Origin of the sequence: Microcystis sp. M_QC_C_20170808_M9Col (assembly GCF_007095495.1) — a bacterium.
Classification (GTDB): Bacteria; Cyanobacteriota; Cyanobacteriia; order Cyanobacteriales; family Microcystaceae; genus Microcystis; species Microcystis aeruginosa.
On the sequence record NZ_SFBZ01000048.1, the window covers coordinates 1 to 57,671 of the forward strand.

Below are 57,671 nucleotides of genomic sequence, written 5' to 3' on the forward strand. Positions count from 1 at the left end.
TGTTCTCGGTTTTCATCTTGTAGGGATTCTTGCTTTTTCCCTATCTACCCAGATATTTTTCTTTTTGGCAACCCTTGTCTTGTCAGGTTTTGACCCACTTGTGTCCGTCAGTCAGAGTATTTCCTGTTCGCAGGAGGTACATTGTCGAGGTTGAAAAGTTTAATCAGCAAAGGTTTAACTGTGCCATACAGGTGTGAGAACCGTTATATTACCGAGGAAAGGTCAGCGCGGCAGAAGCATCAGGCTGTTTTGGGGAAATTGAACGGTCTTTGCTGATTTCGGCGGTCACTGTCCCTGCCTAACGCTCTCTAATGCCATTTTTCAAAAGTAATGGCAGAGATGGTTAATTGCCCTCAACCCCAATCCCTCTCCCAGAAAAGAAGAAAAGAGTAATATACTTTCAGGTTGGGGAGGGCGAGTCCTCGTGGGAGAAGGTTGGACAAGTTCGGGGTATAGACGCACACCGGGAGGGGTTAATTATTAGTATCGCCCGATCGATCGGAGGGCTTAGGACAGATGAATATGCTAATGCGCCAAGGAGAGTATTTGCCAGCATTGAATTCCTGCTTGATGTCAGGCTTCTGAATTGTTGTAAGTATTTTTATTTTGTCGTCAGGTGAGCTAACCAGTTGCTTATATAGAGGATTGCTTGGTTCAGTAACGCTTCCTATGGCTTTTTGCAGGAGATCGCTAATACGACCCCATTCACCATTTTCAGGATGACCTTCATCGGTAATTACAGTGATAGCTCCTCTGGGTAATAAGGTTTTAAACTCATTTTTCTCTTCCTCATCACTAAGAACCTTTACCTGCATTTCGCCATGATTTTGTTGGGCAAGCTTATATGCAATTAAGTTGGCTAATGGAGTAGCTACGGAACTATTTTCATTGCAGATGAAAAGGTTAAAGTCAGTATATTTGGAGGGATCACCCTGTCTTGTGTAAGGAGGATTCCTAGTCAAGGCTTCCTGTAAAGCTTGATCTAAAGTAATACCATCAGCTATGGTTTGTTGTGTGCCAACATTTGTGTCTTTTGATTTAGCTTGTTTTTCTTCTAACCCCCACAATTTAAGTTTTTCCTTGGTCTTTTCATCCATTTGAATTTCAGTAACATACTTTGAACTATTCTGTATTACGTCAGCCGCCCAAGTGCGAATTTCATCACTACTTCCAGAGCTTTTGATGATCTCCAGAGCTAAATTAATGTATCTGATCCTTAAATCTTGTGTCAGCTTTTGATTTTCAATTTGTGCATTATAAGCACTGCCAACCCAGAAAATAACCAAAGCTATTGCTGTGTTAGCAATAACTCCCAAAAATTGTGCGACAACTTTCCCCTTTTCCCACGCAAGAGGCAAGTGTTGATCATCGTCTCCGTTAGTCATCTTAAGACACCTCCTTTCTACTCTACGCTCTAAGCTGAACAATGCCAAAAGGCTCTAATTATTTCCCTCTTATCTATCCCTACTCTATCTCCGATAATCTCAACGAATGAGGCTGTTTTCATAAAATTTAATGATTAGCCGACAATGAATCGCCGATAGCCGATGGCACAACTAAAGTGCTTAACAAAAGAAATTATAATCTTATCGATTTTGACCGTGCCACTATCCAAAGGAATAGATTAGATTTCTCGAAAAAACAGATGCGGGAAAATTACCGATCGATCACCCGAACTTTTTCCTTATCGGTAAAGATCGGGCGATTTGCATATTCTTGCTATTCCTAATACATCCGAGAGCGCCCGTCCTGTCGAATTTATCTTTAAACCCTAACTATCCCCGTACAATTATCAGCATATCGATCATAAACCTTGAGATAGGTTGCACACCATGAGCGAATACCAATATTACGAATTCCAAGCTATCGATCGCCCCCTCACCCAAGAGGAAAGGGCTGCCATCTGCGAGCTATCGAGCCGCGTCAAACCGACGGCAACGACTGCCAGTTTCACCTATAGTTACGGCAATTTTCGGGGGGATCCCAAACAGGTGCTGGCTCGGTATTTCGATATCATGTACTACATCACCAACTGGGGAACACAGCAATTAATGTTTCGTTTTCCCACATCCCTGATCAACCGAGAAGCAATTGAACTTTACTGTATTGATAATTATATCAGCTTATCTTTTGCGGGAGATTGGGCAATTTTAGATTGGGAATTTAGTCAAGAAGAGGGTTTTAATGACTGGATAGAAGGAGAAGGGATTCTATCGGAATTGATAGGATTACGCCAAGAAATTCTCCAGCAAGACTATCGAGGATTATATTTAGCCTGGCTGAAAGCTATTGACTTATACGAGGGATATGTAGACATCGATAAGACCCAACTAGAACCTCCTCTACCCCCCGGACTAAATCAACTTTCTGCATCTCAAAAGGCTTTTATAGAAATCGTTGAATTGGACGAACACTTATTAAATGTTGCTTGTGCATCCAGCGGTAAACTAACAACTATCTCTAAGCAAACTTGGCAACAAGCTATTAGCCACTTATCGGCTTCTGAACGCGAAGATTTCCTATTAAGATTGGCTAAAGGAGAACATAATTTATCTGCTAAATTCAAACAAAAGCTGTCTCAATTAATCCCTACTTCTCCTGCTTCTAACCAGCCTCGACGCACGATCCAAGAACTTCTTGAGGCTGCTGCTGAGGAAGGAAAAAAGGCAGAAAAACGGCAACAACAAGAAGCGGAAGCCAATCGAATTGAGGAACTACAAACTTTAGCTAAACGGGAAGCGCAAGTTTGGCAGCAAGTCGAGTCCCTAATTCAGAAAGCCCAGTCTAAATCCTACGATGAGGCTGTTAAATTGTTGGTCAAATTAAGAGATTTAGCCGAATATCAAAACGGGTTGCCCGTTTTCCAAGAGCGCCTGAACCGGATTTACGAACAGTACAGTAACAGGTCTGGGTTGAAGAGGAGGTTACAGGAAATAGGACTTACTGACAGTAAGTGAATCGCTCTTGAATTTTCGGCGGCTGCATCTCAATTTTGCAGAAATATCTATATTACATTTTGGGCGCACGCAGTTCGATCAACTCACTGACCACGATGCGCCCCTACCATTGGCACAATAACTGACAAGCGCTCGGCTTTTCCTCCGGGGTAACGTGGAACGTGATCCGAAGGAATCCTTTTCACTGGAAAGACGATCTGTTACGGTACGGCTGTAATGCCTCATTTTGTCCTATATGTCTAATAAAGTTGTTAAGTATTGCCCTTATCGATCGACATCGGGTTAGCTTGGAGATAGCAGTGAGCATTCAGCTTTAAACACTTAATAACTGCTAACCGAATCACTGATAAGGGGGTTTTTTCATGGCTTTTAGCCGTTCTAGCGGTATTTTGCTTCATCCCACCAGTCATCCTGGCCGTTACGGGATTGGAGAACTAGGTAGGGAAGCCTATCAATTTATCGATTTTTTAGCTCAAAGTGGTCAAAAACTCTGGCAAATTCTCCCTTTAGGCCCGACAGGGTACGGTAACTCTCCCTACATGAGTTTTAGTGCCATTGCTGGCAATCATCTCCTGATTAGTCTCGATATTCTTCGGGAGAAAAACCTGCTTAGTGACGCAGATTTCGAGGATATTCCCGATTTTACCCTCGATCAAGTGGATTTTGATAAATTGATCGCTTGGAAAATTCCCCTACTTAGAAAGGCGGCTAGCAATTTTGTCAAGGGTTCTGACACAATTCTTTACAAACAGTTTGCCGGCTTTTGTGCTGGCAATGCCGATTGGTTAGAGGATTACGCCCTATTTATGGCCCTATCCCACGCTTACCAGGGTAAAGCATGGATGGAATGGCCGACAGAAATTCGCGAACGTCATTGGGGTGCGTTGGAAACACCGAAACAGGAGTTACAAGAGGAGATTTTTCTGCACAAATTCCTGCAATTTGAGTTTTTTGAGCAGTGGTTAGCCCTAAAACGCTATGCTAACTCCCTCGGTATCGAGATTATCGGTGATATCCCCATTTATGTCTCCCATAATAGTGCTGATGTTTGGGCAAATCCGCAGGTTTTCCGACTAGATACCCAAACCGGTAATCCCTTGGAAGTGGCCGGGGTTCCCCCGGATTATTTCTCAGAAACGGGGCAATTATGGGGCAATCCTCTTTATAACTGGGATTATCTCAAAAATACGGGCTTTGACTGGTGGGTACGCCGTTTAAAAGGGGTTCTTTCCCTAGTCGATATCATCCGTATCGATCATTTTCGCGGATTAGAAGCCTATTGGGCGGTAGCTTTTGGCCAGGAAAACGCTATTAATGGTCGTTGGCTGAAGGCCCCGGGTTATGATCTCTTTAATACTATTGGCGCTCGTTTAGGTAAATTGCCGATTATTGCCGAAGATTTGGGCGATATTGACCAAGCAGTCCTAGATTTTCGCGATCACTTTGCCTTCCCCGGGATGAAGATTCTCCACTTTGCTTTTGGGGGTGACGCGGGTAATCCCTATCTTCCTTTCAACGTCGAACGCAACTGTGTGATTTATACCGGCACTCACGATAATAATACCACTGTGGGCTGGTTTCAAGATAACGCCAATGACTACGAAAAAGCGCGACTTTATCAATATCTTGGCGCTCCCAGTGGTCAGGGAGTGGCTTGGGATCTGATTCGACTGGCCTATAGTTCCGTGGCTAATCAGGCGATCGTACCGTTACAGGATGTGTTAGGTTTAGGATCGGATGCGCGTATGAATACCCCCAGTGTCGCAGAAGGGAATTGGTCATGGCGCTATCGTCAGGAAGCTTTAACCGGAGAATATAGCGAGAGATTGCGAGATTTAGTCAATCTTTTTGGCAGAAATCGTTAAATAGGGTTTGCTGAAAAAGCTTTTCCTGGGGGCAGGGTGTGGGGTGTGGGGTGTGGGGTGTGGGGTTTTACCGATTTTGAGGTAGTCAATTACCTAATTTTCAGGGAAAAAGTACCTGAATTTTCCCCCCGATCCCCGCAACGGCTGGCACTTTTTGAGGAAAAAAAAGTCTAAAAGTCTTATCCAACAAGGTTTTTAGATTTATTCAGCAGACCTTAAATCTCAACCCTTTTGTCGAGACGTTACCCCTAACGTCTCTTTTTGTCCGGTTAATGTGAGGGAGAATTTTTTAGCAATCTTTGCCGGATGCGATCGAGATTTTCTTGACTATTGACGGGTAAATGGGGTAGGGGTAATTCTAAATTGGGCCAATTACTCAAATCATGGCAGGGACAGGATAAACTCGATTGTCCCACCACTTCAATTGGTACAGGTATAGTACAACGAGCGCAGGGATGAAATTCCCATTGAGGGGAAAGTAAGTCTCGGATAGTTTGTTGAGTACCTTCTAGGTAACAATCGCCACTTTGAGGATCAAGCATTTTTTGCCAACAATCTTCAAACTCCGACGAATAGCGATCAGCATTGAAAATTGGCAGCGGAAATAGCATAGCTTGGTTTTTGGGACAAATAACTTTTTTTCCCAATTGAAACCAATGGGCGAGATATTTTTTAACTGCGGAGGTGTCTGACATATAGTTTGTGTGGAGGCTGCCCTGATTATTGCTCTTACCATCAATCCTAGCGTTAACTTCCGGTGTCGGACAGGTCTTAGCATGATTGATGATCGAGTTTAATAATTATTTTAGGTAACTGAGCATCTGCAGCTAGATTAATCCCAATAAACTCACCATTAAAGCTTTTTGGGCGTGCATCCGATTTTCCGCTTGCTCCCAGACTTTTGATTGTACACCCTCGATCGCCCCGTCGGTAATTTCTTCGCCCCGGTGAGCAGGTAAACAATGGAGAATAATCGCGTCTTTGTCAGCGTGACTCATTAGCTGTTCATTGACTTGGTAGGGCTGAAAAACGGGAATTCGGGCATCAGCGAGGCTTTCCTGTCCCATACTCGCCCAGACATCAGTATAGACCACCTGAGAGTCTTTTACGGCCGTAACGGGATCGTCGGTAATTAAGATTTTACTACCGGTTTTCTCGCCAATAGCCTGGGCGCTGGCGACAATTTCCCCATCGGGTTGATAGTTTGCAGGGGAGGCAACCCGCACATTTAACCCCATCAAAGCGCCACCTAGGAGGAGAGAATTAGCGACATTATTACCATCCCCCACATAGGTGAGGTTAATTCCCCGTAAAGTCTGAAAAGTCTCTTGGATAGTCTGTAAATCGGCTAATATCTGGCAGGGATGTTCTAAATCCGTTAAAGCGTTGATAATCGGGATGCGGGAATAATTGGCAAAAGCTTCTAAATCCTCTTGTTTAAAGGTGCGAACCGCGAGAATATCGAGATAGCGATCGAGTACCCGGGCTGTATCTGCTAAGGGTTCCCCGCGCCCCACTTGGGTTACACTGGGATTAAGATCGATCACCTGTCCCCCTAACTGGTACATGGCGACGGTAAAGGAAACCCGCGTCCGGGTGGAAGCTTTATAAAATAGCAATCCCAAGACTTTTTTGCAGCTAGGGTTAAGAGTGCCAGCTTTAAGCTGTGCCGATAGATTGAGTAGGGCGCTGATTTCTTCGCTACTCATGTCGGTTATTCTTAAAACATCTCGTCCTTTTAAAGTGGCTACCATTGGTTTTTCTCTCGATAAACAGGGGTCTTGATTGGGTTTTATGGCAGTTAGCGATTAGCAAAAATCTTGAGCAAAGACCTTATTATAATCCAGTTTTTTCCCTATTAGGCAATTTTTCCCGAAAATTTTTATTTTTTGGGATGTTAGTCCAGCTAACACCCCCACTTTTTCTGTTAAATTAGGTAGGTGTTAAAAATTGTCAGATTCCCCCCTTATCAAGGCGGATCCCCCCGCCTATCGGCACCCCCCTTATCAAGGCGGATCCCCCCGCCTATCGGCACCCCCCTTATCAAGGTAGATCCCCCCGCCTATCGGCACCCCCCTTATCAAGGTAGATCCCCCCGCCTATCGGCACCCCCCTTATCAAGGGGGGCAGGGGGGATCAAACCCAAAATCTATATTTCTACTTAACTAATTTTGCCCCACACTTAGAACAAAAATTAGACGAGGGCGGGTTTTTGTGTCCACAATTACCGCAGATAACTAAAGCTGGGTTAGCCACTTCCGTCACCGGAGAAAGAGGTATTTCTCCACCGCTATCCAACTTATAGTTATCGATTAACTGCAAAATAATTGCATCCTCCCGTTTATATTCTGTATTATCTTTTCCTCCTGTTAACTCCTCGGAACGTTGTTGTAAATATTTGATAAAAGTCCGATACAAAGCTTGTTTTTTCTCCGGAGTGGCCGAATCCTGTAACTTAGCTGTCACCTGACTTTGAATTTTTTCCTTATCTTCGCGACAAGCTTTTACTTCTAACACCTGTACCGCATCTTCCCAACTGGTGGCGATATCGACTTTTTTTAATCCCGTTGCGGTTTTAATTTCATAGCGAATTGTTTTCTCATTAGTGACTCGATTGACTTCTGGAAAAAGCACTTTTAAAGCCCGGGCAGTCACCACCAATTGATAAATACTCGGATCTTCGGGAAAAACATCCCAGAAAGGAGGTTCCTTTTGGATATGCACGGGGATGGGTAAATCGCGATTTTCCCCCATTTGTTGGGCGCGTTTAGCGAGAATAAATTCTCCTTTCCAGTCTTGATAGGATTGCCGCAACTCTCTCATTCCATCGAGACAGCGTAGGGAAAAACCGCCAATTTCCTGCACGAAGACAAGACGATGTTTTTCCACTTCTGCCAAGGGTTTAATATCGTCTTCGTTGGGGATAAATTCCCGCAGTTTCGGAATAATTTTTTGGGCTGCTGGGTTATTGGTATTTCTTCCCCCAATCAGGGCAACATTTTGATTTAATTGGGGCGTAAAACCCGCATCTTTTCCCCGCAAAACCGCAGGATTAAGCATAATTAGTGGTCGCGATTTTTGGTAGGCAATGCGAAGATTATTGATAATATCGGCATCGTTGTTATAAATTTTTAACAAGCGATCACAAGCGGCTAATTCCTGCTGAATTCGACTACTAACGGGGGCATTTTGTAGTAGTTGATTAGCTTGGTTTATGATAACCTGTTGAAAATCTCCTTGACGAAGATCGGCAATCTCGGTGATGTCAAATAAACGCATATTTTCATCAGCGCGGCGCGTTTCTTTCCAGAGAGAGCTAGATTGCTTTAAAATCTCTTCTGAGAGGGGTAAACAAAGGTTATCCATACCTGTATCGTAGGCATTTTTGTTACCGGCAATCCCCGAAGCAAATTGTTCGATAAAGTCTTGATAAAGACTATTTAATTCTTGTCTGTCAAATAATTTAATCCCATTAATTAACAAAGCATCGGCACTATCGATCTGTTGATTAGCTTGGAGATTAAATAGATCGCGACTTTGAATTAATTTCTGACGAAAGCGATTAAAACGGCTTTCTAATTGATTAAGATGTTCCAGTAAACGATTAATAACCTCTACTCCTGCACCTCTGGTTTTTCGTTGAATATTGGCCATTAAATAGCCTTCCAATCCCGTTAAAGCTTGTTCACAATATTGTTCCATCTTATCTTTTTTCGAGATATGAATTTTATCTTTCAGATCATTAATTTCTGCTAAAGCTGTATCATATTCTCGTTGACGTTTACTTTCGTTTTGACTCCAAACCTGTTCTTGATCACGACGGAATTTTTCTGCTATGTCGGTGAAGATTTGTCGTACTGAAACAATAAAACTCTCGGCAAATTTTACCCCACGGTTTCGATCTTCAATGACATTATAAAACTCCATTTCTAGAGACTTTTTCCCCCGTTGAATAATTTCATCCCGGTTATTATAAATCTTTTTCAGGTAATCGCCGTGCAGCCGTTCATCGGGACTCAATTCTAGTAAATGATTGCGTTTAAATTCCTCGACTCTTGGCGTTAAATAATCATTAATAAATTGCAGAATTTTTCCCTGTTCATTGCCTAAAATATTAACACCCTGTTTGGTACAGGATAGCCAATTATCTTGATTGATTTCCTGACGAGTTTCGTTAATCCATTGGGAGATTATGGCAATTAAAGAGCGATCCTTGTCGGCACATAAATCCATAATTAATTCCCCTTCGCTCAAGCGCATTCTTTTGAGGATATCACCTCTGACTAACTCCAACATTTGAGCGGGTAAAATCACGGCATCATTCAGCCACCAATTAATTAAATCTTTGGCTAAACGTTCCGATAAAGAAGCACGAATTTGGGCAATAGGAATTTCAATAGTTGATAGCCCAAAACTCATAAATTGCTTAGGATAACCGCGACCCCCGGGGTCAGCTTGCGCCCAAGAACCCTTAATATTATCTCTAATGGAACGCTTATGGGGGGCAAAATCAGAGGTCATATCTAGGAAGATATTTTGGGCGATCATTTCCCGAATTTGACCGAGTTTAAAATCACCTTCGCCGTTTTTTGTCCCCACTAAATAGGTAAAATCAAAGGGGGGTAATTTACTAACAACTTCATCGACCAAACCACTGCTAAACTGTTGATGATATTCGGTTCTGTAGTCAGAAAAGTAATTTAATTCCATCAGGGCAGCGTAACCATTAGCCAAAACTCGATCGCCGACACTAATCCCCGCAAATGCTTCAGGAGTGGGAACAATTGCCGTACTCAAAGGACTACTTTCCCCTCGCAACCAATTACGAATACAGTAGCCTATATCGATTAACATTCCGCTACCCGTACCACCGTTTAAAGACCCCGTAGTAAAGACATTAATAGCAGTATTATTAACTTTAATTCCATAGCGATCAAGCATAAAGTTTTCTTGTCCCTTTACCCGTCTCACCGCGTCCAGAAATTTCCTTTGGATCTCATGATAATTACAAAATAAAGCAAAACGGCCACAGGCGCGAATTTGTCCCGCTCCCGCTTCCAGGGAAGTAATATTTCTCTCTAATTCCGGGGGAAACCAACTATTAATCCAGGGATATCTATCCATGTCAGATACCATCTCCTGTACCTGTTTTCCACTCACCCGGGCCCAGTGTTTTTCGTTATCTTTAAAAGCACTGCCAGCAGCTTCAGGATTACTGATTTTATAATCTTTATCCGTGTCAACCACCAAAAAACTGACAATCGGAAAATTGCTCAAACTGCCATAACTTTCCTCGATTAAACGACGCAATCGCGATAAAATTTCGTTACCCGTGCCACCAATACCCACTAAAACCGTGGGAACCATGCTTTTTTCTTCTACTGCTGCTGGCATAATTATTTAACTCCTAAGGCCATTTCTTGACGGTTGCGGGGGACTTCGTAGGTGAGGAAATCGTAGGCTAATTTAGTGTTAGGAAAAATCGCCCGCGCTTCCTCTAACAGATTGGAAATATCCAGAGAATTACCCGGTAGATAACGGGGGCTAAAATGGGTCATTAATAACAATTTTACCCGAGCTGCCAAGGCCACTTGGGCTGCCATCGTTGAAGTGGAGTGAACACTTTCAAAGGCTAACCCGGCGTCTTGGTGAGCAAAAGTCGCCTCATGAATTAGCACATCTGCATTCTGTGCCAATTCGATCGAACCTTCACAGAAAATAGTATCGGTACAATAGGCAATTTTACGGCCGATTTCCGTTTCTCCGCAGAGGGACTGACCGCGAATTTTGCTGCCATCGGCGAGGGTGACAGTTTCCCCTTTTTTCAGCTTGCCGTAAATTGGTCCGGGGGGAATACCTAAAGCGTTGGCTTTTTCCACATCAAAACGTCCTGGACGGTCTTTTTCGGCGATGCGATAACCGTGGGCGGGAATACGATGTTTTAATAGCTGACAGGAGACGGTAAATTCTTCATCTTCGTAGAGTATGCCAGGGGAAATGGCATGGACACGCACCCGATTAGCTAAATTAGTATAGGAATACTTAGCACAAGCACGCAGATAGTCCCCTAGTCCGGGGGGTCCGTAGATGTCAATATCCTGAGCAGAACCGGCTAATCCGATACTGGCTAACAATCCCATTAAACCAAAGATATGATCCCCGTGCATATGGGTGATAAAAATGCGTCGGATTTGGGAACTTTTCAGGTCGCTACGCAGTAACTGGTGTTGAGTTCCTTCTCCACAGTCAAACAGCCATATTTCCGCCCGTTGCGGCAAACGAAGGGCGATACTAGAGACATTACGGGAACGAGTGGGAACCCCAGAACTGGTTCCTAAAAAAGTAATCTCCACAGGATAGCTGTCAGGATAGAGGATTCTTTTTCTAGTCTAGGCTGTTTTGATCGATTTCTCGATCGAATTGCTGCTTTTCTCTATTTCATCACTTGGAAACAGGAAATCCCCTGATTTTGACCTAACTCGGCAATAATTACTCGCAGCCAGAAATACGTTGGCGCACAGATCATACTTTGTGCTTTTTGTCAAAAAAACTTTTTTTTGCAATAAAACTACACAAAAAAAAGATCATCGTTATGGGTGAAATTGACTAATTTACCCGTTTTAATTAGGATGACCTTGTAGATGTGGCAAGGGGTTCAGTCATTGCTACCCAAAAAAGCACAGAGTAACCCATTATGAAATTCAGTAAAATCGCTGTAACCATTGTAACATCGTTGTTAAATAAAAATCTTTCTCAATTAATTCTTAAGAATTTGTAAATATTGCGAAATGTTAATTTAAATATTCTCAAGCTTTTGGAGTCAATAAATAATTTTTGCTTATCTTTGTCCAAAATTGGGTTAGAAGTCAGGAGTCGGGTGATAGGGTGATAGGGTTTTGGGGTGTTGGGGTGTTAGGGTTTTAGTTGAAATTCCCCCACTTCCCCACTTCCCCACTTCCCCACACCCCACACCACTTCCCTAGAACGATCTTTGGGACAAGATTAAGTTTAAAATCTGAAATAGATGATTTTTTTCAGGATCGAGTCAAGTTTATGGCAGATATTGTCGATATTGCGGTCAGTGCCGATAATTTTAAAACTCTAGTGACGGCGGTACAAGCCGCTAATCTTGTGGATGCCCTAAAAAGTCCCGGCCCGTTCACGGTTTTTGCCCCCACCGATGAAGCTTTTGCCAAATTGCCCCCCGGGACGATTACAACCCTAGTGCAGAATATCCCCCAATTAACCCGAATTCTCACCTATCACGTCGTTGCGGGCAAATATATGCAGGAAGATTTGGCGAAATTGGCTGTAGTGACTTCTCTAGAGGGTTCACCGATTCCCGTCGATTGTAGCGAAGGTTTTGAGGTGAAAAATGCCACGGTGGTCGCGGGTAATATCGAGGCGGATAATGGTGTGATCCACGTCATCGATACGGTGATCCTGATGGGTTAGTTTTTGACCGGCTTTTCCCCGGGCCGCATCCAGGGCGGCTCTGTCTTATTTTAGTAACCAAATATACAGACATTTTTGCTTGTTTATGGATTCGATGATCCACTACCTGTGCAGACCATCAAATGGCTTTGCTATCATAAATATTAACGAAAAAGTAAGGAAATATTAAGGGAGATGAAAAATGGTTAACCAGTTTCTCCCCCTGATTGATTTTCGCCTTAGAATGCGGTTGATGAAGGGATAAACAAGATAATTCCCGCTAAGGAGTACGCCAATGAAGACCTTAGAATTTCTCTCGGAACTGAATGCCGCACCGCAAGGATGGGGATTCTGGATTGATCGTCAGCAGATCGAAGCCAACCACGTCGGTCAATATTCCTTTGAGAATGATCGTTTGCCAAAAAGTTTTGTTCATATCGGTAGTCTCGCTGAATTAGCTCACCAACGACAAAAATATATTCTTAGCCATCTCGACAGTAATGGCAACGTGGAAGAACTCGCTCAAGAATGGGTGCAAACACTGCTCGCTAATTTGACAACTTAATAAGTACCTAAGCAAAATTAATTACACATCTAAGCCACTACTCCGTCAGACTTCTGGTGTGAGGAAACAGTGAACTGAAAACTCAAATCCGATCCCTAATAGCTGTCTCCCGTCTCCCCGTCTCGGAGTCTCGGAGTCTCGGAGTCTCGGAGTCTCCTGTCTCGACTAGGAAATTAATTTTGCACGACTACTTAGTTTCTGGAAAATTCCCCCAAAAAAGAGGCCACTTTCTGCAAGATGACCTCTAAATTTTTTTGTTAGGGGTTGGGGTGTTGGGGTTTTAGGGTTTTAGGGTTTTAGTTGAATTCCCCCATTTCCCCATTTCCCCATTTCCCCATCTCCCCATTCCCCTATTCCCCAGAAGCATGAGGACCGATTTTGAGAACTAAAACCCCTAAAGGTGGTAAACAGAGATCGATCGAGTAGGGACGGCTATGATAGGACCATTCCTCCGACCATTTACCACCGAGGTTGCCCATATTGCTACCGCCATATTTACCCGCATCGCTGTTAAAGATTTCCTGATAAAAACCAGGATGAGGTACACCAACGCGATAATGGCTGTGGGGTTGGGGAGTAAAATTACAGACCACCACCAGAAACTCCTGCCAATTTTTGCTCCAGCGCAGGAAAGAAACGACGCTATGACTATTATCACTACAGTCGATCCACTCAAAGCCATCCTGACCAAAATCCTGGGTATATAAAGCAGGTTCACTCTTATAGGTGGCGTTCAAATCTGAGAAAAAGCGTTTTAGCTGTTGATGGGGTTGATGCTGCAAAAGACCCCACTCCAAATCACCCCAAACATTCCACTCACTCCACTGGCCAAATTCCATGCTCATAAACATGGTTTTCTTGCCGGGGTGGGTAAACATATAACTAAATAATGCCCGGACATTGGCGAATTTTTGCCACTCATCCCCCGGCATTTTGCCAATCATATTACTTTTGCCGTGAACCACTTCATCGTGGGACAAAGCCAGCATATAATTCTCGCTGTGGTTATACCACATACTAAAAGTGACATTATTTTGATGGAATTGACGGAACCAGGGATCCATGCCGAAATAATCGAGCATATCGTGCATCCAGCCCATATTCCACTTCAAATTAAAGCCTAAACCGCCCATATAGGTGGGCCAGGACACCATCGGCCAAGCGGTGGATTCTTCGGCAATAGAGAGAATTCCGGGGAAATAGCTAAAAATTACATGATTAACTTGACGCAGGAATTCCGCTGCTTCTAAATTTTCCCGGCCACCGTACTCGTTAGCCACCCATTCCCCATCTTTACGACAATAATCGAGATAGAGCATAGAAGCCACCGCGTCCACGCGAATACCGTCAATATGGTACTTATCGAACCAAAAAAGAGCATTAGCCACCAGGAAATTTCTGACTTCGTTGCGACCGTAGTTAAAAATTAAGGTTCCCCATTCCTTGTGTTCCCCTTTGCGCGGGTCGCCGTGTTCGTAAAGATGAGTACCATCAAAGAAAGCTAACCCGTGGCCATCTTTGGGGAAGTGACCGGGGACCCAATCCACTAGCACACCAAGGCCATTTTGGTGACATTGATCGACAAAATACATGAAATCTTCAGGATTGCCGTAGCGACTGGTGGGGGCAAAATAACCCGTCACTTGATAACCCCAAGAACCATCAAAAGGATGCTCGGCGATCGGTAATAATTCGATATGGGTGTAACCTAATTCTTTAACGTAGGGAATTAGTTTTTGGGCTAACTCGTAGTAACTCAAAAAGCGCGCCCCAGTGTTCCATTCCGACACGGGAACCGCTTCCCCGGACCCAGAAAGTAAACGGGGGGGTTCGGCACTAGAAGCGTGCAGCCAAGAACCGAGGTGTAATTCGTAAACGGAAACCGGTTGAGTTAAAGGATCGCTATGGCGGCGTTTTTCCATCCAATCGCTATCATCCCAAGTATAGCTATCTAAATTAGCCACGATCGAGGCGGTTTTCGGGCGTACTTCTTGGGCAAAACCGTAGGGATCAGATTTTTCGTAAATATGACCTTCCCAATTTTTGATCTCGTATTTATATTTAGTGCCAACACCGATTTCTGGGATAAACAATTCCCAGACCATATTATTACGTTTCCGCATTTGGTGATCACGACCATCCCAGTTATTGAAATCACCAATAATCGAGACGTTGCGGGCATTAGGGGCCCAAACTGCGAAATAAACCCCTTTAATACCCTCGATTTCGGCTAAATGCGCCCCTAATTTTTCATAAATGCGATGATGGTTGCCCTCCCCAAACAGATGTAAATCAAAATCGCTGAGTTTGGCAGAACGGAAGGCATAGGAATCATAGATTACCCGTTCCTGTTCTCCCTCGTGGATGCGTAATTGATAATTGTTCAGTTCACCGATATCGATAACGCACTCGAAAAAATGGGGGTGATAAGCGGTCGTCATGGGATATTCTTGTCTTTGGGACGGTAAAATAACCCAAGCGGCCGTGGTTTTCGGTAAATAGGCTCTAACAACCCATTTATTGACTTTTCCTTCTTCTTCTAGGGGATGGGCCCCCAAAACCTCAAAGGGATCGTGATGGAGGTTGTTGACGATTTGATGGACTTGTTCGGGGGATACCACTATAGACATTCATTTACCACTCTTGACATCTACAATACTTATAGCAAGGAAATAGTCATTTTTTTGTTGCCTTCTGGGAATTCTCAAACTGATGGTATATTCTGCCTACTTAGGGTCTGCTGAAAAAGTTTTTCGTGGGGGTAGGGTGTGGGGTGTGGGGTGTGGGGTGTGGGGTGTGGGGAAGTGGGGTGTGGGGTGTGGGGTGTGGGGAAGTGGGAAGAATAAATAAAATAATCTCCTGTCTCGGAGTCTCCTGACGACCGGCTCCTGACTCCTGACCCTAACAACAATTTTTGATTTTTACAAGAGGTCTATGGTAAAACTGCCAATTTAATCCGGCTCTGGTCATTCCCGATTTTACATCTTCCCCAGTATCGGTTATAAATTTATGGCTCAATCTTCTTCCTTTTTATCTCTACAGGGTTCTTAACTGGAACGAGTTTGATCGCTAGGAGATTGACTTTCCTCTAATTGAGCTTTGATTTTTACCGAGTCTTCAATCTGCTCGGCCTCTCGCTTAAATTCACTTTCAAATTCCTTGGATGCTTCTTGAAATCCTCGAATCGTTTTGCCTAAACTGCGACCGATTTCTGGTAATTTTTTCGGTCCGAAAACTAGCAGGGCAATCAAGAGAATTAACCCCATTTCCGGTAATCCAATCCCAAAAATATTCATGTTTTTGCTCCTAATAAAAAACTCGCGGTGGGCAATAACCCACCTGCTAAAGTCCGAGGGACAATTCTGCCGCCAAAAATGCCGACGAGATTGTTGGAATCTGCTTACTGACCCCAATCTACATTAAATCCTTCTAAAATTAGGGAGGAGTTGTAGATCTGTAAAATAATCAGCAAAAAGACTAAAAACAGAGCCATAAACACTCCCATCAGCAAGGTAGTTCCCCAACCGGGAGAAACTTTACCATATTCTGAGTTGAGGGGACGAAGGATTTCACCTAAGCGTGTACGCTGTGCCATAAGTTACCAAGAAAGATCTGTAAATGATAATTTTGTATTGATCCGTAATTTGACGAAGTGCCAACCGGTCAACCCAGTGAGATAAAATCTACTGCTGTTTCCAGTGGAGCTTTTTTGGTCTAATTCCGAACGGAATCGTTTTTCGCCTGCCCTGCCACGCCCACAAGAATCTGCAAGCGCCTACAGTACGGGAATTATTTTAACATTGTTTGGTGATCTTCTCAGGATTTAGGAGACGGTGGATGGGAGTTGGGTGTGGGGTGTGGGAGTTGGGATGATGGGGGAGATGGGAGAAAAAAGCTGATCAGTGATCACTGATCACTAATCACTGATCAAGTCTCCTTCGGTGCTATGATTGAGGGTGTAAAGTTTTATTGCAAAGGTATTCGTCTTGGTTAAGCTGAATACTGACAAAAGGTTAACAACACTACCTTAAACAAGCTCTCAAGAGAGGATACAGAGAACACATGGCTTACACACTTCCCCCTTTACCCTACGATTACACTGCCTTAGAGCCTTGCATCACCAAAAGTACCCTAGAATTCCACCACGACAAGCACCACGCCGCTTATGTCAATAACTATAACGGTTTGGTCAAAGATACGGAACTCGATGCTCTCTCTTTAGAAGAAGTTATCGTTAAGGTTGCCGGTGATGCCTCTAAAGCTGGGGTTTTCAATAATGCCGCCCAAGCATGGAATCATAGTTTTTATTGGGACTGCATGAAACCGGGTGGTGGCGGTGCGCCTACCGGTGCTTTAGCCGATAAAATTCAGGCAGATTTCGGCAGTTTCGAGAAATTTGTCGAAGCTTTCAAAACTGCGGGCGCTACTCAATTCGGTAGCGGTTGGGCTTGGTTGGTTCTCGATAACGGCACTCTCAAAGTTACCAAAACCGGCAACGCTGACAATCCCTTAACCGCCGGACAGGTTCCCCTCTTAACTATGGATGTGTGGGAACACGCTTATTATCTCGACTACCAAAATCGTCGTCCCGATTATATCAGCGACTTTTTAACTAAGTTGGTTAATTGGGATTTCGTGGCTGCTAATTTAGCGGCGGCCTAAAAATTTGGCTCAGTTAATCAGTTATCAGTTATCAGTTATCAGTTATCAGGGGTTGGGGAGCAGGGAGAAACAATCCATAAGTTGGGAGTTAATCGTACTATTAAAATTGGCCAATCTCTCTAATATTAATTATCCTTAAAAGAGATAACCAGAAAAAACTTTTTTAACATCGATCGCGCTTCTCGCACCATGGAACAACCTGTCAGTTGGATTATTCCCCGTCATCCCCGTCCCGATTATCCCCTGTTTGTATTTTTACCCGGAATGGATGGCAGCGGCCAACTATACCATCGTCAGATTAAAAACCTTGCCCCTTACTTCGATCTGCGTTGTTTGGTGATTTCCCCGCAATATCTCGGTGATTGGGAGGAATTAAGCACCCTCGTGATCGCTTTATTGGAACAGGAATTAAAGCGACAATCGAGAAAAGTCTATCTCTGCGGTGAGTCTTTTGGCGGCTGTTTAGCCTTGAAAATAGCAACAAAATCACCAAAATTAATTAAAAAACTGATTTTAATTAACCCTGCTTCTTCTTTTAATCAAAGACCTCTTTTAAGCTTGGGAATCGGTATCACCCAGATGATGCCCGATTTCATCCAAGGCAGCTCGGCACTAACTATTTTACCCTTTCTGGCCGCTCTGGGTCGAATATCCCGGGAAGATCGCCGCTCTCTCCTCAAAGCCATGCAATACGTCCCACTGAAGACGATTAGCTGGCGTTTATCCCAGTTACAACGGTTTCAGGTTAGTGCCAGCGAGTTAAAACGTCTGCAATTGGGGGTGTTAGTGATAGCCAGTCAAGGCGACCGACTGTTACCATCGGTAGCGGAGGCTAAACGCCTAATTCAGCAGTTACCCGCCGCAAAATTAACGATTCTGCCCCATAGTGGTCACGCTTGCCTGCTGGAAACCGATATTCATCTCAAAGACATTCTCCATCACCATGCTTGTCTCCCCCGAAGCCTACCCGCAAAAAGTCACTGAGGATGGTTCTTATACCTTTTTTTCGACCGAATTCGGCGAATGTTATCATTCTACCTCTGGGGCAAGGGAAGAAGCCGAGAAAAAATTTATCCTCTCTAGTCGTCTGACAGCAAAAGCAGACCAGAGCAATAATCTGAAAGTTCTTGACATTTGTTACGGCTTAGGGTATAATACCGCCGCAGCCTTAGCGGCCATTTGGCAAGTTAGGGGGGATTGTCGGGTAGAATTATTAGCTTTGGAAAGCGATCGAGTGGTTCCCCTAGCGGCTATTAGAGAAAATCTCTTAAATAGTTGGAGTCAACCAATTCCCGAATATTTAAGTGATTTTGCCCATAATCACCGGCTAGACCTGCCTAATCTGACGGCTAAACTGTTAATCGGGGATGCGCGACAGACGATAAGCAAGGTGATTGACGCGGGTTTTCAAGCGGAGGCAATTTTTCTCGACCCCTTTTCCCCGGGTAAATGTCCGCAACTGTGGACGGTGGAGTTTTTAGCTTTAGTGGCGAAATGCCTGAGTCCGACGGGTTATTTAGTCACCTATTCCTGTGCTGCCTCGGTGCGAAGGGCTTTACAATTAGCAGGATTGCAGATTGGGGCCACCGATAGCGTCGGTCGGCGATCGCCGGGGACAATAGCCAGTTTTTTGTCCTTACCCCCATCTCTATCGGCACAGGAACGGGAACATCTGCAAACTAAGGCCGCTATTCCCTATCGAGACGCGACTCTAACCGACCCAGCCGAAGTGATTATACAACGTCGTCGCAGCGAACAGGCACTCTGTGACTTAGAACCGACTAGCCACTGGAAAAAACGTTGGCAAAGATCGGTTAGTTCGATCGAAATCTCGGAATGAGAATAGTGTGGTTAAATGCCTGATAATTCGGGCTTTTGTTTAAGAAAAATTAAGCATTCTACTGATCGGCTTGTTTTTTTTAGGCTGGATTAGATAGCATGGGTGTAAGCAAGACGTTATCTGCATAAAAAAGGTTCCCCGACCAGATAGATTTTTTGTTAGACCAATTCAGCCTTAAGGCGATCAAGAGCGACTCTTCTTAACGATAAGTTTGCCGATCTAGTATATTTCTATTGTGTTTTTCGTGATCTAGTATTAGCCGGAGGACAGGAAAATGAGTAATAAGAACAACCCAAAATATGAAGAAATCAAAGGTAAACTGGAAAGGATTATCCCCTTGCCAGAACCGCAGCGAACTCTGGCTCTACATCGTATAGCAACGGAGCAGAAAGAAAGTTTTGACGAGATCCAAAAATATTTTAATCGGCGTATCGAGGAAAAGATTAATGAAAAATTAGACAGCATTAAAGATGAAAAAGATAATATTAAAAAGTTAAGGATTTTAAAAGAACTGTCCGAGTCTAATTTTTTGGGTTTTTCTTTAGATGAGTATAAGGACTTACTAAAACAAACCAAGATTTTATCGGAAGAAGAAATTAGAAAGAGAATAAAAGAAATTAAGCAAGAAGCGAAAAACCCTATTCAAGAAGCTATCGACTTACAAAAGCTATCAGAAGATAGTGGCTTATCCCCAGAAGAATGCAAAAATTTATTAAATGAATACCGATTTGATTGGACTGATTTTGAGCTTATCCTCAAAATAGCCTCAATTGTTACCGCTTTAGGGATTTTTGCCGGTGTAATCACCTATTGGTGGGAAACGGATAAAAGACGAGCGCAAGAGAATAATGATGCTTGGACTGTTCTCCGTTCAGCGAAAGAAGATCCTGCTAGTAACGGAAGAATTGATGCCTTGGAGTCTCTCAGTAGTGGTTGTAAAATGCCAGAAAATATATTCACTTGGCTATTAACAAAAGTTGGGATGCAAGAGGATTGTGTCAGATTGGTGGGGGTAAATCTCAAATCAGCTAATCTACCCAGAGTTGATATGTCAAATAATGATCTATCCAAGGCACAATTACAGAATGCCAATCTTGACGGAGCAAACCTCAAGGATGCCGATCTAGAGGGGGCCGATTTAACTGGAGCGAGTCTCAGAAAAGCTGACCTAACGGGAGCCGATTTAAGAGGGGCAAATTTACAGGATGTTAACCTGTCCAATGCCATTTTAAATGGAGCAAAGATCACCAATGCTAATCTAGAGGGAGCTAATTTATCTAATGCAGATTTGAGAAATGCTAATCTGCTGAACACTTCTTTAAAAGATGCACGTGTTGAAAATGCAATATATAACTTTAATACTCAACCTTTTAATTGGTATCCATCAGAAGAAAAAAAATATTTAATCTGTGATCGTGAAAAAGACGAAAAAGATATTAAAAATGAATGTAAGTCTCTCCAATTAAACCAAGCAGATTTACAAGAAGTAGATCTGAGCAATACCTATTTACAAAAAGCGAATCTAGGTCACGCTAATCTCAGAAATACCAAGTTAATTAATGCTGATTTGAGGGACGCTGATTTAACCTACGCAGATATCCGAGGGGCTGATTTTACCAGTGCTGTCTTGAAAGGTGTTAAGATCGATCATGCGATCTACGATGATCGTACTAAACTCGATAAAAGCATCTTTTTCAATCAGGCAAAGTTTTACAAAATTAGCTCTTTTAATCCCCTAAAAAGAGACTTGCAGCCACCACAGAAGGACTTAAAAGATGCCGAGCTAAGACGCGCAGATCTCCGAAAAGCTGATTTAAGAGGAGTGGATTTAACAGGTGCAAATCTGGAGGGTGCTGATTTAAGAGGGGCAAATTTAGAGGGGGCTAAATTAGATAAAACTGAATTAAAGGGTGTTCTTTTTGATAAAGAAACGAAACTGGATGTTAAACCTCAAAAATTAATAGATGCTAAAGCTTATTATATTGAAAATAAAAATCCCGACAATCCTGGAGATTTAGTGGGAATAGATTTATCTAATCGAGATTTGGAAAAAACTGCTTTACAAGGAGTCAACCTTACTGGGGCTAAATTGGAGAAAGTCAACCTGATTGGTGCTGATTTGCAGGGAGCTATTTTAAGTTCTGCCACACTGCTAAAAGCCGATTTATCCCGTAGTAATCTTAGTCAGTCTTACCTGAACTTTGCCAAACTTCAAGGTGCTAACTTAAGTGGTGCTGATCTAAAAAAAGCTGACCTGATCGAAGCTAATCTTAAAAATGCTCGTTTAAAAAGCTATCTGGATGCTAAAACCAATCTACAGGATGCAGTTTTAATTAAGGCAATTTTAGAATTAGCAGATTTAAAAGACGCAGTGTTAATTAATGCTAACTTAATGATGGCAAATCTCAAAGAAGCTAACCTAAAACAAGCGGATTTAAGACAGGCTAACCTAGAACACGCCGACTTGAGTTATGCCGATCTTACGGAAGCCGATTTAAGCGGTGCTAACTTAGAAAATGCTGACTTAAGAGGAGCAAATTTAATTAAGGTTAAAGTTGATAGCAGAACTAATTTTAAGGGAGCATTAATTAATGAAGAAACCAAGTTAAATTTTGATAGAACCAACAGTCACTTTCATGAAGTTGCCAAAAAATATGAAGAATTTTTAAAAGTAGTTTATTTTATTACTCGACGGAGGCAATCTTCTTTAATTTTTAAAGATCCATCGAAATCAAAAATAGAAAACCTAAGTTGGTTTCCGACATCGAACAATTATAAAGGATTAATTGATTTACCAAAGAATCTTGAGAATTGTCAAGCAAAAATCAACTTGATCGGCATCGACTTATCCGATCGAGATTTAACTAAAATCAACTTATCCTGTGTAGATTTAACCAAGATTAGTCAGAAAGGATTGAAAAATACTATCCTAGAAAAAGCTAATTTAATTGGAGTTAATTTAACAGGTATTAGTTTGGAGGGAGCGAAATTAGATAAAGCTATTTACGATCAGAGAACAATTAGCAAGGTCGATGATAAAAAATATCGAATATTATTTAAGCGAGCTTATAAAATTGAACCTAAGTCAGATTTGTCTCAAGCTGACTTATCCGATCAGGTTTTAGATGGCTTAGATTTACAAGGTGCTATTTTAGAAAAGGCAGAATTGCCAAGAGCGCATTTAATAGGCACACAATTACAAGATGCTATTTTAAAAGATGCCAATTTAACCGGTGCAATTTTAAAAGATGCCGATTTAACCGGTGCAGATTTAACCGGTGCAAAGCTAAAAGAAGTGATCGGATTAACAGTCAAACAACTTGAAACTGTTAAAAGTCTCAAAGACGCTCAATTTAGTCCTGAATTATGTAAAGCTGTTCGAGAGGAACTCAAAGAAACTAAGGATAAAATTGCCGATTGTCCCCAATAAAGTTATACCAATTCTCTATAAGCTGATCACAATCGCCACCCATCACCATCAAAGGGAAAGCCAAATTTGATTAGGGAGTTGCCAGAAATTGACCGGGAGATAATTCGGCATTAACTAAAGACTTGATCGGGATTAATTTGACGGCACAAGCTTTTAATTCCGGTTGCAGGGAAATCGGACAAGCGGCCGGATGGGTGAGACTATTAGCCTCAGCATTTTCTGCCCATAAAGCCCCCCAGTGCATCGGCACAAAGACACAATTAGGAGCAATTGCTTTGGTAATTAAAGCGGGAAAACGGGCAAAACCGCGACGAGAACGCACCTCCACCCATTCCCCAGCTTCTATGTGCAATTTTGCCGCATCTTGGGGATGAATTTCTATAAAAGGTGCGGGGTGCATTTTGACAATTTTCTCGATGCGGCCGGTGCGGGTTTGGGTGTGCCAGTGACCGTACAAACGCCCTACGGTCAACACTAGGGGATATTCCTCGTCCGGGGGTTCCGCTAAACCTTTACTGTGGTAGGCGGCGAAAACAGCACGACCATCGGCAGTATTAAATTTACCATCGGTATAAAGGCGTTTTGCGGCTGTTTTTTCGCTTTTATTTTCATCTTTAACTAAATTCCCCAGTAATTCCCCGGAATTAGCGGTTTTAGGGGCGGAAATTTCATCGATGGAATCGGGCCACGGTCGGGGAGTCTCGGCCAGGCGATCATAATTAATCGCCGTCATATCACAAGGACGTTTATATGTCAAGCCAATAAACTCGGAATGTACCTCGGCCGAATCCTGAAAATTAAATTGTGCCTGAAACCCCAAACGGCGACCAACTTCCGCGAAAATTTGCCAATCGGCCTGAGCTTGACCGACGGGAGAGCGAAAAGCTTTATTTAACGTCACCACGCGCTCAGAATTGGTCATTGTTCCCGTTTTTTCGCCCCATTGGGCTGCTGGCAGTAATAAATGGGCGTAGGCGCTGGTTTCCGTGGGATAGTAGGCATCCTGATAGATAGTAAAAGGTGATTTTAACAGGGCGGCCTTGGTGCGTTCTAGATCAGGCATACTAACGGCCGGATTAGTGGCGGCAATCCAGAGAAGTTTGACATCTCCCGTCTCCAAACCGGTAATCATACTCCAAGCATCGCGACCGGGGACGGGAGAAATCTGACCGGCGGGTAAACCCCAAGCTTGTTCCACTTCGGCCCGGTGTTGGGGATTTTTGACGGAACGATAACCGGGCAGAAGATGGCAGAGGCCGCCGGCTTCCCTTCCTCCCATGGCGTTGGGTTGTCCCGTTAGGGAAAAAGGACCGGCCCCCGGTTTACCGATATTAGCCGTCATTAAGTGTAAATTGATTAAAGTGCGGGCTTTGGCCGTGCCTTCGCTGGATTGATTGATACCCATCGACCAAAGGGAAAGGACTCTTTTCGATTCGGCCCAGTAGCGGGCAGCCTTTTCTAAATCCTCGATGGGGATACCGCATTTAGGGGCGACGATTTCCGGGGGATAATGGCGGATAATTTCGGCGTATTTGTGGAAATCTCGGGTACATTTATCGATAAAATAGGTATCGATCGCACCCCAATTCAGTAACAGGTGAGCAATACCGTTAAATAGGTCAATATCGGTCCCCGGGTTAATGGCGAGGTGGAGATTAGCGGCCTCGGCGGTTTTGGTGCTGCGGGGATCAACGACGATTAATTTCGCTTGTTGGTTGCCTTTGAGATACTTGTGCAGACGGTTAAAGATGATGGGGTGACATTCGGCCGTATTTGTCCCCACCAAAAAGGCACAATCGGTTAATTCTAGGTCATCGTAACAGCAGGGGGGACCGTCAGACCCGAAACTGTCCAGATAAGCGGCCACGGCCGAAGACATACAGAGACGGGAATTAGCATCAAAGTTATTGACTCCCAGACAGCCCTTGACCAGTTTTTGGGCGATGTAGTAATCTTCGGTGTGAAATTGTCCCGAACCGTATAGACAGATACTTTCCTTTTCCCCCTGAGCGATTAGAGTTTGCATCTGGTTAACGATGCGATCGAGGGCTTCTTCCCAAGTACAAAGACGAAATTGCTCTTGGAGAGAATCGCGGATCATCGGGGTTTTGAGGCGATTTTTATCGATCGATTCCGCTACGGTAGCCCCTTTAACACAGACCATACCTTGACTGGAGGGGTGGGACTTGTCCCCGAAGACTTTCCATGCTTGTCTGGCCGACGCGGGGGGGGTGACTGTCAAACCACAACCTACTCCACAGTAAGGACATTGGGTTTTTGTAGATTCAGTCATAAGCAGTTGGTCTGATTAGTGGCGCTGTCTTTAGGCATACTTAAGATAGTCGGCAGATTTTCTCGGCGAAATTGTAGTTATTAATACAATTTATTAGATGCCTTGGCCAAATTGCCATTTTTATGATGCAAATCGCGCATTAAACCTGTCTAGATAGGGTTTGCTGATGGGTGTGGGGTGTGGGGTTTTATGTTGCCTGTTGCCTGTTGCCTGATCTCAACAAGCAATTTCAATACTTAACAGCTTAAAAAGCATACACTTGTTCTCGTGTTGAAAAAGAATCGGGATAGGATAATAGTAGTCTCTAGGGTGGGGAAAAAGTTTTCAGCCAGTCATGACCTACGAACCTCTACATCATAAGTATCGTCCCCAAACCTTTGCCGATTTGGTGGGACAATCAGCGATCGCCACGACCTTGAGTAATGCCTTAATCAGTGAGCGAATCGCCCCTGCATACCTATTTACTGGACCCAGAGGCACGGGGAAAACCTCCTCGGCGCGAATTTTAGCCAAATCCCTCAACTGTCTGTCTAGTGACCATCCTACGCCGATTCCCTGCGGTAAGTGTTCCGTCTGTCAAGCGATCGCCAATGGCTCCGCTTTAGACGTGATCGAAATTGATGCCGCTAGTAATACCGGTGTAGATAACATTCGGGAAATTATCGAGCGATCGCAATTTGCCCCCGTCCAATGTCGTTATAAAGTCTATGTCATCGATGAGTGCCTGACTGGGGATAGCCTTGTTTTCACCGAAACGGGATTAATCCCCATTAATCATCCTGAGATTCTCGGAAAACGAGTTCTCAGTTACAACGAGAGCAGCGGAGAGTGGGAATATAAAAAAGTCCTGCGATGGCTAAACCGAGGCGTAAAAGCAACTTTAACCATTCAAACCAGAAATCGGACGATTAATTGCACTGGTAATCATTTGATTAGAACAGAAAAAGCATGGATACAAGCAAAAAATCTCAAAATCGGCGCTCAGATCCTATCCCCTGTGAATGTGGCTGCGGGCAACTCATCTCTAAGTATGGAAGGGATGGACATAACCGACGTTTCGTTTCAGGGCATCAAAACTACGGCAATAGTAACGGAACAAGAGTCTATGACTTGGCCTCTATTTTGCAACAGGCTGAATCCATCAAGCCCTTTTGTCAGTGTGGCTGTGGGGAAAAACTGGAAATTCCCTTGTTTCTCCAACAAAAAGGCAGAGGGATCAAAAGTATTGAATCCTATTGGCAAAGACATCCTTACAAACAAGGACACGGTTTATGGGAAAAGCGAACCAAAAAATTACTGTTCCATCGAGAATCTTTGTCCTCAAACAGCCTCGGACTTATATACGGGACTTTACTCGGAGATGGAACTATCGATTACCCCAACCAAAACAGTCGATGGCCGAGAATACGCTGGAATCATGGCAGTAAACAACAAGAATGGCTTGAATACAAAGCCAGTCGTCTTCCAGAGTTACAAATTCAGTCACAAATCGTTGCCAACGGTGGATATGGAGAACTTTCAATCTATGCCCGCAGCGTTTGTCATCCCAGCCTTGGAGAAGTTTTCCAGATGGTCAGACCTCAAGGAGAACGAAAATTTGTTTCCCTCAATTGGCTGGAAAACATCACGCCCGAAGGACTGGCTTGGTGGTATATGGATGACGGATCACTCAGTATCACCCCTCACGGAAGCCGTTTTATCCAATTACACACGGAAGGATATTCCCCCCCCGAAAATCAACTTATTGCCGATTGGCTCACTCAAAGAGGTTACGCTACAAAAAGCCTATCCTATACTCGACACAGTACGGGGAAGATCTATCATTACCTCAAAATGGGAGCATCGGCCACAGCCCGATGGATTGCCGATTTACAACCCTATGCAATCCCCTCAATGGCTGACAAATTTCGAGGAAGTGATAGGGATTCAAGAAGGTGACACAGAAAGCGTCTATGACCTAGAAGTGGAGGACAATCATAATTTTGTTGCCAATGGGTTATTAGTTCATAACTGCCATATGCTCAGTACGGCGGCCTTTAATGCTTTGCTGAAAACTCTGGAAGAACCGCCGGATCGAGTGATTTTTGTGCTTGCTACCACCGATCCTCAGCGTGTCTTGCCTACCATCATCTCCCGTTGTCAACGCTTTGATTATCGCCGTATTCCTCTCGATGCGATGGTGGCACACCTGCAAAAAATCGCCCAAATAGAAGCGATCGATATTAACCTAGAAGCATTAACCCTGGTGGCTCAGATCGCTAACGGTGGTTTACGCGATGCGGAAAGTCTTCTTGATCAATTAAGTTTACTCGCAGGAACGATTACGGCCGAGCGAGTCTGGGATTTGGTCGGTGCAGTCCCCGAAAGAGACCTCTTAACCCTACTTAAAGTCATTCATGGCAATATTCCCGATCAAGTTATCGAACAATGTCGCCATCTGATGAATCGCGGTAAGGAACCTTTAATCGTCTTGCAAAATCTAGCGGGGTTCTATTTAAACCTACTTTTAGCCAAAACCGCCCCTAATCGTCCAGAAATGGTGGCTGTCACTGCTCCCACTTGGCAGGAATTATGTACGGAAGCGCGTACTTGGTCTTTAGAGGAAATTCTCCGCGGTCAACAACTTCTTAAAGACAGCGAAACGCAACTAAAAAACACCACTCAACCCCGTCTCTGGTTAGAAGTCACTCTCTTAGGACTGTTACCGCAAGCACAGGTGATTCCTCTAGTTGCCACGGTAGCGCCTTCCCGTCCCCAAACCAGCGTCGAGAGGCCCCCGGAAGTGATCACAGCGCCGGCACCGGTGAATGAACCGATCAAACCGGCGGTTATCACCCCGACAACTAGCGTCGCAGTGCCGAAAACTGAGGTTAAAACTGTTGCCAGTGATGACAATCATGAACAAATTTGGCAGCGGGTTTTAGAAGTAATGGAACCCCCCACTACTCGCACTCTCTTGCGTCAGCACGGCAGTCTTTTTAGTATGGAAGAATCGAGCGCTTATTTAAGTATATCTTCGGAACAATTATTAAAAATGGCCCGGCTACGCTTGACTAATATTGAGTCAGCTTTCGAGGCTGTTTTTCAGCGCCGGATTAAAGTTCATTTACAGGTAGGTTCCGCCACTGCTGCCATGGCTGCGGAAGTTTCCCCATCCCCAGCGGCCAGGATACAACCACCACCAGAAACCGCACCAACCCCACCAATAACTCCCGAAAATAAAGTTATGACCGCGGTGGATATTCCCCCAGTCAAAGAAGCAATTATCGAGAAAAAAGAAGCAAAGATCACAGCATCGGGAAACCCAAAAACTCTTAGCACAGAACTGCCCCAAAAAATCTTAAATTTTGATTCATCTTTAGAGACATTAGATCAAGATGTAGATGTTAGTGAAATTTTGGCGGCCGCTCAAAAGTTAGCGAAATCTTTTGATGGTGAAGTGGTCAATATGGGTTATTCACTGCCAGAAAATTCGGACGCAGAAACTAAAGTTAATAAGTCTCTGGAAAATATGACTATCGTGCGCGGGAGACCTGATGTTAACGAAATTTTAGAGAATTTGGAGGAGGACGAAGACCTGCCTTTTTAAAGCTATCCCAACGGCTTGTGCTAAACTAATAGGATATGCCACGTCTCAGGATTGGCTATTCTTGCTCAAATTCTAGCTACTAGACCTATGACACCCGAAACTAAGGCCAGAATCGATCAATTAGTCCAGAATAATAAAGTTCTTGTGTTCATGAAGGGCAATAAATTAATGCCTCAGTGTGGTTTCTCGAATAACGTCATACAAATTCTCAATATTCTGGGGGTTTCCTACGAAACTGTCGATATTCTCCAAGATCAGGAGTTAAGACAAGGAGTTAAGGAGTATTCCAATTGGCCGACTATTCCCCAAGTCTATATCAACGGTCAGTTTATTGGTGGTTCCGACATTATGATCGAACTCTATCAAAATGGGGAACTACAACAAATAGTCGAGGTAGCCTTAGCTTCCTAAAAATTTTCTAGGTTAGGTTAGCTATCCTAACCTAGTTTAAAGTTGCCCAACTAGCAATCTTGGCAGAGGTGATGATTGTGACAATTCGAGAAACTGCAATTTCTAAGCTAGATCAACTCCCTGAAGTCCTTGTTCAGGAAGTAAGCGACTTTATTGATCTTCTCGATCATAAATATCGAGTCAAAACCTTTGACACTCAGCCTGATGGAAAACTGATAGAAAGATGGTTACAATGGTTTGAAGCCGTAGATGGCTTAACTGTCAATTCACCGGAACCAATAAACGACTACCAGCAACTGCTGCTCGAAAAATATCGGCAACAAGGACTAGAGCTATGATCCTGTGTGATGCAGGAGTGCTGCTTTGTTTGGTTGATCGCACCCAACCCCAACATAAAGCCTACAGAAATACAGTAATGCGTTTAGCAAAGCCTCTCGTCACAACTTGGTCATGCCTGACCGAAGCCATGTACCTGGCGCTGCATCGGGGTGGTTGGCAAATGCAAAAACAACTGGGACAACTTCTTTTAGATAAACTGCTGGTGGTTTACAATATTCAGGAAAGTGATTTCAGTCGCCTGTTGGGGTTGATGGAGCAATACCGCGATCGACCGATGGACTTGGCAGATGCAACCCTAGTTTTAGTAGCTGAAAAGACTGGGTATCGGCAAATTCTCACCCTCGATGCGGATTTCCTGTTTTATCGGATTCAAAACCAAGGAAGCTTTGATATTATTCAAGGGTAGTCATGGAAAATCTGCTTTCAACGGCCTATAACTCCACCGATAGAAAATGTTCCCCTTTAAAACTGTCCCTTGAATTCCTCTCTATCTTTTGCTATGAGGAAACTTTGTTGGGGGATACCGATGTGAATTCCCTTCTCCTCAAAAGCAATTTTTAGACGACGACGATACTCTCTTTCTATGTCCCATTGTCGTAATCTTTTGACGACAATTCTGAGCATAATTTCCATCCCCGTGTGAGAAACCCGACTAACACCAGCAACCTGCACGGGATTGATGATATCTTCTTGCCATTGTGGATCTACAGCCATATTTTCAGCGATGGCTGCCATTAAAGCGATCGCCAAATCTGGCTCGGTGTCATAGGCGACTTCAATGGTAAAATTGACCCGCGCCCAATCTTTACTGAGGTTGTGTGCGCTAATAATTTGGTTATGGGCAATAGTGATTAAACGTCCATCGGCAGCCCGCAATTGAGTCGCTCGCAAACTCATATTTTCCACCAAACCGATAAACTCCTGAAACTGGATCATATCACCGACAGTGTATTGGTCTTCAAAGATAATTAGAAAACCGTTAATCCAATCTTTTAAAAGATCCTGAAAGGCAAAGGTGAGCAATGCTCCCACTAAACCGGCTCCCGTGAGTAAAAAGGCGAAAGAAAGGCCCATCCAACTCAAAAAAACCAAAATTCCCAGAAAAATAGCGATAAATGTGATAATTTGTCGCCAAACTTCTAATAAAGTGGGAGCGCGCAGAATCCTCCTTTCCAAATTTTCGGAAAAAACCGCTCCTTCCTCTACCCACTCCCGTAGCCGAGAATTAACGTAGAGATTAATCATATTGCTCACTGATGTCAGCAGCAACCAGATAATAAAAATCCGTAAAGGAATACGAATTATTCCGCGTCCTTCTAGCCTAGTTTCAGGAAATACATACAAAATCGCCGCTATTCCGCCAAACCAAAGCAGTATCAGTCCAATAAGGGCCAGTCTTTTCCAGAGAATATTTAGCGTCAGTTGTCGCTGAATATCAGCCTGTTGACGGAAATTAGAGGAATCTTCTAGAGCGGCTAAAATCGGTTCTTGGGAGCGATCTTTTCTGGGGGGGGAATTTATAGGTAAATTTTGATCGGATTGCCTTTTAGCTTGTTTTTTGAGGAGATTGAAGCGATTTCTTAGGTGTTTCTGCCACCAAATTGATACCCAGCTTAAGAAAGTTAGCCCCAAAATAATTATAGTGGCAGTCATTACCTGTTGCCGACGAGGGGCGGGCTGACGTTCTTGCCAAGCTTGGAGCAAAGCTGTTTGGATGATTTTAACCCATCTGTCCGCTAAATCGCCAACAGAAGAAGAATCGATCAGGGCATCAACTTCTGTCACTGTCAGAATTACCTGTTGCGGTAAATTCTGGTTATCCTTGGCCACAATCACGGTTAAATTATTGAGAGTCGCCGTACTTACTTGCAGGGTTGTCGGATCGAAACCCCGATTGATAATATTATTTAAACCTCTTTCAATGCGCCTAGCCCGTCTTTCTACCGGGGAGAGTTCCCGGGCCTCAGAAGCGGTAAAATCTTGGGAGGCAATCTCAAATAAGGCAAATCCATCTAGATGCACGGAAGCATATTCTATATCCCCGGCTACAAAAATCCTTGTCCCCGTGGGAGATGCAAATGGAACTAGAAAATTTTGGCCTAGGGATGGCAGGGAATTAAGAACAAATATACTAACCAAGAGGCAACCCGCCAATCCTTGAATGACCAGATTGAAAATTTTTCTCCGTTGCCGTCGTCCCATTGCCTAAGTTTCCTTTTTGATTAACAATGATCTTTACCCGCTTTCTCAGCTTATAGCAGTTATCTTAATGGTGAGATAGGAAGTTTTCGTTTTGGGGAGTCGGTCGTCTCTCTCCCTTCTCCCCTCTCCCCAACCCCAACCCCTCACTGATAACTGATAACTGATTACTGATAACTGAAATCCCCAACACCTTACTTAACTTCTCATGTCCAATATTTCCCCACAGTGGCGCGAGGAAATTACCTCTTTACCCCCTTGGTTACGGCGTTCGCTCGGCAAATCTAGCGAAATTTCCACGGTTCAGCGCATTATCAAACAAAGGAACATTCATACTATCTGCGAGGAGGGTCGCTGTCCCAATCGCGGCGAATGTTATGCCCAAGGTACGGCGACTTTTTTGTTGATGGGTCCCACCTGTACCCGGTCCTGTGCTTTTTGTCAAGTAGATAAGGGTCATGCACCCATGCCTCTCGATGTGGAGGAACCGCAAAAAGTGGCAGAAGCGGTGCAATTGTTAAATTTAAGTTACGTTGTCTTGACTTCTGTAGCCAGAGATGATATGGAAGACGGCGGAGCCAGTTGGTTCGTGCGGACGATGACAGCCATTCGCGAACTCAATCCCCACACTTTAATTGAAGTGTTAACCCCGGATTTTGCCGGAGGCAAGGGAAGTCAACAGGAACGGGTGGCGACGGTGGTAGGGGCAAAACCTGCCTGTTACAATCACAATATCGAGACGGTGCGCCGTTTGCAAGGACCGGTTAGACGCGGGGCTAAATACGATCGCTCTTTGGCGGTTTTGCGTTATGTTAAGGAAATCGATCGGTCAATTCCGACGAAATCTGGCTTAATGGTCGGTCACGGTGAGACAAAAGAGGAAATTATCGAGACTTTGGCAGATTTACGGGCGATCAACTGCGATCGAGTTACTATTGGTCAATATATGCGTCCTTCTCTGGAACATTTGCTCGTACAGAAATATTGGACTCCCGCAGAATTTAGCGAGTTGGGAGAAATTGCCCAAAAAATGGGTTTTTCCCAGGTTAGATCCGGCCCCCTAGTCCGCAGTTCCTATCATGCGGGAGATTAAATCAGTTATCAGTTATCAGTTATCAGTTATCAGTGATCAGATGTAAGTTTTAAGTTAATTAGTTAGTTATCTTTATCTTTATCTTTATACCTGTTTACTGATCAATGATTACTGTTTACTAATACTAAATCCGTTGAGTATAGGCTACTTAAGTAGGTGGGTGGAATTAAATATAAAATGAACGTAGGTTGGGTTGAAGCATGAAACCCAACGCCCGCATGGGTTACGCTACCGCTAACCCATCCTACAAATAATTGTGCCTACCTACGCAAAAGAAGGAATAGATAATCAGTCTTTAGTAACTGGATTTAGTATAATTCCCATTTCATAATTCATAATTCATAATTCATAATTCCCTGATCAAGATGAATTTAGAAGCAATCATCCTAGAGGAAATTAAACAATCAGCAGCGGGTCGAATTAGCTTCGAGCGCTGGATGGATTTAGCTCTCTATCACCCTGATTATGGCTATTACACCTCTGGAAAAGTAGAAATTGGCTCAAAAGGAGATTTTTTTACTTCCTCGTCCCTAGGGGCAGATTTTGGCCAATTGTTGGCAGAGCAATTTGTCGAGATGGCGGAATTTTTAGGTAATTCGCCTGGATTTACTTTAGTGGAAGTGGGAGCAGGTTCGGGGATTTTAGCGAAGGATATCCTTGATTATTTAAGTCATAGCTATGCTGATTTTTATCAAAATCTCAGTTATATAATTATCGAACAATCTCAGAAACTCAGGGAAAGACAACGGGCAACTTTAGCGGGATATTCCCCGGTATCTTGGCAAAGTTGGCCGGATTTAGCCGATAATTCCCTTGTGGGTTGTGTGTTTAGTAATGAGTTAATCGATGCTTTTCCTGTCCATCGAGTTGTGATCGAGTCGGGAGAATTACGAGAAATTTATCTGGGATTGGGGGAACCTTTTCAGGAGATTATCGCAGATTTATCTACTGACAGAATCAAAGATTATTTTGATTTAGTGGGGATAAATATTCCTTCACCACTTTATCGGGAGGGTTATCAAACTGAGGTAAACTTATTAGCTTTAGACTGGTTAGAAACGGTTAATCGGAAACTCGATCGAGGTTATATCTTAACCATAGATTACGGTTACACTGCCGAAAAATATTATCATCCCCAAAGAAATCAAGGAACCCTACAATGTTATCGACAACATCAGCGTCATGATCATCCTTATTTGTGGGTGGGAGAACAAGATATTACCACTCATGTGGATTTTACCGCTTTACAACGTCAAGGGGAGAAATTAGGCTTAAAAAATCTCGGTTTTACTCAGCAAGGATTATTTTTAATGGCTTTGGGATTAGGGGATAAATTAAAGGAACTTTCTCAAGGAAAAATCGATATATTAACTATATTTCAGCGTCGAGATGCCTTACATCAATTAATCAATCCCACCGGTTTAGGAGGATTTGGAGTGTTAATTCAGGGGAAAGGAGTAGAGGAAAGAATACTTAAGGGATTAAGTAGGGTTTGCTGAAAAAGCTTTTCCTAGGGGCAGGGTGTGGGGTGTGGGGTGTGGGGTGTGGGGTTTTACGGATTTTGAGGTAGTCAGTTACCTAATTTTCAGGGAAAAAGTACCTGAATTTTCCCCCCGATCACTCCAAAGGTCGGCACTTTTTGAGGGAAAACAAGTCTAAAAGTCTTATCCAACAAGGTTTTTAGATTTATTCAGCAAGCCCTAAGTAGATAACTAAAAAAAAAGGGCTGAATGCTGTTAACTTTCAGCCCCAAGAAATAATTAAGCTCCTACGGATTCTTTAGCCGCATACATTACCTCTAAAGTTATTTCACCAATACCTCGCTCCCGGGCGAATTTTTCGGTATTTCGTTTGACTTTCCCCCGCACAAAACCGGGTATTTTCTGTAATTCTGTCGTAGCTTCCTTATTCCAATTTAGGTCAGAATCTGCCGAGATACCTTTAGTAATTACCTCTTTTGTATCATGACCACCGAATATCTCTAATAGGTGATCTTCCATACCCAAAGTAAAGGAATTATAGACCAAATCGGCGATCTGATTAGTGCCTTCGTAACCTAAGAAAGGTTTATAACCGAGGGGGAAATTTTGGATATGAATAGGTGCGGCAATTACTCCACAGGGAATATCTAAACGTTTGCCCACATGACGTTCCATTTGAGTACCAAATATCGCCGCCGGTTCCAACCGAGCAATAGCATCTCCTATCGCCCCATTATCATCGCTAATTAACACTTCATCGCAATATTCACTCACTTGTTCCCGGAACCAATCCGCGTCATACTTGCAATAAGTACCCGCTAAAACCACATGGATTCCCATCTCTCTGGCGAGAATTTTTGTCATAGCGGCTGCGTGGGTATTATCACCAAAAACCACCGCTTTTTTGCCCGTTAAATTCTGACAGTCAATGGAACGAGAAAACCAAGCAGCTTGGGAGATATGCAGAGTTTGTTCATTGATAAAATCTTCGTAATCTACTGCTGCACCTTGGGCATTAATTACCTCTTGGATTTTGCGAATACAGCGCGCTGTTTCCACTACTCCCATGGGGGTAATATCAACGTAAGGCATAGCGAATTCGCTTTCGAGATATTTGGCTGTCATTAATCCCACTTCTCGATAGGGAACCAGATTAAACCAAGCGCGGGGCAGATTTTTTAAGTTGTCCACCGAGGCAGCTTCGGGAATAATTTCATTAACTTCAATGTCCAAATCTGCCATTAACCGCTTTAATTCCGTGCGATCATGTTGGTTATGGAAACCGAGGGTGGTAATACCGATAATATTAACCGAAGGTTTAGGGGTTTTCTGCGAGATAATTTCCCCCTTTCTCTGGGCCTTATCGAGATAATATTTGATAATTTGATAGAGAGTTTTATCGGCCGCTTGTAGTTCATTATAGCGATAGTGGTTGACATCGGCCAGCAGCACATCCCCCTCGGCATCCTGTCGCGCTCTTTCGACAAAGTTTTGTAAATCCTCTTGGAGAATGCTGGAGGTACAGGTGGGAGTTAAAACGATTAAATCGGGACTTTCTTCGCGATCTTTGCGAACAATATTATCGACGACTTTTTCTTGGGAACCCCGGGCTAAAACATTACGATCGACAATACTAGCAGTCACGGGGGTGAAATTACGCTCCCTTTCCAACATCGAGCGCATGACGTTAAAATAATCGTCTCCCAGAGGAGCGTGCATGATAGCATGAACATTTTTAAAGGAACTGGCGATCCTTAACGTGCCAATATGAGCGGGACCCGCATACATCCAATAGGCCAATTTCATAGAGGGTTCTCCTACAGTCAGACTTTTTTGATTGTCTCAGACTTTACCGATTTAGGAGTGAACGCTTAACGGAAGATTACAAAAAGTCCCCATGCAGATTAAGTATCTTTTTGGGGAAAAACGACACAAATATTAATATTAACTTTTTTAACAATTTATGTCATTAGGGCCAAAATTTCTTTACCGACCGCTTGATAACAAAGCCAGCCGAAATTAGACCGGGGGTCGGGATAATCTTTGACGACGACTCCCTTTTCGGCCGCTCGTTCAAAAGCAACTAAACGGGGAATTTCTCGCTTAAATACGGGTAATTTTGCTTCTTCTAGAGCTTTCCGAGCTTCTCGTCCTGTTTTTGTCCGTGAATCCACTTGGGTTAAAAGAACTCGATAATTATCGGTCATCGTGGACAGCAATTCTACCGCTTTAATCGTGACATCGATATCGAGATGATTGGGAGTGGTGGGTAGGATTAATAAATCGCTGCCCTGAGCTAAATCTTTTAACTCGTCTGGCTCCGGCCGGGCCTGGGTATCGACGATAATATGAGTGTATTGTTTCACCAGTCCCGTCGCTCCAGCTTGGGACGCTACCATAAAAGGAAGGGTGTCTTCCCGGGACCAATGGAGAGCCGAACGATTTTTATCCGCATCGATCAATAAGGTGGGCGCTTTTTCCTGAAAATAGGCGGCCAGATGAATCGATGTGGTGGTTTTCCCGACCCCTCCCTTCAGTGCTACGACGGAAATAATCATGAACGGCTCGATGGAATAAATGGGTATTTTCTAGTGTACTCCCAGACGGACTGAAAACCGTCTAAGTTTCCCCTCAGAAAAGCTATCGGTCAGAATTGTCGATTTTTGAGCGTGGCTCTGTCGACATTATGCCATCCCGATCGATCACTTTTTCCGCTCACCACAACTACGGCAGCGTCTTCAATGTTGAACCAATTCTTAGCAATAGCGATCGCTTTCAAGATTGGGTTAACTGGTCAATTAGTCCTCTCTTTACCCGCTACTCGTTTATCCGATCGAGAAATCTCTCAACAATTACAGACTATCCCGGGTTGGCAGTTACGAGATCAACGGATTGAAAAAACTTTTAAATTTAACAATTTTATCGAAGCGATCGCTTTTGTTAATCGCTTAGTTACTCCAGCTGAATTCCTAGGTCATCATCCTGATATTACCATCAATTACAATCGCGTTACTCTTTCCCTCGCTACCCATGAAGTGGGAGGTTTAAGTAACTTAGATTTTGATTTAGCTCAACAAATTGATCGCCTGATTCCCTAGTTTTAAATCAGCTTTAAAGCACACATTTATTATCTTGGCGAATATCCCAACTACCATCAACACGGAATAAAAATAAACAGCGTTTGTCGGGTGTACCGGAAGCAACTAAAGTAATTCTGCCCAACTGTCCCCAAGAACCCCCTAAACCCCCCTTTGTATCGGCCCAACTAGCGCGATAAATTGTCCCTTGATTACCGACAGGTCCACTAACTCGGCGTAGGGTAGAATTATCAGTATCGATGCTAACACCACGAGTGATGGGAGTCCAATCGGTGACATTTTCACATTCGTCTCCTTGTACTTTTGCCACTTTAATCTGTTCGGTTTCACTGGCTGCCATGCACAAAGATAGGGGATGAAAACCTTCTCCTGTGGCTTGATAACGGGTATGTTTCCACTGTTGTGATATTTCAAAGGTGGCGATATTTAAGCGAATCCAAGCCATTAAACGATGATAAACAGAAAGGGCAAGAGTTAAGAGAATTCCTAATAAAATTAGGGTAACTAACATCTCGACTTGAGTTAAGCCAGAGCTGGATTTTTGCCGATTAAAAAGCTGTAAATTGCGAAAAGTATTGGGAGAAAGGTCGAAGATATTCATGAGCCTCATCTTGCCTTTTTATTTTCAATAAATTATGTAGTTAGCAAGGAGCAACAATTAATTTGCTCTAGGATAATCCACATAATTTCTTGCTGTTATTACGGACAAAATTGACGGCGATCACTATTTTGCTGCTACGGGCAAAAATCAGCTAAATAAAAGCAATTTTCTGATTTTTTGCTCAATTTAGTTTATTTGCCCTGTTTATATAGCAAAATGTCCCGCTAACGAATAAATCCCAATTGTCGTCTGGCCTCAAATAATCCGATGGCCACACTAACGGAAAGATTTAAACTTCTCACCCCCGGTTCCGCCATGGGAATATAAACCGTGTCATCGCACTTATTTAATAAATCTGCCGGAATACCGTCGGTTTCACTGCCAAAAAGTAGCCAATCTCCGCTTTGATAGCTGTATTCCACATAACTGCTGCTGCCGCGCACAGTAAACCCGATCGCCCTTCCGCCGCTCTTTTGTTGATAATCACAGAAGTCATTAATTGTCAAGTGGTACATAAGTTTTACATAAGGCCAATAATCTAAGCCGGCGCGCTTCAGATAGCGATCGCTAATTTCAAAACCCAAGGGACCTACTAAATGCAATTCTGTCCTCGTTGCGGCGCAAGTACGGGCAATATTCCCCGTATTTGGCGGAATTTGCGGATTGATTAAAACCACTCGTAAAATCGCTTCAGTCATCAGTTATCAGTTATCAGTTCACTGTTCACAGCAAAAAACTCCCCACCTCTCAATTGATAATTCATAATTTATAATTTATAATTCCCACTTCCCATCTCCCTTGGGTGAGGACTAACTATACTGGATTCTGCCCCACCCTAGTCAAACTTATTTTAATTTAATTGGGATAACTATCCATACTCAACGGAACTAGATCGCCATAGATCGTCAAACCTAACAACATTGTTTCATTAGCGGGGATTAATTTGCCTGTAAGAGCGCAAATCTCATTTTTTCTAGCTGTAGCGTTAAATACTGCCCTTATATCGGTGGCACAAAACTGAGGTCGATAATCTCCTGATTTTTGCTGAACGAAATTCCATAAGACATCGCGAATGAGTGCTTGATAACCTTGATTGCCGGAAATCTCTTTCAGCTTGTCTTTGAGGACTCTTTCCAGACGAATGCTGGTAACTTCCATATCGGTAGTGGTGGTGCGTGTGATTGTCCGCATAATTTTTTCTCCCGAATACTAAACCTATTGGTGTTACAAGTGTAGTATAGGGAAGATACCTTTAACAAGCACAACCGGCGAAACCATCACCTCTTTTGCTCTTTTATTGTTACCTCATGCCTATTTTTCTCATTTTTGAACTCTCGAAAATTAATTATGTAACAAGTCCACTGTTAATCCAGTGAGAGTCGAGCATAAACAGCGATCATATTGATCAAATAATAACTATTCTTAATATACCCAAAACCCTAGAAAAAATTGTTATTGTTCCTCAGATTGACAATAGTTCTAATTGTCTCCCCTGTAGGTCTTTAAACCTGATATTTTCTTGAGAATCTCTGGATAAATCTAAAGCTTTCATCACCTCTTTTGCCACTGCTTTTACCACGGGAATAGCCACAGAATTACCGAACTGTTTATAAGCTTGGACATCGCTGACAACAATCTGAAAACTATCGGGAAATCCCTGTAATCTTGCCCATTCTCTAGGAGTCATTCTGCGGACGAATAATTTATTTACCTCTCCCTTAATGCGAGTAACGGGAGTAAAATTAGTCAGTCTTTGATCGATAACTAAATTTCTTTCTTTTCCCATACCTCCCACCACAATAGCATTAGCGATACCATCGGGAGAAATAATCTCATAACCGAAACCATTACCTTTATGTTGGTGTCTAGCTTTGTGTGTAAACAAAGTTTCTAAATACTGATTAGAGAGATAATATTTAACGCTGACTTCCTTTTCTTCTAGAATATCTTTGAGACAAGTTTCTTGATGAGTTGGTTGAGGATAGGAAAAATGGTAAATATTCAAATCCTCTCGAAAACCGACGATAAAAATTCGGGGACGGTTTTGAGGAACCCCAAAATATCTGGCATTTAAAATCTGGGGACTAGGGACAAAATAATGCAAATCCTTTTCTAGTATATCTAAAATAGTTTTTAAAGTTTTACCTCGATCGTGGTGGACTAAACCCTGGACATTTTCTAAGATAAAAGCTTTCGGTTTCTTTTCGTGTAAGATCCGGGCAACTTCAAAAAATAAGGTTCCGCGTGCATCTTCAAAACCGTGTTTTCTGCCGGCGATACTAAAGGCTTGACAGGGAAACCCGCCGCAGAGTATATCATGATTGGGGACAGTTTTTGCCTCTAATTTTCTGATGTCTTGATTATCGGGTAAATGACCATAGTTAGCCAAGTAAACCTTTTGGGAGTGAGGATCGATTTCCGAAGAAAAAACGCATTGACAACCGAGATTCTCTAGGGCGATTCTAAATCCTCCTACACCGGCAAATAAATCAATAAAAGTCCACATATTTTATCTATTCTACGCTTTAGTTTTGATCCCTGAGACGATATTAAACCGGCTATCTTAGATTTTAGTATAAATGCTCGAATCTTTCTCGCCACTTCCCCCCGCAACGCGCACGAAGTGGTCTCCCCACTCCCCTATCTCCCCATCTCCCCTGTCCGCGTAATTTTTTTCTCCCAAATACTAAACAGATTGATGTTACAAGTGTAGTATAAGAAAGATCCCTTTAACAAGCACAACCCAGAAACCATGACCTCTTCTGCTCTTTTTATAGCAGTTATCCTAAATGATGAGGTAGGAAGTTTTCCTTTTGGGGAGTCGGTCGTCAGCAGTCGATACCAAATCAGTTTACACTTCGTCTTGATAAGAAACGCCATAAGTAGCCGACGATAAATCCGACATTCCGCACATCTTCATATACTTTTATATATTTTTACATTCCCCAAGATGTTTTGACGAAAAAGCTTCATTGTAGAAACTACTATTGAGAACATTTTCAATAATTGATTTTTTCTGAGAAAAAAAATTACAATTCTTCACCTTGAGCAAAATCAATCATTGTAGCTATAGTCCCTACTAAGTATCTAAGCACAATTAATTACACATCTAAGCCACTACTCCGTCAGACTTCTGATGTGAGGAAACAGTGAACTGAAAACTCAAATCCGATCCCTAATAGCTGTATCCCGTCTCCTGTCTCGGAGTCTCCTGTCTCGGAGTCTCGACTAGGAAATTAATTTTGCACGACTACTTAGCAATGGGTTTTAAGCAAAATATTAGTAAAAATTATCAATTGAATGTTAAGAAGTGCGGAAAGTGGGATAAATTTTCCTTTTACCTGTTAGCTGCGGTGAAAAAATGGGAATACTAAGGGATGTAGTGGGTTGTACAGTCTTTACTGGCTCTATTCCATGTCATTAGCAAACAAGAAACTTCAGACCAAGCTGCCTTCCTTTGCCCAAAAGTTAGTGCAATCGGGTTATACTACCCTAGAGGAAATCGAGCGCGTCATGGCTGATGAATTAACTTTACCCTCCCTCTCTGCTGCCAATAATCCTGAGATTCCCTCGGATGTTTTCGGGAGAATCGAGGCGATCGAGCAGTTATTACAGGCTCTCAACCGTGAATTACAGTCACTAAAGCGGGAAATTAGCCTAAATTCGCCCACAGCTTCCTCTGAGAGCGCAAATCCGACTATTCTCGACCAGGAGTTGCCTGATTTGACTAATCCAGTCCTTCCTTCCCGAAACTGGTCATCGGACAAAGAAACGATCTTTTCCGCTGCCCCTGTTTATGAGGAGTTAACCGACCCCGGCGATTGGGAACAGTTAAAACGGCAACTAGACCAGAATCAAGACCTGATCGCCTCCTCGCAAGTCGATACTTCTTTTCCTTCCGTCCTCGATCCTTGGTCCTAGTCGGGTAAAATGCTGGGGAAAAGAATTAAAATTTAACCTGGGCAATATTTGAGGACTAAAAAGGAATGACCACAGAATTAGAAACCAAAAAAGTTACTCCTACTCGCTGTTTGGTTGGTGCGGCAATTTCGGCAGCATTGGGGACAATTCTCTATTATCTCACAGCAGCGATCGGTCATTCTTTTTACTCAAAACCAATGGTTGCTCACAGTCCGATCGCCTTGAGAATTGGCAGCGCTGTCCGCACTTTAGTTTTTGGTTTAGCTTCTCTAGGAACCTTTATTTTTGCTTTTGTCACCATTGGTTTAATTCTTTTGGCTATCCAATTACTACTTAAACGCCCTCAACAAACATAAATTATGAATTATGAATTGGAAGTGGGGAAGTGAGAAAGTGGGGAGCTTTTCAGTGATCAGTAAACAGTAAACAGTGAACTGATAACTGATAACTGATAACTGATAACTGATTAACGGACATTTTGAGCGGTAAAATCTTCGATGAGTTGTTCTAAAGCGGCCGAGGAGGCGCGGGTAATCAGAAAACATCTAAACTCCTGGCCTTGACTGAGATATTGGGAATAGGCCGCCTGTAAAAAAGGTTTATAGCCGGGGTTTTTACGAATATACACCTCAAAAAAGGCCAAAGATAGGGAATGGGCGTAACTATCGATCACATAGGGTGCGGGCAGGGTAAGATCGGCTACGGATTCGATCGCTTCGTTAATTCCCGCATCTAGTACCGAAAAATCGACGTGAGCTTGACCTTCAATCAGAGCTAAATATTTATTTTCGGTGTTGAGCAGGGGAAAAGAGCGCACCTGTTCAAAAATAGCGGGGGTAGCGGGATCGTAGGTTCCTGCCGCTACAAAACTGGGAATTTCGATCTTAGCTAGTCCTTTAGCCCCGAAAATACTCCAATTAAACGGATTAACCGCAAAAATCGCTTTGATTCTCGGATCGCGAAAGTTGTATTCTTCTCGGGGTAAATCCAAAGCACGACACTGGAGCAAGAGGGAGACATTGAGAAAAGCTAATCTTCTTTGGCAGTCCCGTTGTAAATTCTCGAAATCGATCGTCGCTCCACCCACGGCTAAGGCTGTATAACCGCCGAAGGAATGTCCACCAACTCCCACATTATCTACATCTAATTGCCCCTGAAATTCCCCCGCGTTGCGTCTTTGCAATTCATCGATCACAAAAGATATGTCCAATGGACGATTGACAAATTCGTTGCTATAAAAAACCGTCCGCGATAAACCGGCGAGTAGATTCTGTACCTGTAGGGTATCACTGCCGGGGTGTTGGGGCATGGCAACGAGATAACCGTAACTAGCCCAATGTTCCGCTTGTCGGACAAAATCTTCGGGACGAGAAGCTAAACCGTGGGAAAAGACAATAACGGGGGTTTTCTGGGTTAATTGCCCCTTGGGTTTGACAATAATTAGATAAAGTTCCCTCTGACGACGGCTATCGGTTAAATCCAGCCGCATCTGTTCCACTTGTTGCGGTCCGGGTTGTCGGGGGTCAGTCATGGCGGTAAAATTAATTTCACCAGCCTTTTTAGCTTCTTCTAAGGATAATTGCGCCACCTTTTCCGTGAATACTGTGGTGGCTTTCAGGACGACATCGATCGCCCGAGCTAGTCTTTGCACTTTTGTCACATCAATCTGCATATTAGTGGGCAGATTACGCAGCAGATTAAGAATAGTTACCCCTCCCGGTTCAAAAGCTGATTTAATTAGGGCAGAACGCAGAGCGAATTTACCATTAATACCCCCTTGAATGGTGATCAGTTCCCCTAAAAGGTTGAGGACATCTTCCCCCATTCTGGTGTTAAAAAAGCGCGAGATCAGGACGGGATTAATTTCTTTACTTGTGGTTAAAGCTTGGCGAAATTCTCTTTGTTGTTCGGGGGTGGTATTACCTAAATATTGTCTTAGATTAGCGTCAATTCTGCCAGTCTCGACAAACTTTTCTAGGGAACTAATTTCTAGGGTACGACTAAAGGGCGGTAAGATAAAAGTGATTCTCTCGGCCGAGAGGACAGGAAAGCTAGTCAGTATCGTTCCCAAGCAACCAAGAGCGATCAAGCGACCAATTTTAGCTAATTGCAACAAGTTTTTCGGCTCCTTTTCTTTCTGCGATCCTATTCCCTCTGGATTATAACAGTAACCTTTCAGTTTTTAACCGTTTTCTTGCTTGACTATCAACAAAAATTATCAATTTGCCACGGTCGATAATCTTGACCTAGAATAACGGGTAACAAGTCTCGAAAATTCCAATCTCGCCGATTTCAAGCTACCTAATACCGGCGGTAGTCAATGATAACCACTCACTGCTCATGGTTTAAGGGTAAAAATGCCAAAGTTGCCACTACTTTCACCCCAAATTCTTCCTCAAAAACAGGTTTTTTATAGTCTAAACTCCACAATTCTAAAGCACAATCATCTTCAGCATTATTGGGAAAAAGATGCAGATGTAGGGTTCTATATTCAGGATCGTACTTACATTCAATCTTTTTAATCGCTCCTATTTGTCGCCGATCTAAAGCCACAGCCAAGCGCAGTATAGCACTTAAATGTCTGACCATATACTGATAGTATTCAGTTAATTTCATAAAATCATCGTGTCTTTTCTTCGGCTTACTTTTGCGATGATAACGAGCGATATTAGCGATCACTTCTAACTCTATTTCCGTATAGCCCAACAGTTCACCATTACGAATTAAATAATAGGAATGTTTATGATGGGCAGCATGACTAACATATAAACCACTATTATGCAGTATAGCCGCCGCCCATAATAAATCTTTAGCCTCCTGATTCCAAGAATGTAATTGTGCTTGGGTTTGCTCGAACAAAGACAGGGAAAATGCCGCTATTCTCTCAGCAGATTCTAAATTAACTTGATACTTTTTCGCTATTTTCAAGACACTGCGCTGACGGATTTTACTCTGATAAAGTAACCGATTATCAATTAAACCGTGCGTCAGCATCCAATCGACGATTACCCCTTCTCGCAAGGCCCTTTCACAGAGAACTAACTTATCAACATCTAACATGGTCATCGCTTCCAAAAGCACGATCGAACCGGCTAGAATTATCTCGGCCCGTTTATCGGACATCCCCAGAATTGCCAGTCTTTGGTGATAGTCCAAAGCGGCGAAACGTTTGACTAATTCTTTGACATCTTTGCGGGTTAATTGATAGCCATTTAAAGGATTGGGAATTTCCCCCAATTTCTCCAAAGCATGGATAGTCATCAAAGTTTCGATCGTCCCAGAAGTTCCCACTAAACGCGGCACTTCTCCCAGCTGTAAATGATGTTTAATTTCCTCTACTGCCCGCTCTAACATTCCGCGGGTGTATGCTCTTAAATAGGCTAATTCTGTGGGAGTAATGGGATCGGTGGTGATCAAATCTTGGGTCAAACGCACCGCGCCGATTTTGGTACTACTAAGAAAGCGAATTTCTTGACTATCAGCTAAGATTAATTCTGTGGAACCACCACCGATATCAATAATAATATGGGCTTGATTTTGGAAATCCATTCCCGAGACGACACCGAGATAAATCCGGCGCGCTTCCTCCTGTCCGGAGATGAGATTTACAGAAATACCGACTTCTTTCTCGATTAAAGCCAAAAATTCGTCGCCATTGGCCGCTTCCCGGGTGGCACTGGTGGCAACGGCGATAATTTGATCCCCATGGAGACTAATAGCCAGATCGTGACAGCGTTTTAAAGCGGCGATCGCTCTTTCCATGGCCGCTAGGGTTAATTTACCGGTTTTCCTATCTCGATCGCCGAGACGGACTGTATCCTTTTCTCTGGCAATAATCGTAAAAGCAGGTAAAGACGGTTCAATTTTCACTACTACCATGTGAACCGAATTCGTACCAATATCGATCGCCGCTAGGATTTGGACATCGGAGGCTTTTGCCAGGGGCGCTAGTCCCCGATTGGGTATAACTTGATTAGAAATATTCACCATCGCTTATCAGTGATCAGTTACCAGTCGGGGGATAGGGGTTAGGGAAAAGGGCAAATAACCTTATTTGGCATCGGGAGGGATGTAACTCCGCCGCCTCTGACACCCGCTCGATCGGGGTTGGTCTTATTATCCCTCTAATTGCCCGCCTCGGCGCCGCAATTTTAGCTTTGTCTAGCAGTTATCTTATTCTTCAATATACAATTTTCGCTGCTCCAGGGCCAATTGCCGGAATTCCCCCTCCCCAAATTCTCCCTGCTTGGGACGGCGCTCTCGATCGCACTCGACTAAATAGATATAATCACAATCAACCCCTTCTAAATTGGTATTTTCGGCGATTTTCCAAGCTTCGATACAAGCACCCGTCAAGGTGGCTCCCTGTAAATTGGCTCTCATCACGTTACTATGGGCTAAATTTGCCCCTTCTAGATTAGCGTAGGCTAAATTTGCCTCGCTGAAATTTGCCCTAGTCAGGTGGGCATTTTTGAAGTTAAACCCGTAAAGATTCAGTCCGCGAAAATTATAGCCAATATAAGCTTTATTTTCCCCTTGACCAGTAACCAGAAGATTTCTCATCGCAACTTCGTCCAGAATTGTCTTTTCCCAGCGCGCTCGCTCGATGCCCGATACCAGATAAAATCGAGTTCTAGTTAAATCTTTTGCCCTTAAGTCAGTGGCTTTTAACTGCGCTCCCGTGAAATCAGCTTCTTGCAGATTTGCCCCGCAAAAATTTGTACCTTTACTGGCTAAAAAAGCAATTGCCATGGATTTCGTGATCGTTTCTCTCGATTCTTCCAGGGATAACCAGGCTAGATAAGCGGTGAATAAAGTACCCAAAAAACCAACCATTAAAGCTATAGAAAAAGTTACATTCATCACGGCTATCCCTGCTAATGCTACCTGAAAAACTAATATAATTCCTGTCAATAAATTTAAAATTAAGCTGATAAAAATTGCTAGGATAAAACTTATTCTTTGGCCAGAAATCAAGGATAAAACTAAGGGCAATCCCCCAACTCGCTGACGATAAAATATTCCGTAAATTAGAGATAAAATCGTGATTATCACCGCACCAATGATTTTAAATTCGGTCATATCTGTCACCAGCATTAAAGCTAGATAATAACCAGCTAATCCCCACAGACAGCCGCAGATAGCCGCTATTAACCAAGAAATTAAAATTAATTGTAGCCGACCGCGCTTTAGTAATCCTGCCCTAGCCTCGGTAAATTTAGTTCCCTCTAAAATAGCCCCTTGAAAATTAGTGCCACGCAGATCTGCTTTACTAAAATTAGCCCCCGATAAATTCTTTCCTTGAAAACACTGTCCTTTTAATTTTACTCCTGTAAAATTGCGTTTCCCTTTGGCATATAAATCCAGTACCTCACTTGCTTTCATAAGACCTCTTGCAGAAATCAAAAATCGTTTTTAGGGTTAGGAGTCAGTAGCCAGGAGAATTAAGAATGAATAATAATCAATTAAATGGTCTATTTACCTATTTTATGTTATTTAATCCTTATGTTTGCTGTCTGTGAACCATGAAAAATTAATTATGCAGGAGGTTTATATAAATTACGGAGATCTGTTTTTTGCTTGATTGATTAACTTAATTCATAACAACTATTATCTTTTAAAAATTGGCTTTGGTATTTTTTGGCAATTTATACTAAGTCGGTTTTTAATAGTGCGATGAACTCCCAAGTTATGGATTGTTTCTCCCCGCTCCCCCGCTCTCCTATCCCTTGTAAACAGGATTGAGTATAGTACAGATTTAACTTAACAGACCCCTGGGGATGAGGGACTTTTTTAGGGGCAATCCACAGCAAAAACAGCCCCTAAAACTGATTATTGACCCGGACTTGGTGCTTCTATCGGGGACTCTGGGGAAAGGGGAGTCGATTCAACTATTGGCGGTGGGGCCGGAGGTTGGAGAATATTGCGCCAGCCTTGCATTTGGGAGCGAGCCGAACTGTAAGCGGTACTTTCCGGGGATACGGATTCAGCAAGGCGAATAGCTTCCAGATAACGACCATTATTAGCCAGGTCCGTGGCTAAAGACAAAAGCTGATAACTCCAACGTTCCAGCAATTCAGTCCGTTGCACACCCGCGTCGGTTTTAGTGGAAATATTGGTAACTAAAGCAATCGCCCGGGTTAAACCTTCTGCGGTTCCCGTCGCCGCTAATTGATTAGCCTGTTGCAGATTTTGACGGGCCCGCAACTCTCGGCGCCAACGACGGATATTTTGGGAAGCTTCCGAGGAAAGAGTGCGACCGGGGGGAATTTGATTAGCAGTTTCGATCGCTGTGCTATAGTCTTTGAGATTGGCCAAAGCTTGAGCCTGATCTAAAATGGGTTGATCCTCCATGCGTTCAATCCGCACTTGCCAGTCGCCAATTTCCCGTTGGGCATCTCGGTATAAGGCCCGATTCTTAGCGATTGCCCGCGCCTGAATAATAGCGTTACTGAGGGAATTAATATCGCCGGGGAGAGCGATTTCCCGCGCGCGTTCTAAAATCGGCCGGTCTTCAATCACTTGTATTTGACGATTCCAAGAGGCAATTTCCTGCTGTGCTTGCCACCAGAGGGGATTATTACGGGGAACCTCGCCCGCTTTCGCGATAGCGGCGCTATACTGTTCGACCGTCCCGGCTTGTGCTAAATCTCTAGCCTCGGACAGTATTCTTAGATCCTGTACCTGTAACTGCCAGCGTTCCCTCATAGCTAGGGCCGTTTGATGGAGAGGTCGAGAAGCGTCGATTTGTTCTAGTCCCAGTATGCCAGCTTCCAATCCCTCCACCGTGCCAGCTTCCGCATCTAAAGCCGCTTCAGACAAGACGGACCAATCGGTGACATCTTCTTTAATTTTGAGGTCTTTGGGGGTTTGGTTAGCCAAATCCCGGAGAGCTTGCCATTGCTTCCGCTCAATTAATCTTTCGGCGTATTCTTGCAGTTTATCCTCGGTTTTCCCGATTAATTTTTGTGCCTCCTGATGGGCATAACTGCTGGCTTGAATTTTTCTAGCTTCTTCGATGACTTTGAACCAATTGTCGAGACCGCCCCGGGCAAAGAGATTAAAGGCATTATCTAATTTACTGCTATCTTCCCGGGCGACGGTAATTTTAGCGAGCGCTTCATTATATTTAACCGTTGCCCAATATTCGTTATTTAAGTTCAATAAATCCACCGCTAGACGGAAAGATTGATTCCAGTTGGAAGCGCGGAGATTTTCCTCTAGTTTGCTTAAGATATCGTTGCCTTCCGTCCAAGTTCCTTGCCACTTAGCGATTCTTTCTTCAATAATTGCCGCTACTGCCATATTATTGGGGATTTGACGAGCTTTAGTGATCGCTTGCTGTAAATTTCCCGCTTGATAGTCTTTTTCAGCCAAATTCAGGATATCTCGCGCCCATTCTTCCACCTGTTGATTAACTTGCGATCGCAAGGGATGGTCATCGGGTAAAGCTTCCACTAGGGCAATTGCTTCGAGTAAACCTGCCACGGTGCGACTATCGGCGGAAAGTTGAGCGCAGTAGAGACGCAGGGAGGCAGAAGCGATAGGCCAGAAGATTTTTGGGCAATTGGGCGACTTCTGCATATTTAATAACTGCCAAGTGGCGAGAAAGCCAACACCACCAAAGACGACGACAAATAAAGCCGCCCAAACTTTCCAAGTGAAACGATGCTGGTATCGGTACCAAAAGAGAAAAAGAAAAGATTTAGTTTTCTCTGGCCAACGAGTCAGGGAGTCAATCGATTCTCGTTTGACTAGATTTTTGGTTAATTCTTTTCCTTTAAACATTCACGACTCCCTGACGGATATTTTAGATAGATTTTACCTTAATGGCGCTCATTGCCCAACTTCTCAGCAAGATTCAGCTTGTAGAGACTCGACTAATTCGATTAATTGCGTCTCGTTGGCACTATACACTTCCCGACAAAACTCACAGATGGCTTCCGCTTGTTTATCCTTTTCGATGATGTCTTTTAATTCATCGACCCCGAGGAATTTTAAAGCTCCTAAGGCCCGTTCAAAAGAACAATCACAATCAAAACGCAGCATCTGCACAGCCGGAAAAATTTCTAGACCCATATCTCCGAGAAGTTCCTGAAAAATATCTTCTAGTCCTTTTCCTGCCCGTAAAAGAGGCGTAAATCCCGTTAATTTTCGCAATCTCGACTCTAAACGAGCCACTAAGACCTCATCCCGGGCTGCTTCTTTAGAGAGAACTTGTAATAAAATTCCCCCGGCTGCCGTTACTCCTGTGGTCGTACCGACAAAAACCCCCACTTGCAAAGCGGAGGGAATTTGTTCCGATTGGTCCAGGTAGTAGGCGATATCTTCCCCCACTTCCCCAGAAACTATCTCGACGATGCTTTCTTGAAGTTCATTTCTCCCCTCGCCTTTTTCTTCCCGTAAGACTCGCACATAACCCTTGTCACCCACGGCGCGACCCACATCTAATTTACCCTGAGCATTGGGGAGTAATTCCACCTGGGGATAGTCCACATAACCCCGCACCGTGCCATCGAGTCCCGCATCAACTAAAACACCGCCTAGGGGACCGTCGCCTTTAATGCGAATATTGACCCTAGAACCGGGTTTTTTTAAACTGGAAGCCAAGAGTAAAGCCGATGCCATCGTGCGACCGAGAGCGGCGGTGGCTACGTTAGATAATTTATGTCTTTGGCGGGCTTCTTCCGTTAAACGAGTGGTAATCACTCCTACTACTCTAATTCCGCCATCGGCGGCCGTGGCGCGGATTAATTTATCTGCCATACTACTTACTGTTATCCTTGGAAAACGCTGTCCCGATTTTTAGTTATTCTTTAACTAACTTAACAAAAATTATCAGACAACAATATGTTCGGCAATTTTCAACAAAGTCAGCTGCGTATCGAAATCTCGGCCAGTGAACAGGCTATCCGGGATAGTTTGCTCAAAACTGCTCATCTCCGTCAATGGCTGTGGCCGCAAATGCTCTCGCCCAATCTACCCGATAAATTAGAGGAAGGCTTGACTTTTACCTCTTGGTTAGGTTTAATTCCTGTACAACATCAGGTTTTATGGGCCAATGACCAGTGTTTACGCTTGCTTTTGAGTCAAGGTATCGATGGCTATCACGAATGGTATTGGGGCGATGGTTGGTTACAATCGCGGTTAGAAGGCATTTCTCTCCTTCCCCTCAATCTCGGTCAAACTCTCAGTTTGTTGAAATTACGACTATTTTTGAGCAATCAAAAGTTAGAAGTGAAGGATTTAGGAGTGGCTAGTAAGTAAATCGCACTTTAAAAACCCAATTATGGATTGTCTCTCCCCGCTGCTCACTCTCCTACACCGGGAGAGTGGCTGCACTATGCCAGTCCGAGACCAATGACAGGGCAAGAACGGGGGTCTTCCCCCGACATTTGAGATAAAATCGATCTAGTTAAAAATTTAATTCCGAAACTATGTTCGACGCACTGGCCGACCGCTTAGAAGACGCATGGAAAAAATTACGAGGTCAAGATAAAATCTCCTCGGCCAATATACAAGAAACCCTCAAAGAAGTCCGGCGGGCTTTATTAGAAGCAGATGTTAACCTACAGGTGGTCAAGGGATTTATTGCTGAGGTCGAGAAACAAGCCCTCGGCGCTGAAGTTATTCCTGGAGTCAATCCCGGTCAGCAATTTATCAAAATTGTCTATGATGAATTAGTTAAAATTATGGGGGAAAGTAACGTCCCCCTAGCCCAGGCCGATAAACCCCCCACCGTAATTTTAATGGCCGGGTTGCAAGGGACGGGAAAAACCACCGCCACCGCCAAATTAGCCCTATATCTCCGCAAACAGTCCAAAAGCTGCCTGATGGTGGCCACCGATGTTTACCGTCCGGCGGCCATTGACCAATTAATCACCCTCGGTAAACAGATAAATGTTCCCGTCTTCGAGATGGGTTCTCAGGCTAATCCCGTCGATATCGCCCGTCAAGGTGTGGAAAAAGCCAAAGAATTGGGCGTAGATACGGTTATCATCGACACCGCCGGTCGTTTGCAGATAGATACCCAGATGATGGGCGAACTAGCACAAATTAAAAAAATTGTCAAGCCCGACGACACTTTATTAGTGGTGGATGCCATGACCGGTCAGGAAGCGGCCAGTCTTACCAACACTTTTCACCAACAAATCGGCATCACGGGGGCAATTCTCACCAAACTTGATGGCGATACTCGCGGTGGGGCAGCCCTATCAGTGCGGCAAATATCGGGACAACCGATTAAATTTGTTGGGGTTGGCGAAAAAGTAGAAGCTTTAGAGCCATTTTATCCCGATCGCCTTGCCAGTCGCATCCTCAATATGGGTGATGTCCTGACGCTAGTGGAAAAAGCTCAGGAACAGTTAGACCTAGAAGACGCGGCCAAAATGCAGGCCAAGATTTTAGAGGCTAAGTTTGATTTTAATGACTTCCTCAAACAGATGCGGCTGTTAAAAAATATGGGTTCCCTGGGGGGAGTCTTAAAGTTAATCCCCGGTCTAGGCAAACTGAGCGGGACAGACATCGAAAAGGGCGAAAAAGAGTTAAAACGCACGGAAGCGATGATTAATTCCATGACCACGGAGGAACGCGCTAACCCCGATTTATTGGCTAAGTCTCCTAATCGTCGTCGTCGCATTGCCAAAGGTTCGGGACATCCGGAAACAGAAGTTAACAAACTAATTACTAATTTCACCAGAATGCGATCGATGATGCAACAGATGGGACGGGGACAAATGCCCGCTATGCCCGGGATGCCCGGTATGGGTGGCGGAATGTTTGGCGGTGGCAATCAACCGGGGTTCCGCGGTCAGGGTGGCAGCCCGAAAAAACCGAAGAAAATCAAGAAAAAGAAAGGTTTTGGCGATTTATAGAGGCTAAAAATGTTGAAATCCGGAGCTTAAACTGAGGTTTCTACCATCGGCTAATTTTATCTCTCTCCCCGAGACAATTTGACCGATTATCGCCCCCTCTTCCCCCACTTTCTCCAACAATTCTCTGGCACTGTCCGGGGGCAAACACAAAACTAACTCAAAGTCTTCACCGCCGTATAAAGCCCATTCTAGAGCTTTTTCGGCTCCCACATATTCTTTCAGGGTTGGATGCAGGGGAATCCTCTCGATTTCGGCACCAACCCCACTACAGCGACAAATTTGCATGATGGCATCTGCTAACCCGTCACTGCTATCCATGCCGGCGATGGGAAATTGCTTGACAATTTTTTGTAAATGTGGTATGCAATCAAGTCTCGGTCGCGGCCGTTGATGGGCTTGGATTAATCGCTTTTTTTGGGCGGAATTTAAATTCCTCCCGGTTTGAGGGTGAAAGAGTAACTCTAATCCAGCCCGCGATAAACCGTGATAACCGGTAATAAGAATACTATCGCCAACTTTTGCGTTAAAACGTCTAATTTCTTCATTTTTTGCCACTTGTCCCAGGGCAGTGATGCTGATGTTAATCTCCGTGGCCCGACAGACATCGCCACCAACGATCGCCGTCTGATATACTTGCAGACAAGAGCTAAGACCCCGATAGAGTCCTTCTAGCCAATCGATGGCTAGATCGGGAGTTAAAGCCAATCCTACCGTAATTCCCAGGGGTTCTGCCCCCATAGCCGCTAAATCGGATAAATTAGCCGCCGCCGCTCGCCAGCCCACATCTTCGGGAGAGGTGGTAAGATCGCTAAAGTGGACGTTATTAACTAAAACATCAGTGGTGACAACGAGAGAGTAACCCTCTTTGATCGATAGAATCGCCCCATCATCACCGATAATCTCCGCAGGACAATATTTTTGCAGAATCGGTAGCAATCCCTGTTCACCCAAGTCTTTAACGGTTAAATTCATAATTTCTGGGAATTGAACGATACAGCTTCTAAAAAGTCTTTAGTTAAGGTTGGCTGAATAATGGTAAAACCCTTTTAAAATAAGGCTTTTGACCTGTTAAAATCCGATATTAGTCCAAGAAAATCGGATTGAGACCCTCAAAAACCTTGCATTATCCTTCTTGTAGTACATAAACTGATACAAAAAAGCGGGGCAACAAAGCTTGAAACTCCTGACTGACTTGAAAATAGAAGCTGAAATAACGCAAATTCGTCAATCATACTAAATCCCTTGAGTATAGGCTACATATCAGGAGAAGCACTCCCGCAAGGGGAGTGACTCTTAAATTATTACAGATGCGTCAGCGCCTGTCTGTAAGCATCCCACCGAAAAACTAATGCGCGGGGGGTTTGGGGGCGGCGCCACGCCCCCAACGGGGGGTTTGGGGGGTAGAACCCCCCAAAAGCTTGGATTGAGTGGTAAAATCGGAAGTAATACGGCCATCCGTTGAGTATAGGCTACATATCAGGAGAGGCACTCATGCCCAACGGAGAATAAATAATCAGTTTTTAATAACCGGATTTAGTACGACCAGATGAAAATCGGTAAAACCCTACACCCCACACCCCACCTGCCCCCCCGATGTCGGGGGGGGTGGGGGGGCCACACCCTACACCCCACGAGAAACTTTTTGCCGCAAACCCTACTTAAGAGGATTGGCGCTGATTTTTTCGTAGGCGCGATCGATAATTCCCCGACCGCGTAAAAAGCCGGTATTAGCTCCCGGACAAAGATAGGAGAGGGTTTCTGGGCTAAAACGGTCTAAAATGGCCTCTTGCGATCGCAATTGCCGCAGCCAGTGGAAAGTTTTCGCGGTCTGTAGGGGTTGCGGTTGACCCTTAGTGTCGGGGAGAAGATGACGACCGGTAAATAAAACCCCCCCGTGACGCTGCCAGTAAAGACAGGAGGAGCCGGGAGAATGGCCAGGAGTCCAAAAACCGCTACAAGTGGGAGATAACTGGATTTGCTGCTGAAAAATGGTAATTTGACGGTGAGGAAGCAGATAAGCTTCCTGTTCCTGTAGAATAATCTCACAATTAAGTAAACTTTGCAGAGAATCGCTCTGCTTACCCTGACCCCCGCGATGGGTAAAAAATAGGTAACGGACTCCTTTTTCTCGCAGAAAATCCCGCTCGCTCTCCTCGCAGCTAGGACAATCCACCAGAATATTACCAGTATTTTCTACAATAAGATAAGAGGTTCCCCCTAGGGTTTCCCGATTAGGCGAGAAAGCGTATAAACCTTCTAGAATTAATCGAGGGGGTTTTGTGGTTTTGCTAACCTCTAAAGGAGACGATTCGGTTTCCGATCGCATGGTTTGCCTATCCAAATCACAATCAATGCGGTTTATAACTTAGCACGATCGATGACCGGGCGGGCTGAAATTAGCCGCCTTTTACTCAAGAGAAAAGAGCCGATATGGAAATGTGGTTGTTATTAGGGATTCTTGGCGGTTTCACCTATTTTATCGTCAAGCGTAGCGTGGCCAAAATCACGACAACACCAATTTGGTTAATTTGGTTAGTCCTGATGACTCCGGCTCTAATTTGGACCGGCTGGACGTTAATCTATGGAGAGGATACCCCCATGCCGGCATTTTTGCTGATCGGTCCTTTTGTGATCTGCCCTTTTTTGTATTGGTGGCTAGTACAAATGGGTCGGGTTACTCCCCAAGAAAGCCCCCCATCACCAGCGGAAACAGCGAATTTAGTCCTAGAAAATATTGATAATCCTGCACCTAAAAGTGATTTAAAACCGATCACTGCTGAAGAGGAAAAATCCCTACGAGATTGTTTTCCTTGGGGAATTTATTATCTGCAAAATATCGATTATCGTCCCCAGGCAATTCTCTGTCGGGGCAAATTGCGAGCGGTTCCCGAAGAAGCTTATCAAGTGATTAAAAACAATGTGGAAAAGGTTTTTGGTGATCGCTTTTTATTGCTTTTCCAAGAAAGTTTTCAGGGACAACCTTTTTTCGCTCTTGTGGCTAATCCCTGGCAGCAAAAAACAGAAACTATAGAAACTGAAAAAGTTACTCGCCCCTTTCTTGCCCTGGGTTTATTGTTATTAACTATCTTAACCACCACAGTGGTCGGTGCGGGATTAAGTGGCATTACCACCCAACAATTAGAAAATAATTCTAGTTTATTATTGCAAGGTTTACCCTACAGTTTAGGCTTAATTGCTATTTTAGGACTGCACGAATTCAGTCATTATTTTACAGCAGTTAAATATAAAATTAAAACTACCTTGCCCTATTTTATCCCCATTCCTTTCTTCCTAGGCACCTTCGGGGCTTTTATTCAAATGCGATCCCCTGTACCCACCCGCAAAGCTTTATTTGATGTGGCGGTGGCCGGTCCTTTGGGGGGTATAATTATCGCTATTCCTCTACTGTTTTGGGGATTGTCCCTCTCGGAAATAGTTCCCCTAACTAATCAAAGCAGTTTATTAAATTTTCAGGCCTTAAATCCGCAGTTTTCTTTTCTCTTGTCTATCGTAGCTAAACTAGCCCTCGGCAGTAATTTAATCGCCGGAAAAGCGATCCATTTACATCCTTTAGCGGTAGCTGGTTATGTAGGAATTATCGTTACAGCCCTAAATTTAATGCCCGTGGGTCAATTGGATGGTGGTCATATTGTTCACGCCATGTATGGGCAGAAAACCGCCATAATTATCGGTCAATTAACTCGATTATTCATGTTTATTTTAGCCCTAGTGCAACCAGATTTTTTACTCTGGGCGATTATTCTCTTATTAATGCCAGTCAGCGATCAACCTGCTTTAAATGATGTCACCGAATTGGATAATAAACGAGATTTATTAGGTTTATTTTCCCTGGCTTTGTTATTAAGTATTTTGCTACCCCTTCCCGAAGCGGTGGCCCGTTGGTGGGGAATGTAAGAGACTGCATCAATCTACCTGAGTTCCGGGAAAATTATCGGTCAGTTAGGGAATAAAATCCCCATCTCCTACGTCAATGTGAGTTCGATGATCCTCACCCTCGATCACTTTAATCCACAAAGCTGAAGGCTGACAACCGCTCACAGATCACTGATATATGGTTCTTAAGGCTAATTCTCAGAGAAAAAAGCGAGTTTCTCTGAAAGGGAAGTTAGGCAAATCTAGGTTAAAATTGCTGGCTATTCCGCTAATTTTGGCGAGTTTAGGCTGGTTATACCACGATTTACGTCAGCAGTGGCTAAAACCGGAAGCGATTTTTGTTTTGGGAGGTCATGCTGATCGAGAACGTTTTGCGGCAAAATTGGCTAAGGAATATCCCGATCTACCGATTTGGGTGTCTTCCGGTAGTCCGCGACGATATGTGAAAAAGATTTTTAAAAAAGCGGGAATTCCCCTAGAACGTCTCCATCTCGATTACAATGCGCGAGATACTGTCACTAACTTTACTAGCCTAGCCGATCAACTGAAAGCCCAAGGTATTGATAGTGTCTATCTAGTCACTTCCGATAATCACATGAGAAGGGCGCGATTAGTGGGAGAAATTGTTTTTGGTAGTCGCGGAATTGTGATTAAACCGGTGACTGTTCCCTCCCAATCACCCCCCGAACCCCTAGAAAAGTCGCTCAGAGACGGTTTTAGGGCAATATTATGGGTAATAAGCGGTTCCACTGGGGAATTTTGGCTAGAATCCGCTTCTAGTTCCCATCTCCGATCAAAATAAAATTATCTTGACAAAATTACCCACTTTATGTTAAGCAAAAATACCATTTTCGCCATCTTATTGATTTTTGTGCCTATATCGATCGCCGGTTCCCTGTTACACTGGGGCGGAACAGTTGTTTTTATCACCGCTTGTCTAGCCATTATCCCCCTAGCGGCCTACATGGGGGAAGCCACCGAAGCGATTGCGGTGGTGGTTGGGCCAAATATTGGCGGTTTGATGAATGCCACCTTTGGCAATGCCACAGAATTAATTCTCGCCTATGTCGCTTTGCGGGAAGGTTTTATCGATGTGGTAAAAGCGACGATTACTGGCTCAATTAT

At 43.7% G+C, this 57,671-nt stretch carries 45 protein-coding genes (1 of these 45 running past the window's edge); 22 read left to right on the top strand and 23 right to left on the bottom strand.

Annotation, left to right across the window (positions count from 1 at the left end):
- Positions 1-473: 473 nt before the first annotated feature.
- Positions 474-1,385: a hypothetical protein gene (locus EWV68_RS03110; RefSeq protein WP_287168784.1), complete on the bottom strand. Its 912-nt coding sequence runs from the start codon at positions 1,383-1,385 to the stop codon at positions 474-476.
- Between the two features lie 447 nt (positions 1,386-1,832).
- Between EWV68_RS03110 and EWV68_RS03115 the strand changes: the two genes are divergently transcribed.
- The gene (locus EWV68_RS03115) at positions 1,833-2,957 is read left to right on the top strand and encodes a hypothetical protein (protein WP_287168786.1); all 1,125 of its coding nucleotides are present in this window, start codon (positions 1,833-1,835) and stop codon (positions 2,955-2,957) included.
- 362 nt (positions 2,958-3,319) lie between these two features.
- Complete coding sequence (gene malQ / locus EWV68_RS03120) at positions 3,320-4,822, top strand: 4-alpha-glucanotransferase (protein WP_287168788.1); 1,503 nt, start codon at positions 3,320-3,322, stop codon at positions 4,820-4,822.
- Positions 4,823-5,091: 269 nt separating this feature from the next.
- Here malQ and EWV68_RS03125 read toward each other — a convergent pair whose 3' ends face one another.
- From EWV68_RS03125 to EWV68_RS03140, 4 genes are all read right to left on the bottom strand, one after another.
- The gene (locus tag EWV68_RS03125) at positions 5,092-5,517 is read right to left on the bottom strand and encodes a hypothetical protein (RefSeq protein WP_061430892.1); all 426 of its coding nucleotides are present in this window, start codon (positions 5,515-5,517) and stop codon (positions 5,092-5,094) included.
- 132 nt (positions 5,518-5,649) lie between these two features.
- Positions 5,650-6,576: an ornithine carbamoyltransferase gene (gene argF / locus EWV68_RS03130; RefSeq protein WP_002762401.1), complete on the bottom strand. Its 927-nt coding sequence runs from the start codon at positions 6,574-6,576 to the stop codon at positions 5,650-5,652.
- 403 nt (positions 6,577-6,979) lie between these two features.
- A complete protein-coding gene (locus EWV68_RS03135) occupies positions 6,980-10,216 on the bottom strand; it encodes a tubulin-like doman-containing protein (RefSeq protein ID WP_287168789.1) in 3,237 nt (1,078 codons plus the stop codon).
- A 2-nt stretch (positions 10,217-10,218) separates the two neighbouring features.
- Positions 10,219-11,175 carry a ribonuclease Z gene (locus EWV68_RS03140; protein WP_002796178.1) on the bottom strand — a complete coding sequence of 319 codons (957 nt, stop codon included), beginning with the start codon at positions 11,173-11,175 and terminating at the stop codon, positions 10,219-10,221.
- A gap of 700 nt (positions 11,176-11,875) precedes the next feature.
- On the opposite strand from EWV68_RS03140, the gene EWV68_RS03145 reads away from it, so the two are divergent.
- Positions 11,876-12,277 (top strand): fasciclin domain-containing protein, encoded by a 402-nt coding sequence (locus tag EWV68_RS03145; RefSeq protein ID WP_002762406.1) that lies wholly within the window; start codon positions 11,876-11,878, stop codon positions 12,275-12,277.
- A 274-nt stretch (positions 12,278-12,551) separates the two neighbouring features.
- Positions 12,552-12,821, top strand: coding sequence for a hypothetical protein (locus EWV68_RS03150; protein ID WP_061430890.1), 270 nt, complete (start codon positions 12,552-12,554; stop codon positions 12,819-12,821).
- Between the two features lie 350 nt (positions 12,822-13,171).
- On the opposite strand, the gene glgB is transcribed toward EWV68_RS03150, so the two are convergent.
- From glgB to psbH, 3 genes are all read right to left on the bottom strand, one after another.
- Positions 13,172-15,451 (bottom strand): 1,4-alpha-glucan branching enzyme, encoded by a 2,280-nt coding sequence (glgB, locus tag EWV68_RS03155; protein WP_061430889.1) that lies wholly within the window; start codon positions 15,449-15,451, stop codon positions 13,172-13,174.
- A 417-nt stretch (positions 15,452-15,868) separates the two neighbouring features.
- A complete protein-coding gene (locus EWV68_RS03160; protein WP_061430888.1) occupies positions 15,869-16,117 on the bottom strand; it encodes a TatA/E family twin arginine-targeting protein translocase in 249 nt (82 codons plus the stop codon).
- Positions 16,118-16,221: 104 nt separating this feature from the next.
- The gene (gene psbH, locus EWV68_RS03165) at positions 16,222-16,416 is read right to left on the bottom strand and encodes a photosystem II reaction center phosphoprotein PsbH (RefSeq protein WP_002736544.1); all 195 of its coding nucleotides are present in this window, start codon (positions 16,414-16,416) and stop codon (positions 16,222-16,224) included.
- Positions 16,417-16,883: 467 nt separating this feature from the next.
- On the opposite strand from psbH, the gene EWV68_RS03170 reads away from it, so the two are divergent.
- The 4 genes from EWV68_RS03170 (at position 16,884) to EWV68_RS03185 (ending at position 22,753) form a co-directional block, all read left to right on the top strand.
- Positions 16,884-17,483 carry a superoxide dismutase gene (locus tag EWV68_RS03170; RefSeq protein WP_012267735.1) on the top strand — a complete coding sequence of 200 codons (600 nt, stop codon included), beginning with the start codon at positions 16,884-16,886 and terminating at the stop codon, positions 17,481-17,483.
- Between the two features lie 189 nt (positions 17,484-17,672).
- Positions 17,673-18,467, top strand: coding sequence for an alpha/beta fold hydrolase (locus EWV68_RS03175; RefSeq protein WP_061430887.1), 795 nt, complete (start codon positions 17,673-17,675; stop codon positions 18,465-18,467).
- Positions 18,427-19,323, top strand: coding sequence for a tRNA (5-methylaminomethyl-2-thiouridine)(34)-methyltransferase MnmD (locus EWV68_RS03180; RefSeq protein ID WP_287168790.1), 897 nt, complete (start codon positions 18,427-18,429; stop codon positions 19,321-19,323). The genes EWV68_RS03175 and EWV68_RS03180 overlap by 41 nt, the downstream gene beginning before the upstream one ends.
- Positions 19,324-19,597: 274 nt before the next feature.
- Complete coding sequence (locus EWV68_RS03185) at positions 19,598-22,753, top strand: pentapeptide repeat-containing protein (protein ID WP_287168791.1); 3,156 nt, start codon at positions 19,598-19,600, stop codon at positions 22,751-22,753.
- A 70-nt stretch (positions 22,754-22,823) separates the two neighbouring features.
- Here the strand turns inward: EWV68_RS03185 and EWV68_RS03190 are convergent, their stop codons facing one another.
- On the bottom strand, positions 22,824-25,046 hold the full coding sequence (locus EWV68_RS03190) for a molybdopterin oxidoreductase family protein (RefSeq protein ID WP_287168793.1): 2,223 nt from the start codon (positions 25,044-25,046) through the stop codon (positions 22,824-22,826).
- A 334-nt stretch (positions 25,047-25,380) separates the two neighbouring features.
- Here EWV68_RS03190 and dnaX point away from each other — a divergent pair, with 334 nt between their 5' ends.
- From dnaX to EWV68_RS03210, 4 genes are all read left to right on the top strand, one after another.
- A complete protein-coding gene (gene dnaX / locus EWV68_RS03195) occupies positions 25,381-28,635 on the top strand; it encodes a DNA polymerase III subunit gamma/tau (protein WP_287168794.1) in 3,255 nt (1,084 codons plus the stop codon).
- Between the two features lie 87 nt (positions 28,636-28,722).
- Positions 28,723-29,046 (top strand): Grx4 family monothiol glutaredoxin, encoded by a 324-nt coding sequence (grxD, locus tag EWV68_RS03200; protein WP_002761995.1) that lies wholly within the window; start codon positions 28,723-28,725, stop codon positions 29,044-29,046.
- Between the two features lie 71 nt (positions 29,047-29,117).
- Positions 29,118-29,384: an RNA-binding protein gene (locus EWV68_RS03205; protein WP_002761993.1), complete on the top strand. Its 267-nt coding sequence runs from the start codon at positions 29,118-29,120 to the stop codon at positions 29,382-29,384.
- A complete protein-coding gene (locus EWV68_RS03210) occupies positions 29,381-29,791 on the top strand; it encodes a type II toxin-antitoxin system VapC family toxin (protein ID WP_061430883.1) in 411 nt (136 codons plus the stop codon). Before EWV68_RS03205 ends, EWV68_RS03210 begins: the two co-directional genes overlap by 4 nt.
- A gap of 56 nt (positions 29,792-29,847) precedes the next feature.
- On the opposite strand, the gene EWV68_RS03215 is transcribed toward EWV68_RS03210, so the two are convergent.
- Positions 29,848-31,587 (bottom strand): mechanosensitive ion channel family protein, encoded by a 1,740-nt coding sequence (locus tag EWV68_RS03215; RefSeq protein WP_287168795.1) that lies wholly within the window; start codon positions 31,585-31,587, stop codon positions 29,848-29,850.
- Between the two features lie 205 nt (positions 31,588-31,792).
- Between EWV68_RS03215 and lipA the strand changes: the two genes are divergently transcribed.
- Both lipA and EWV68_RS03225 read left to right on the top strand, forming a co-directional pair.
- Entirely contained in the window at positions 31,793-32,677 is an 885-nt protein-coding gene (lipA, locus tag EWV68_RS03220; RefSeq protein ID WP_287168797.1) for a lipoyl synthase, read from the top strand.
- A gap of 365 nt (positions 32,678-33,042) precedes the next feature.
- Positions 33,043-34,176 carry a class I SAM-dependent methyltransferase gene (locus EWV68_RS03225; protein ID WP_061430880.1) on the top strand — a complete coding sequence of 378 codons (1,134 nt, stop codon included), beginning with the start codon at positions 33,043-33,045 and terminating at the stop codon, positions 34,174-34,176.
- Positions 34,177-34,437: 261 nt separating this feature from the next.
- Here the strand turns inward: EWV68_RS03225 and bchB are convergent, their stop codons facing one another.
- Both bchB and EWV68_RS03235 read right to left on the bottom strand, forming a co-directional pair.
- Positions 34,438-35,964 (bottom strand): ferredoxin:protochlorophyllide reductase (ATP-dependent) subunit B, encoded by a 1,527-nt coding sequence (gene bchB, locus EWV68_RS03230; RefSeq protein ID WP_061430879.1) that lies wholly within the window; start codon positions 35,962-35,964, stop codon positions 34,438-34,440.
- Positions 35,965-36,119: 155 nt separating this feature from the next.
- A complete protein-coding gene (locus tag EWV68_RS03235; protein ID WP_287168798.1) occupies positions 36,120-36,716 on the bottom strand; it encodes a nucleotide-binding protein in 597 nt (198 codons plus the stop codon).
- Between the two features lie 183 nt (positions 36,717-36,899).
- On the opposite strand from EWV68_RS03235, the gene EWV68_RS03240 reads away from it, so the two are divergent.
- On the top strand, positions 36,900-37,256 hold the full coding sequence (locus tag EWV68_RS03240; protein ID WP_287168799.1) for a 4a-hydroxytetrahydrobiopterin dehydratase: 357 nt from the start codon (positions 36,900-36,902) through the stop codon (positions 37,254-37,256).
- Between the two features lie 13 nt (positions 37,257-37,269).
- Here the strand turns inward: EWV68_RS03240 and EWV68_RS03245 are convergent, their stop codons facing one another.
- The 4 genes from EWV68_RS03245 to EWV68_RS03260 all read right to left on the bottom strand — a co-directional run bounded on the left by EWV68_RS03245 (position 37,270) and on the right by EWV68_RS03260 (position 40,363).
- Positions 37,270-37,857: a prepilin-type cleavage/methylation domain-containing protein gene (locus EWV68_RS03245; protein ID WP_287168800.1), complete on the bottom strand. Its 588-nt coding sequence runs from the start codon at positions 37,855-37,857 to the stop codon at positions 37,270-37,272.
- A 224-nt stretch (positions 37,858-38,081) separates the two neighbouring features.
- Positions 38,082-38,555 (bottom strand): tRNA (cytidine(34)-2'-O)-methyltransferase, encoded by a 474-nt coding sequence (locus tag EWV68_RS03250; RefSeq protein ID WP_012267724.1) that lies wholly within the window; start codon positions 38,553-38,555, stop codon positions 38,082-38,084.
- A gap of 157 nt (positions 38,556-38,712) precedes the next feature.
- Positions 38,713-39,048: a hypothetical protein gene (locus EWV68_RS03255; RefSeq protein WP_079209262.1), complete on the bottom strand. Its 336-nt coding sequence runs from the start codon at positions 39,046-39,048 to the stop codon at positions 38,713-38,715.
- Between the two features lie 271 nt (positions 39,049-39,319).
- A complete protein-coding gene (locus tag EWV68_RS03260) occupies positions 39,320-40,363 on the bottom strand; it encodes a DNA cytosine methyltransferase (RefSeq protein ID WP_061430875.1) in 1,044 nt (347 codons plus the stop codon).
- A gap of 908 nt (positions 40,364-41,271) precedes the next feature.
- On the opposite strand from EWV68_RS03260, the gene EWV68_RS03265 reads away from it, so the two are divergent.
- Both EWV68_RS03265 and EWV68_RS03270 read left to right on the top strand, forming a co-directional pair.
- Positions 41,272-41,778 (top strand): hypothetical protein, encoded by a 507-nt coding sequence (locus EWV68_RS03265; RefSeq protein WP_061430874.1) that lies wholly within the window; start codon positions 41,272-41,274, stop codon positions 41,776-41,778.
- 65 nt (positions 41,779-41,843) lie between these two features.
- Positions 41,844-42,134 carry a DUF3082 domain-containing protein gene (locus tag EWV68_RS03270; RefSeq protein ID WP_002786666.1) on the top strand — a complete coding sequence of 97 codons (291 nt, stop codon included), beginning with the start codon at positions 41,844-41,846 and terminating at the stop codon, positions 42,132-42,134.
- Positions 42,135-42,244: 110 nt separating this feature from the next.
- Here the strand turns inward: EWV68_RS03270 and EWV68_RS03275 are convergent, their stop codons facing one another.
- From EWV68_RS03275 to hslO, 5 genes are all read right to left on the bottom strand, one after another.
- Complete coding sequence (locus EWV68_RS03275; RefSeq protein WP_287168802.1) at positions 42,245-43,894, bottom strand: alpha/beta hydrolase; 1,650 nt, start codon at positions 43,892-43,894, stop codon at positions 42,245-42,247.
- Between the two features lie 215 nt (positions 43,895-44,109).
- Positions 44,110-45,768 carry a Ppx/GppA phosphatase family protein gene (locus EWV68_RS03280; RefSeq protein WP_287168804.1) on the bottom strand — a complete coding sequence of 553 codons (1,659 nt, stop codon included), beginning with the start codon at positions 45,766-45,768 and terminating at the stop codon, positions 44,110-44,112.
- 183 nt (positions 45,769-45,951) lie between these two features.
- Entirely contained in the window at positions 45,952-47,163 is a 1,212-nt protein-coding gene (locus EWV68_RS03285) for a pentapeptide repeat-containing protein (RefSeq protein ID WP_287168805.1), read from the bottom strand.
- A 447-nt stretch (positions 47,164-47,610) separates the two neighbouring features.
- Positions 47,611-49,566 carry a chromosome segregation ATPase gene (locus tag EWV68_RS03290; RefSeq protein ID WP_287168806.1) on the bottom strand — a complete coding sequence of 652 codons (1,956 nt, stop codon included), beginning with the start codon at positions 49,564-49,566 and terminating at the stop codon, positions 47,611-47,613.
- A gap of 63 nt (positions 49,567-49,629) precedes the next feature.
- Positions 49,630-50,544: an Hsp33 family molecular chaperone HslO gene (gene hslO, locus EWV68_RS03295; RefSeq protein ID WP_287168808.1), complete on the bottom strand. Its 915-nt coding sequence runs from the start codon at positions 50,542-50,544 to the stop codon at positions 49,630-49,632.
- Between the two features lie 84 nt (positions 50,545-50,628).
- Between hslO and EWV68_RS03300 the strand changes: the two genes are divergently transcribed.
- Both EWV68_RS03300 and ffh read left to right on the top strand, forming a co-directional pair.
- Entirely contained in the window at positions 50,629-51,045 is a 417-nt protein-coding gene (locus EWV68_RS03300) for a hypothetical protein (RefSeq protein WP_079209272.1), read from the top strand.
- Between the two features lie 170 nt (positions 51,046-51,215).
- Positions 51,216-52,652 (top strand): signal recognition particle protein, encoded by a 1,437-nt coding sequence (ffh, locus tag EWV68_RS03305; protein WP_287168809.1) that lies wholly within the window; start codon positions 51,216-51,218, stop codon positions 52,650-52,652.
- 3 nt (positions 52,653-52,655) lie between these two features.
- Here ffh and thiL read toward each other — a convergent pair whose 3' ends face one another.
- Together thiL and EWV68_RS03315 are read right to left on the bottom strand one after the other, a co-directional pair.
- Positions 52,656-53,624, bottom strand: a complete 969-nt coding sequence (gene thiL / locus EWV68_RS03310; RefSeq protein ID WP_287168810.1) for a thiamine-phosphate kinase — start codon at positions 53,622-53,624, stop codon at positions 52,656-52,658.
- A gap of 682 nt (positions 53,625-54,306) precedes the next feature.
- Positions 54,307-54,978 (bottom strand): MBL fold metallo-hydrolase, encoded by a 672-nt coding sequence (locus tag EWV68_RS03315; RefSeq protein WP_287168811.1) that lies wholly within the window; start codon positions 54,976-54,978, stop codon positions 54,307-54,309.
- A gap of 104 nt (positions 54,979-55,082) precedes the next feature.
- On the opposite strand from EWV68_RS03315, the gene EWV68_RS03320 reads away from it, so the two are divergent.
- The 3 genes from EWV68_RS03320 to cax form a co-directional block, all read left to right on the top strand.
- Positions 55,083-56,567, top strand: a complete 1,485-nt coding sequence (locus tag EWV68_RS03320) for a site-2 protease family protein (RefSeq protein WP_287168812.1) — start codon at positions 55,083-55,085, stop codon at positions 56,565-56,567.
- 157 nt (positions 56,568-56,724) lie between these two features.
- Positions 56,725-57,348 carry a YdcF family protein gene (locus tag EWV68_RS03325; protein WP_287168813.1) on the top strand — a complete coding sequence of 208 codons (624 nt, stop codon included), beginning with the start codon at positions 56,725-56,727 and terminating at the stop codon, positions 57,346-57,348.
- A gap of 27 nt (positions 57,349-57,375) precedes the next feature.
- Positions 57,376-57,671 carry the 5' portion of a calcium/proton exchanger gene (gene cax / locus EWV68_RS03330; RefSeq protein ID WP_061430863.1) on the top strand. Its footprint extends 793 nt past the window's final position, so only the first 296 of its 1,089 coding nucleotides appear in the window; it begins with the start codon at positions 57,376-57,378; its stop codon lies off the right edge, out of view.

What these genes read in the sequence shown, in the direction of transcription:
- EWV68_RS03110 (WP_287168784.1), bottom strand. Translation starts at nt 1,385, where the DNA reads ATGACTAACGGAGACGATGATCAACACTTGCCTCTTGCGTGGGAAAAG.
- EWV68_RS03115 (WP_287168786.1), top strand. Translation starts at nt 1,833, where the DNA reads ATGAGCGAATACCAATATTACGAATTCCAAGCTATCGATCGCCCCCTC.
- malQ (WP_287168788.1), top strand. Translation starts at nt 3,320, where the DNA reads ATGGCTTTTAGCCGTTCTAGCGGTATTTTGCTTCATCCCACCAGTCAT.
- EWV68_RS03125 (WP_061430892.1), bottom strand. Translation starts at nt 5,517, where the DNA reads ATGTCAGACACCTCCGCAGTTAAAAAATATCTCGCCCATTGGTTTCAA.
- argF (WP_002762401.1), bottom strand. Translation starts at nt 6,576, where the DNA reads ATGGTAGCCACTTTAAAAGGACGAGATGTTTTAAGAATAACCGACATG.
- EWV68_RS03135 (WP_287168789.1), bottom strand. Translation starts at nt 10,216, where the DNA reads ATGCCAGCAGCAGTAGAAGAAAAAAGCATGGTTCCCACGGTTTTAGTG.
- EWV68_RS03145 (WP_002762406.1), top strand. Translation starts at nt 11,876, where the DNA reads ATGGCAGATATTGTCGATATTGCGGTCAGTGCCGATAATTTTAAAACT.
- EWV68_RS03150 (WP_061430890.1), top strand. Translation starts at nt 12,552, where the DNA reads ATGAAGACCTTAGAATTTCTCTCGGAACTGAATGCCGCACCGCAAGGA.
- glgB (WP_061430889.1), bottom strand. Translation starts at nt 15,451, where the DNA reads ATGTCTATAGTGGTATCCCCCGAACAAGTCCATCAAATCGTCAACAAC.
- EWV68_RS03160 (WP_061430888.1), bottom strand. Translation starts at nt 16,117, where the DNA reads ATGAATATTTTTGGGATTGGATTACCGGAAATGGGGTTAATTCTCTTG.
- psbH (WP_002736544.1), bottom strand. Translation starts at nt 16,416, where the DNA reads ATGGCACAGCGTACACGCTTAGGTGAAATCCTTCGTCCCCTCAACTCA.
- EWV68_RS03170 (WP_012267735.1), top strand. Translation starts at nt 16,884, where the DNA reads ATGGCTTACACACTTCCCCCTTTACCCTACGATTACACTGCCTTAGAG.
- EWV68_RS03175 (WP_061430887.1), top strand. Translation starts at nt 17,673, where the DNA reads ATGGAACAACCTGTCAGTTGGATTATTCCCCGTCATCCCCGTCCCGAT.
- EWV68_RS03180 (WP_287168790.1), top strand. Translation starts at nt 18,427, where the DNA reads ATGCTTGTCTCCCCCGAAGCCTACCCGCAAAAAGTCACTGAGGATGGT.
- EWV68_RS03185 (WP_287168791.1), top strand. Translation starts at nt 19,598, where the DNA reads ATGAGTAATAAGAACAACCCAAAATATGAAGAAATCAAAGGTAAACTG.
- EWV68_RS03190 (WP_287168793.1), bottom strand. Translation starts at nt 25,046, where the DNA reads ATGACTGAATCTACAAAAACCCAATGTCCTTACTGTGGAGTAGGTTGT.
- dnaX (WP_287168794.1), top strand. Translation starts at nt 25,381, where the DNA reads ATGACCTACGAACCTCTACATCATAAGTATCGTCCCCAAACCTTTGCC.
- grxD (WP_002761995.1), top strand. Translation starts at nt 28,723, where the DNA reads ATGACACCCGAAACTAAGGCCAGAATCGATCAATTAGTCCAGAATAAT.
- EWV68_RS03205 (WP_002761993.1), top strand. Translation starts at nt 29,118, where the DNA reads ATGATTGTGACAATTCGAGAAACTGCAATTTCTAAGCTAGATCAACTC.
- EWV68_RS03210 (WP_061430883.1), top strand. Translation starts at nt 29,381, where the DNA reads ATGATCCTGTGTGATGCAGGAGTGCTGCTTTGTTTGGTTGATCGCACC.
- EWV68_RS03215 (WP_287168795.1), bottom strand. Translation starts at nt 31,587, where the DNA reads ATGGGACGACGGCAACGGAGAAAAATTTTCAATCTGGTCATTCAAGGA.
- lipA (WP_287168797.1), top strand. Translation starts at nt 31,793, where the DNA reads ATGTCCAATATTTCCCCACAGTGGCGCGAGGAAATTACCTCTTTACCC.
- EWV68_RS03225 (WP_061430880.1), top strand. Translation starts at nt 33,043, where the DNA reads ATGAATTTAGAAGCAATCATCCTAGAGGAAATTAAACAATCAGCAGCG.
- bchB (WP_061430879.1), bottom strand. Translation starts at nt 35,964, where the DNA reads ATGAAATTGGCCTATTGGATGTATGCGGGTCCCGCTCATATTGGCACG.
- EWV68_RS03235 (WP_287168798.1), bottom strand. Translation starts at nt 36,716, where the DNA reads ATGATTATTTCCGTCGTAGCACTGAAGGGAGGGGTCGGGAAAACCACC.
- EWV68_RS03240 (WP_287168799.1), top strand. Translation starts at nt 36,900, where the DNA reads ATGTTGAACCAATTCTTAGCAATAGCGATCGCTTTCAAGATTGGGTTA.
- EWV68_RS03245 (WP_287168800.1), bottom strand. Translation starts at nt 37,857, where the DNA reads ATGAATATCTTCGACCTTTCTCCCAATACTTTTCGCAATTTACAGCTT.
- EWV68_RS03250 (WP_012267724.1), bottom strand. Translation starts at nt 38,555, where the DNA reads ATGACTGAAGCGATTTTACGAGTGGTTTTAATCAATCCGCAAATTCCG.
- EWV68_RS03255 (WP_079209262.1), bottom strand. Translation starts at nt 39,048, where the DNA reads ATGCGGACAATCACACGCACCACCACTACCGATATGGAAGTTACCAGC.
- EWV68_RS03260 (WP_061430875.1), bottom strand. Translation starts at nt 40,363, where the DNA reads ATGTGGACTTTTATTGATTTATTTGCCGGTGTAGGAGGATTTAGAATC.
- EWV68_RS03265 (WP_061430874.1), top strand. Translation starts at nt 41,272, where the DNA reads ATGTCATTAGCAAACAAGAAACTTCAGACCAAGCTGCCTTCCTTTGCC.
- EWV68_RS03270 (WP_002786666.1), top strand. Translation starts at nt 41,844, where the DNA reads ATGACCACAGAATTAGAAACCAAAAAAGTTACTCCTACTCGCTGTTTG.
- EWV68_RS03280 (WP_287168804.1), bottom strand. Translation starts at nt 45,768, where the DNA reads ATGGTGAATATTTCTAATCAAGTTATACCCAATCGGGGACTAGCGCCC.
- EWV68_RS03285 (WP_287168805.1), bottom strand. Translation starts at nt 47,163, where the DNA reads ATGAAAGCAAGTGAGGTACTGGATTTATATGCCAAAGGGAAACGCAAT.
- EWV68_RS03290 (WP_287168806.1), bottom strand. Translation starts at nt 49,566, where the DNA reads ATGTTTAAAGGAAAAGAATTAACCAAAAATCTAGTCAAACGAGAATCG.
- hslO (WP_287168808.1), bottom strand. Translation starts at nt 50,544, where the DNA reads ATGGCAGATAAATTAATCCGCGCCACGGCCGCCGATGGCGGAATTAGA.
- EWV68_RS03300 (WP_079209272.1), top strand. Translation starts at nt 50,629, where the DNA reads ATGTTCGGCAATTTTCAACAAAGTCAGCTGCGTATCGAAATCTCGGCC.
- ffh (WP_287168809.1), top strand. Translation starts at nt 51,216, where the DNA reads ATGTTCGACGCACTGGCCGACCGCTTAGAAGACGCATGGAAAAAATTA.
- thiL (WP_287168810.1), bottom strand. Translation starts at nt 53,624, where the DNA reads ATGAATTTAACCGTTAAAGACTTGGGTGAACAGGGATTGCTACCGATT.
- EWV68_RS03315 (WP_287168811.1), bottom strand. Translation starts at nt 54,978, where the DNA reads ATGCGATCGGAAACCGAATCGTCTCCTTTAGAGGTTAGCAAAACCACA.
- EWV68_RS03320 (WP_287168812.1), top strand. Translation starts at nt 55,083, where the DNA reads ATGGAAATGTGGTTGTTATTAGGGATTCTTGGCGGTTTCACCTATTTT.
- EWV68_RS03325 (WP_287168813.1), top strand. Translation starts at nt 56,725, where the DNA reads ATGGTTCTTAAGGCTAATTCTCAGAGAAAAAAGCGAGTTTCTCTGAAA.